Raw genomic sequence first — 57671 nt, forward strand, 5'->3', positions numbered from 1 at the left:
GCCCGGTTACATTCCGAACCCGGAAGCTAAGCCTTTCAGCGCCGATGGTACTGCAGGGGGGACCCTGTGGGAGAGTAGGACGCCGCCGAACAATCTTTCAAAGGACCCTTGGTCCAGCGTTCAACGCTGGACCAAGGGTCCTTTTTGTTTCACCTCTTTACGCCGAAGCGCGGCCATGGGTTGGTTGCGCGAGAATGACTAGCGGTACCCCGAAGACAGGAGTCACACCCATGTCCAACTCTCCCGACGATCGTCCGGAGCGCGAGCCTCGGCGCAACGACGGCGGTGACAGGGGCGGCTACCGCGGGGGCCGTGACGACCGTGGTGGCGACCGTCCCCCGTTCCGTCGTGACGACCGTGGTGCCAGTGGCCGGCCGTCCAGCGGCGGTGGCGGCTTCCGTCGCGATGACCGCGGTGGGCGTCCCACCGGCGGCGGTGGCGGCGGTTTCCGCCGTGACGACCGCGGTGGCGACCGTCCCAGCTACCCCCGCCGTGACGACGACCGCGGTGGCCGTCCCTCCGGTGGCACTGGCGGCGGCGGCTTCCGTCGCGACGACCGCGGCGGGGACCGTCCGAGCTTCCCGCGCCGCGATGACCGTGGTGGCGACCGTCCCTCGTACCCGCGCCGCGATGACCGCGGTGGGGACCGTCCGTCGTACCCGCGTCGTGATGACGACCGTGGTGGTTTCCGCGGTGGCCGTGACGACCGCGGTGGCGACCGTCCCTCGTACCCGCGCCGCGATGACCGCGGTGGGGACCGTCCGTCGTACCCGCGTCGTGATGACGACCGTGGTGGATTCCGCGGTGGCCGTGACGACCGTGGTGGCGACCGTCCCTCGTACCCGCGCCGCGATGACCGCGGTGGCGAGCGTCCGTCGTACCCGCGTCGTGATGACCGTGGTGATCGTCCCACCGGCGGCGGCGGCGGCTTCCGTCGCGACGACCGTGGTGGCGACCGCCCGTCCTACCCCCGTCGTGACGACCGCGGTGGGGACCGTCCTTCGTACCCGCGTCGGGATGACCGGGGTGACCGTCCCACCGGCGGTGGTGGCGGCGGCTTCCGTCGTGACGACCGTGGTGGCGACCGTCCGTCGTACCCCCGTCGTGACGACAGGGGCGAGCGTCCCTCGTACCCGCGTCGTGATGACGACCGTGGTGGATTCCGCGGTGGCCGTGACGACCGTGGCGGCGACCGCCCCTCGTACCCCCGTCGCGACGACCGCGGTGGCGAGCGTCCCTCGTACCCGCGTCGCGACGACCGGGGTGACCGTCCCACCGGCGGCGGTGGCGGCGGCTTCCGCCGCGACGACCGTGGTGGCGACCGTCCGTCGTACCCCCGTCGTGACGACAGGGGCGAGCGTCCCTCGTACCCGCGTCGTGATGACGACCGTGGTGGATTCCGCGGTGGCCGTGACGACCGTGGCGGCGACCGCCCGTCCTACCCCCGTCGCGACGACCGCGGTGGCGAGCGTCCCTCGTACCCGCGTCGCGATGACCGTGGTGACCGTCCCACCGGCGGTGGTGGCGGCGGCTTCCGTCGCGACGACCGTGGTGGCGACCGTCCCTCGTACCCCCGTCGCGACGACCGCGGTGGCGACCGTGGCGGGTTCCGTGGTGGCCGTGACGATCGCGGCGGTGACCGTGGTGGTTACCGCGGTCGCGATGACCGTGGCGGCGACCGCGACTTCCGCTCCGACCGCGACCCGGTCAAGCGCCTTCCGATCGACGAGGACGTCACCGGCCTCGAGATCGACGCCGACGTGCGCCAGGAGCTGCTGAGCCTGCCCAAGGGCCTGGCCGAAGAGGTCTCGAAGAACCTGGTCATGGTCGCGCGGCTGATCGACGAGGACCCCGAGCAGGCGTACGCGTACTCGCGCATCGCCCTGCGACTGGCCTCCCGCGTCGCCGCCGTCCGAGAGGCCGCCGGCTTCGCCGCGTACGCCACGCAGAAGTACAGCGAGGCCCTCGCGGAGTTCCGTGCCGCCAAGCGCATGACCGGCTCGGTCGAGCTGTGGCCCGTCATGGCCGACTGCGAGCGCGGCCTCGGCCGTCCGGAGCGGGCGCTGGCCATGGCCGGTGAGCCCGAGGTGCAGAAGCTGGACAAGGCCGGCCAGGTCGAGATGCGTCTGGTCGCGGCCGGTGCCCGGCGGGACCAGGGGCAGCTCGAAGCGGCCATCGTGACCCTGCAGAGCCCGGAGCTGGCCTCCAGCTCCATCCAGCCCTGGACCGCGCGCCTGCGGTACGCCTACGCCGACGCCCTGCTGGCGGCCGGCCGTGAGGACGAGGCGCGCGAGTGGTTCGGCAAGACCCTCGAAGCGGACAAGGACGGGGCCACCGACGCCTCGGACCGTCTCGCCGAGCTCGACGGTGTCGAGTTCGTCGACGCCGCCGTCGACCTGGCCGACGTCGATGTCGACGGCGACGCCGATCTCGACGGCGACCTCGAGGGCGGGATCGACGACGAGGACGATGACGAGGACGACGAGGACGCGGCGGAGGTCGCCGCGGCCGAGCGCGCCTCCGACGTCGCCGAGTACTACGACGAGGACGACGAGGAGTACGAGCCGCTGGAGCAGTCCACGGCCGACGCCGACGTCGATGACGCCGTGCAGGACTCGGGCCGCGACCGCGCCTGAAGCACGGTGAACGCATGAGAAAGGGCGGTACCCCCGGTGGGGTACCGCCCTTTTCCGTGTCCGGGGTGGTTCAGCCCAGGCCGCGCAGGACCAGGCCGGTGGCCGGTTTCGGTCCGAAGGAAGTGGACTTCCGGGGCATGGTGACGCCCTGGCGGGCCAGGTCCCGTACGACTTCCTCCCGTACGGGGTGCAGCAGGACGGCGGTGCCGCCGTGGCGTTCGGCCATGGCCACGGTGGACGCGGCGTCGTGGATGTACGTGATCTCCTCGGGGGCGTCCGGCACGTGCCAGAGGGCGTCCAGCAGGGTCGCGTGCAGCACGGTGGCGTCCAGCCGGCGCCAGGCCTCCGGGCGGTCGTGGCGGACCGTGCGGTCGAGGAGCGCCAGGTCGGGATCACTGACCAGGTGGAAGGTGCCGTCGCCGGTGAGCAGGAAGGCGTTGCCGCGTTCCGAGGCGTCGGCGAGGGCGTCCAGGGCCAGCGGCAGCGGTCCGTCGACCGGGGTGACGCGGAAGTGGCCGCCGAGGGCGGCGAGGGCGTCGGAGACCGGGAGCCGGCGCAGCATCCGGTGGATCGCGCGGACCTGGAGCGGGTAGCGGGCGGTGTCCACGAGGAGGACCAGCCCGAAGTCCCACGCCGTGGGGGAGCCGTGCTCCTCCTGGAGGCGCAGGTACGTCGCCCAGCGGTGGTGGCCGTCCGCGATGAGGGCCTGGCGGTGGCTGAGGTCCGCCGTGACGGCGGCGAGCTCGTCCGGGTCGGTGATGGCCCACAGGCGGTGCTGGAAACCGTCCTCGGTGGTCGTCGACAGCAGGGGCGCGCGCTGCGCGGTACGCTCGACGACCGCCGCCGCGCCCGTGCCGGGGTCGTCGCCCCGGTAGGTGAGGAGCAGCGGTTCGAGGTTGGCCGAGGTGGCCCGCATCAGGCCGGCCCGGTCGGTGACCACGTCCGGCATGACGTCCTCGTGGGGGAGGACGATCCCCGCGTCCGCGGTGGACAGGGCGAGGGCGCCGATGACACCGCGCTGGAGCAGACCGGCCCTGCGCTGTTCGTACACGTAGAGCGCGGGCTCCGGGTCGGCGCTGAGGATGCCCCCGGCGAGCCAGTCCTGAAGGGTGCGGGCGGCCTGTTCGTTGCGCGCGGCCGGGGTACCCGCCTGCGGGAGGATCAGGCGGACGATGTTGTGCGGATCGGCGGATTCGAGGTGGTCGACTCCGTCGGGGCGCACGACCACGTCGTACGGCGGCGAGGTGACGGCGGCGAGGCTGCCGACACGCTCCGGGACGTAACGCAGGCCATGGAACGGGATCAGTCGCAGCCCTTGGTCCGCGGTGCCAGGTGTGGTCATTGGTGCATGGTAAGTCGCGTCTCGCCATGCGGGATGATCGGGGCAGTGCAGAATCGGACAAGATCGATCTCCCCCGGCCGGCGCCGGGAGGGCACCGAGAGGAGCGGACGCGATGACCCGGCAGAGCAGGACCAGTCCCGCGGCGAGTGAGCAGAGTCTGCACCAGGCGTACGACACGGCCCTGCTGGACCTCGACGGAGTGGTGTACGCGGGCGGAGAGGCCATCGCGTACGCCGTGGAGTCCCTGGCCGCGGCGCGGGCCGACGGCATGCACCTCGCCTACGTCACCAACAACGCGCTGCGGACCCCGGAGGCCGTCGCGGAGCACCTGGGCGAGCTGGGCATCCCCACGGAGGCGGCCGAGGTGATCACCTCGGCGCAGGCGGTGGCCCGGCTCATCTCGGAGCAGGTGGAGCCGGGATCGAAGGTGCTGGTGATCGGCGGGGAAGGGCTGCGGGTCGCGCTGCGCGAGCGCGGGCTGGTGCCGGTGGAGTCCGCCGAGGAGGAGGGCCTGGCGGCGGTGGTGCAGGGGTACGGGGGTCCCGAACTGCCCTGGGGGCGCTTCGCGGAGGCCTCGTACGCGATCAACCGCGGGGTGCCGTGGTTCGCGTCGAACACCGACCTGACGATCCCGGGGACGCGGGGGATCGGGCCGGGCAACGGGGCCGCGGTGGAGGTCGTACGGATCGCCACGGGCGCGGAGCCGCAGGTGGCGGGCAAGCCGCTGCCCCCGATGCACCGGGAGACGGTGCTGCGGACGGGGGCGGAGCGGCCGCTGGTGGTCGGGGACCGGCTGGACACGGACATCGAGGGTGCCTTCAACGGGGAGGTGGACTCGCTGCTGGTGCTGACCGGGGTGACGGACGCCGAACAGCTGGTGCGGGCCGAGCCGAGGCACCGGCCGACGTACGTGGACCGGGACCTGCGGGGACTGCTGACGGGGCAGCCGGAGGTGGAGCCGGTCGCGGAAGGGTTCCGCTGCGGCGGCTGGACCGCGGTCGCGCTGAACCGCGGTGTGCTGGAGCTGCGCGGGGAGGGCGGGGACCCGGTCGACGGGCTGCGGGCGCTGTGCGCGGCGGCCTGGACGGCGGCCGGGGACGGGGTCTGCACGCTGGACGCGGCGAAGGCGCTGGCCAGGCTGGGCCTTTAGGGCCGAACAGGTGATCCGCGCGAGGCGCAGGGTAGGCTAACCTAACTCGCGTGTTGGTCGAGAGCCCCCCTGAATCCGAACCGAGCGCGGCGCCCGAACGGGCCGCCGTCGCCCGCCCGCGGCATGCCGCGCGCCTCGCCGGTCTGCTGGCCGCCCTCGCGGTGCTCGCGCTGATCGCGGTCGTGAGCATCGCCGTGGGCGCCCGGCAGATGCCCCTGGACGAGGTCTGGCACGGGCTGTTCGCCTACGCGGGAACGCCCTCCGACGTGGTGGTGCGGGACCTGCGGGTCCCGCGCACCCTCCTCGGGCTGATGGTCGGGCTGGGCCTCGGCCTGTCCGGCGCCGTGATGCAGGCGCTGACCCGCAACCCGCTGGCCGAGCCCGGCATCCTCGGCGTCAACGCCGGCGCCGCGGCCGCCGTGGTCTCCGCGATCAGCTTCTTCGGCGCGACGTCCGTCCGCGAGTTCGTGTGGTGGGCGTTCCTCGGCGCCGCCGTCGTCTCGGTCGTCGTGTACGTGCTCGGCGGCAGCCGCAGCGCGACCCCGGTGCGCCTCGCGCTCGCCGGTACGGCGGCCAGCGCGGCCCTGGTCGGCTACATCAACGCCGTACAGCTGATGGACAGCAAGGCGCTGGACAAGCTCCGCTTCTGGACGGTGGGTTCGCTGGCCTCGGCCAACATGGACACCGTCCGCCAGGTGGCGCCCTTCCTGATCGTCGGCGCGGTGCTCGCGCTGTCGCTCGGCCGGCCGCTGAACGCGATGGCCATGGGCGACGACACGGCGCGGGCGCTCGGGGCGCACCTGACGCGGACCCGGGTCGCCGCCGTGGTCGCCATCACCCTGCTGTGCGGTGCGGCGACCGCCGCGTGCGGGCCCATCGTCTTCATCGGCCTGATGATCCCGCACCTCGTCCGGGCGTTCACCGGTCCCGACATGCGCTGGGTGCTCGCGTACTCGGCCGTCCTGTCGCCCGTCCTGCTGCTCGGCGCCGACGTCGTCGGGCGCGTCGTCACCCGGCCCGCCGAACTGCAGGTCGGCGTCGTGACCGCGCTCATCGGCGGCCCCGTCTTCATCTACCTGGTTCGGCGCAAGAGGATGGCCCAGCTGTGACCGTGACCGCGACCGTCGACGACGCACCGTGCAAGGGCCGGTCCGGGCCCCGCCCGATGCACCTGCCCGGCGGGATCTCGCTGCGCGTCGAGGGGCGCCCGCTGGCCGTCGGGCTCCTGCTCGCCGCCGCGACGCTCGCCCTGGCCGTGCTGCTCATCGGCACCGGCGACTTCGAGATCGCACCGTGGGACGTCGTCCGGACCCTGCTGGGCGCCGGCACCCCCGCCGACGACTTCATCGTCAACGACCTGCGGCTGCCCCGGGTCCTGGTCGCCCTGCTCGTCGGGGCCGCCCTCGGAATGGCCGGCGCGGTCTTCCAGTCGGTCTCCCGCAATCCGCTCGGCTCCCCGGACCTGCTGGGCTTCGGGTACGGCTCGGTGGTCGGCGCGCTCGTCGTCATCATCCTGTTCAAGGGCGATGCCACCGAGGTGGCCGTCGGCGCGCTGGTCGGCGGCCTGCTGGCCGGAGCCGCCGTCTACCTGCTGGCGTACAAGCGGGGCATCCAGGGCTACCGGCTCGTGCTGGTCGGCATCGGCGCCTCCGCCATGCTCATCGCCGTGATCCAGTACCTGATCACGAAGGCCCAGATGATCGAGGCCACCCGCGCCATGGTCTGGCTGACCGGCTCGCTGGCCGGCCGCGACTGGGCGCAGGTGTGGCCGCTGCTCGCGGTCTGCGCGGTGCTCTTCCCCCTGGTCCTCGGGCAGGGCAGGGCCCTGCGGATGATGGAGATGGGCGACGACGCCGCGTACGCCCTCGGGGTGCCGGTGGAGCGGACGCGGCTGCTGCTGATGTTCGCGGCGATCCTGCTCACCACCGCGGCGAGCGCGGCGGCCGGGCCCATCAGCTTCGTCGCGCTGGCCGCGCCGCAGCTGGCCCGGCGGCTCACCCGCGCGCCCGGCGGGAACCTGCTGACGGCCGCCCTGATGGGCTCGGTGCTGCTGATGGTGTCCGACTGGGCCTCGCAGCGGGCCTTCGGCGCCGACCAGTTGCCGGTGGGCGTGGTGACCGGGCTGGTCGGCGGTGTCTACCTGCTCTGGCTGCTCGTCACCGAGCGCAAGGCAGGACGTATATGAACCTGACGAGGAGTACCCCAGTGCAGCGGCTGACCGCGCAGAACGTGACGCTCGGCTACGACCAGCGGGTCATCGCCGAAGACCTGTCGGTGGAGATCCCCGACCACTCCTTCACGGTGATCGTCGGCCCCAACGCCTGCGGCAAGTCCACGCTGCTGCGGGCCCTGTCGCGGTTGCTGAAGCCGTCCGCCGGGCGGGTGCTGCTGGACGGGCAGGCCATCGGGTCGATGCCGGCGAAGAAGGTCGCCAGGACCCTGGGGCTGCTGCCGCAGTCCTCGACCGCGCCGGACGGCATCACGGTGGCCGACCTGGTGGCGCGCGGCCGGTACCCGCACCAGGGGCTGCTGCGGCAGTGGTCGGCCGAGGACGAGCGGGTCGTGAACGAGTCCATGGCCTCGACCGGGGTCGCCGAACTCGCCGACCGGGCCGTGGACGAGCTGTCGGGCGGGCAGCGGCAGCGGGTGTGGATCGCGATGGCGCTGGCGCAGCAGACGCCGCTGCTGCTGCTCGACGAGCCGACGACCTACCTGGACATCCAGCACCAGATCGACGTGCTGGACCTGTGCGCGGAGCTGCACGAGAACCAGGGGCGGACGCTGGTCGCGGTGCTGCACGACCTGAACCACGCGGCTCGTTACGCGACGCACCTGATCGCGATGCGGGGCGGGAAGGTCGTGGCGGAGGGACCGCCGGCGGAGGTGGTGACGGCGGAGCTGGTGGAGAAGGTGTTCGGCCTGAGGTGCCAGATCATCGACGACCCGGAGACGGGGACGCCGCTGGTGATTCCGGCGGCCCGGCGGGCACGGGTGGTGGCCCGCGCGGAGTAGCGGCTGCGGGGCCGAAGGTCAGAGCAGGCTCTTGAGCCGGAGGAGGTCACGCAAGCCGGCTTCGAGTTTGACCCGGCCGGAGGCCCAGGCCTTGGCGAACTTGAGGTCGCCCGCGACCAGGGCGAGGAGGTCGTCGCCCGTCATCGCGAGGCGGATCTCCGCCTTGGCGGCCGGCGGGCCGGGGGCGACCGCGTCCACGCGGATGCGACCCGCGTGGAGGCGCCCCGTGAAGGTCTGGTCGAGGTCCGTGATGTGGCAGCTCAGGGAGCGGTCGAGCGCGGCCGCGCCGCGTACGCCGTCGTCGGCCCGCGCGAGATTGTCGGAAAGCGTGTCGAGTGCTTCGCGGCACTCCTGGATCGTAGCCATCGTGATCACGACCGTACCGCAGAGGCGTACGTGGTCGCGGGGCGCTTCGGGGTAGCGTCGGGGCATGACCGACGAAGCCCAGGGCGCAGCAGAAGCCGACGGCGAAGCCTCCGCCGGGCCCGCGGGGCCCGTGGCGCTGGGCGTCGTACGCACACCCACCGGGCACCCCGGCGTGGACGCGCACCTGGCGCGGCTGGCGGACGCGGACCACCTCGCGGCGGACGGACACGCCGAGGTGTACGAGGATGTCCACCGGGGGCTGCGCGAGGCGCTGACCGCGCTGGACGCACCGCCCGTCCCTGGTCCGTACGAAAACAGGAGCTGAACCGATCGTGGCAGGAGTGGCACGCCGCCGCCTGGACGCCGAACTGGTACGCCGCAGCATGGCCCGCTCGCGGGAGCACGCCGCGCAGCTGATCGCCGCGGGCCGGGTGACCGTGGGCGGCACCACCGCGACCAAGGCGGCCACCCAGGTCGAGACGAGCGCGGCCCTGGTCGTCCTCAAGGACGACAGCGATCCCGACTACGTCTCGCGGGGCGGCCACAAGCTCGCGGGTGCGCTGGCCGCCTTCCAGCCGCAGGGGCTGCGCGTGGAGGGCCGTCGCGCGCTGGACGCCGGGGCCTCCACGGGAGGGTTCACCGACGTGCTGCTGCGCGTGGGCGTCGCCCACGTGGTGGCCGTCGACGTCGGCTACGGGCAGCTCGCCTGGTCGCTGCAGAGCGACGACCGGGTCACGGTCAAGGACCGGACGAACGTGCGCGAGCTGACGGTCGAGCAGATCGACGGGATCGCGGTGGACCTCGTCGTCGGTGACCTGTCCTTCATCTCCATCGGGCTGGTGCTGCCCGCGCTCGTACGCTGCTGCGCGCCGGCCGCCGACCTGGTGCTGATGGTCAAGCCGCAGTTCGAGGTCGGCAAGGACCGGCTGGGCAGCGGCGGCGTGGTGCGCAGCCCGGAGCTGCGGGCGGAGGCCGTGCGCGAGGTCGCGGCGCAGGCGGCGAAGCTCGGTCTGGGCGTTCTCGGGGTCACGGCGAGTCCGCTGCCGGGACCCTCGGGCAACGTCGAGTACTTTCTGTGGCTGCGGGCGGGGGCACCGGCCCTCGACCCGGCGGATGTTGACCGTGCAGTGGCGGAGGGGCCGCAGTGACAGATTCAACGGGGGAACGCACCGTCTTCCTGCTCGCGCACACCGGACGGCCGGCGGCCATCCGCAGCGCGGAGCTGGTCGTCAAGGGACTGCTGCGCTGCGGGCTGGGCGTACGGGTCTTCGCGCACGAGGCGGTGGACCTGCCGCTGCCGCCCGAGGTGGAGCTCGTCACCGAGTCCACGCCGGGTGTGCTCGACGGGTGCGAGCTGCTGATCGTGCTGGGCGGGGACGGCACCCTGCTGCGGGGCGCGGAGCTGGCGCGCGCCTCGGGGGTGCCGATGCTGGGCGTCAACCTGGGCCGGGTGGGGTTCCTCGCCGAGGCCGAGCGCGACGACCTGGACAAGGTCGTGGACCGGGTGGTGTCGCGCTCGTACGAGGTCGAGGAGCGGATGACCCTCGACGTGGTCGTGCGCACGAACGGCGACGTGGTCCACCGGGACTGGGCGCTGAACGAGGCCGCGGTCCAGAAGGTGTCCCCGGAGCGGATGCTGGAGGTGGTCCTGGAGATCGACGGGCGCCCGGTGACCGGCTTCGGCTGTGACGGGATCGTCTGCGCTACTCCGACGGGCTCGACGGCCTACGCCTTCTCCGCGGGCGGGCCGGTGGTCTGGCCGGAGGTGGAGGCGCTGCTGATGGTGCCGATCAGCGCGCACGCGCTGTTCGCGAAGCCGCTGGTGACCTCGCCCACCTCGGTGCTGGCGGTGGAGGTGCAGGCCGGCACCCCGCACGGCGTGCTGTGGTGTGACGGCCGGCGGATGCTGGAGCTGCCGTCCGGGGCCCGCGTGGAGGTCCGGCGCGGGGCGGTGCCCGTGCGGCTCGCCCGGCTGCACCACGCGTCCTTCACGGACCGGCTCGTCGCGAAGTTCGCGCTGCCGGTGTCGGGTTGGCGTGGAGCGCCCCACTAGCCGGAGTCCCGGCGTGTCGCCGTTCGTGCTTAATAGCACATCCGTTCGGAGAACTCGGGGCGGGTGACGTCACATGGCACCGGTGAAACCTCGGTATCGTCGTCCCGTGCTTGAGGAGATGCGGATACGGTCGCTCGGGGTCATCGACGACGCGGTGGTCGAGCTGTCGCCCGGTTTCACCGCGGTGACCGGCGAGACCGGCGCGGGCAAGACGATGGTCGTCACCAGCCTCGGGCTGCTGCTCGGCGGTCGCGCCGACCCGGCCCTGGTGCGGATCGGGGCCAAGGCCGCGGTCGTCGAGGGTCGCATCGTCATGCGCCCCGGCGCGCCCGCCGCCGTACGCGCCGAGGAAGCCGGGGCGGAGCTCGACGACGGCGCCCTGCTGATCAGCCGGACCGTGTCGGCCGAGGGGCGCTCGCGCGCCCACGTCGGCGGCCGGTCCGTGCCCGTCGGCCTGCTCGCCGAACTCGCGGACGACCTGGTCGCCGTACACGGCCAGACCGACCAGCAGGGGCTGCTGCGCCCGGCCCGGCAGCGGCAGGCGCTCGACCGGTACGCCGGGGACGCCGTCGCCGTCCCGCTGGAGAAGTACGGATCCGCCTACCGCAGGCTCCGCTCCGTCGCCGTCGAGCTGGAGGAGATCACCACCCGGGCCCGGGAGCGGGCCCAGGAGGCCGACCTGCTGCGCTTCGGACTGGACGAGATCGCGGCCGTGGAACCGGTGGCCGGCGAGGACACCGAGCTGGCGGCCGAGGCCGAACGGCTCGGCCACGCCGAATCACTGGCCTCGGCGGCGCAACTGGCGCACCGGGCGCTCGCGGGCGATCCCGAGGACCCCGAGGCCATCGACGCCAACATGCTCGTCGCGGGAGCCCACCGCGCCCTGGAATCCGTACGGTCGCACGACCCGGCGCTCGGCGCGCTCGCCGAGCGGATCGGGGAGCTGGGCATCCTGCTGTCCGACGTGGCCGGGGAGCTGGCGGGCTACGCCGACGACCTGGACGCCGATCCGCTGCGGCTGGCCGCCGTCGAGGAGCGGCGGGCGGCCCTGACCCAGCTGACCCGCAAGTACGGCACCGAAGGCACCGTGGACTCCGTACTGGAGTGGGCCGAGCAGGGCGCGGCGCGGCTGCTGGAACTGGACGGCGACGACGAGCGGATCACCGAGCTGACCGTCGAGCGTGACGGGCTGCGCTCCGAACTGTCGCTGCTGGCCCAGGCGTTGACGGACGCCCGGGTGGAGGCGGCGACCCGCTTCGCCTCCGCCGTGACGGACGAGCTGGCCTCGCTGGCCATGCCGCACGCCCGTGTGACCATCGACGTCCGGCAGGCCGAGGACCCGGACGGAGTGGAGGTGGGCGGCCGTCCGGTCGCCTACGGGCCCTCGGGCGCGGACGAGGTCGAGCTGCTGCTGGCCCCGCACCCCGGCGCCCAGCCGCGACCCATCGCCAAGGGCGCCTCGGGCGGTGAGCTGTCCCGGGTGATGCTCGCCGTCGAGGTCGTCTTCGCCGGCTCCGACCCGGTGCCGACCTACCTCTTCGACGAGGTCGACGCGGGGGTCGGCGGCAAGGCGGCCGTCGAGGTGGGCCGGCGCCTCGCCAAGCTCGCCAAGTCGGCGCAGGTCGTGGTCGTCACGCACCTGCCGCAGGTGGCGGCCTTCGCCGACCGCCAGCTGCTCGTCGAGAAGACCAACGACGGGTCCGTCACCAGGAGCGGGGTCACCGTCCTGGAGGGCGAGGCCCGGATCCGCGAGCTCTCGCGCATGCTGGCGGGGCACGAGGACTCGGTCTCCGCGCGGGCACACGCCGAGGAACTGCTGGCGGCGGCGCGCGCGGACGCCTGAGCCGCGCAGGGTCACACGGCCGCGGGAGGGCCCGGCGCGCACGGCGCGGCGGGCCCTCCGCCGTGCCGGGGGCCGGGCGCGCGGCACGCGGCCGCCGCGGGGAGCCGGCGGGGGGAGCCCGCCGGGGTGACGCGACACTAGGCCGTGTGGGTGAGGCTGGGGGGCGTCCGGAGGTATCTCGTACGGGATCCGCACCCGTATGGTCCCGGAACGCGCGTGCGGGCTGGCATCCTTGGCGACGTCTCTGACTCCCTCACCCTGGAGCTTCGGCCCGTGAGCAGCTCCCCGGTCTCCACCTCCCTCCCGGCCCAGCCCTACGGGCGCCCGCCGCTCCGCACCGTCCAGGTACTCGGCGACGGCGCGGGCGCCGGCAGCTGCGCGCACGTGCGGTCGCTCGCGACCGGGCTCGCCGCGCGCGGCGTACGGGTCACCGTGTGCGCGCCCGTCCAGGCGGAGGGGGAGTACGACTTCACCGGCGCCGGGGCGGAGTTCGCGCCCGACGCCGTGAGCGTCCTGCGGGCCGCGTGCGCCGGCGCCGACGTCGTCCACGCGCACGGGGTGCGCGCCGGGCTGCGCGCCGCCCTGGCCATGCGGGGGCGCCGGGTGCCACTGGTGGTGAGCTGGCACGGCGACGGGCCCGCGCAGGCGGGCGCCCTGGGGCGGCTGGGCCGGCTGCTGGAACGGCACGTGGCGCGGGCCGCGGCGGTCGTCCTCGGGGCCTCCTCGGACCTGGTGGACCTCGCGCGGCTGCGGGGTGCCCGGGACGCACGACTGGCACCGGTGGCGGTACCGGCGGGTCCGGCCGGCCCCGAGGCGCCGGACCCGGGCAAGGTGCGCGCGGAACTCGGCGCGGTCGAAAGGCCGTTGCTGATCACCGTGGGCAGCCTGGTGCCGCACCGCGGGTACTCCCTGCTGCTCGACGCGGCCCGGGAGTGGCGGACGCTGGAGCCGGCCCCGCTGCTGGTGATCGCCGGAGAGGGGCCGCTCAGAACCGAACTGTCGCGGCGGATCCAGGCCGAGGGGCTCTCCGTGCGGCTGCTCGGGCGCCGCCGGGACGCGGCGCAGCTGCTGGCGGCGGCGGACCTGGCGGTGCTGCCGAGCCGGCGCGTGGCGCGGGCCCTGCTGGCGCAGGAGGCACTGCGGGTGGGGGTGCCGCTCGTGGCCACGGCGGTGGGGGGCGTGCCGGAGCTGGTGGGGGAGGGCGCGGTGCTCGTCCCGCCGGGGGACGCGGCGGCGCTCGCCTCGGCCGTGACCGGCCTGCTGGCGGACCCGGAGCGGAGGGCCGCGCTGGCGGTGGCGGGGCGGGCGCAGGCGGCGACGTGGCCGTCCGAGGACGACACCGTCGCGCAGGTGCTGTCCGTCTACGACGAACTGATGGAGCGCCGCCGGTAGCCTCCCGGCGGGTCGCAGCCAAAAGCCCCGGGGCTCCGCCCCGGACCCCGCGCCTCAAACGCCGGCGGGGCTGGAGCTTTCAGCCCGTCCGGCGTTCGAGGACCGGGGTCCGGGGCGGAGCCCCGGGGAAAGGTGGAAGGGCGGGTAGGGGCCGTCAGGAGAGGGTGTGGCGGCGGGCGCGGAGGGCCAGGCTCAGGGAGAGGACCGTTTCGGGGTCGTCCAGGTCCGTGCCCAGGAGTTCGGAGATGCGGGCCAGGCGGTTGTAGAGGGTCTGCCGGTTCAGGTGGAGCTCGCGGGCCGTCTCCGCCTTGCGGCCCGCGTGGGCCAGGTACGTCTCCAGGGTGGGCAGGAGCGGCGGGCGGGACGTGGTGTCGTGGGTGCGGAGCGGACCGATCGCCCGGTCCACGAAGGCCGCCAGGTCGGGGTGTTCGCGCAGCCGCCACAGCAGCAGGTCGATGTCCAGCCGCCGCGCGTCGTACCAGGGCCGGGCCGGCAGGCCGTGCGCCGCCGTGGCCGTCTCCGCCGCGTGCCGCAGCCCCGCCGACGCGGCCGCCCAGCCGCCCGCGACGCCGACGACCACGGCCGGCGGGGCGACGGCCCGGTCCAGGCCCGCGCGTTCGACGCCCGCCCGCAGCGCGGCCGAGACCCGGTCCGCCACCGCCGTCCGTTCCGATTCCGCCCGGAGGGACACGAGGAGCGGGACACGGCCCTCGACCGGGCGGACGCCCAGCAGGACCGGCACCCCGACGGACGACAGCTCCTCCAGGACCGCGCGGGCCAGCACGGCCCAGTTCCCGGACGGCCCGAGGTCCGAGGAGAGCCGCATGACCACCGGCAGCAGCGGCCCCGCCCCCGGCTTGAAGCCCAGGACGCGGGCCTGCGCGGGGGCGTCCTCCGCCGAGATGCGGCCCTCCGCCAGGTCCGTCAGGAAGTCGCCGCGGCCGCGCGCCGCCAACTCCTCCTCCTGTCGCGCCTGCATCAGCACGACGGCCAGCACGCCGGCCGTGCGCTCCGCCGCCATCCGGTGCACCGGCTGCAGCGGCGCCGAGACGCCGACCAGGACGACGCGGGCCCGGACCGAGCCCGTGCCGTGGCCGCCGCCCGGAACGTCGACCACCACCGTGTTCGCCGACGGCTCGGCCTCGCGCTGGCCCCGTAGGCCCTCCCACACCTGCAACGGGTCCGCGCCCGCGTCCCCCGCCGCGCTGCCGGCCGCGTACAGCAGCTGACCGTCGGGGGTCTCCAGGAAGACCGGGTTCCCCGTGAAGTCGGCCAGGATCCGCAGCACCTGCGGGATGCCACCGCCGCCCAACAGGGCCTCCGTGCAGCGCCGGTGGACCTCCTCGGCCCGCTGGAGCAGCGCGTAGTGGTGGTTGACGATCTCGGTGTGGACCTCCTCCGTGACGGCGACGAAGGGGACCTCCCGGTGCAGCTGGACCAGCGGCAGTCCCGCCGTGCGCGCGGTCTCCACGATCGTGGCGGGCAGCCGGGTGAAGCGCGGACCCAGCTCGACGACCAGCGCGGCGATCCCCCGGTCCGCGAGGCGGCGTACGAAGGCACGCTGCTCGGCGGGCCGGGTGCCGAGGCCCAGCCCCGTGGTCAGCAGCAGCTCGCCGCCCTTGAGCAGGGAGGCGATGTTCGGGACCTCGCCGGCGTGCACCCAGCGGACGGTCCGGCCGAGGCGGTCCGCGCCGGCCACCACCTCGGGCAGGCCGCTGCGCAGCCCCGGCAGCTCAAGTGCCCGCTGAACCGTGATCCCGCCCTGGTCGTCCATATCGCGGGACGCTACCGGGCCGCATGTGCCGGGGACATCACCTGGCGGTTACAAAGCCCGATCTGCCCCTCTTCTGGACCGACAACTCGTCTTCTCCGCAAGGGGATTATCGGACCGCGTGCCGATTGTGGTCTGCGTCACCCAGGTGAAGAGTGGCGGCCTCCCGACACAGGAAGAGGACGCCATGAGCAGAGGCACGACCAGCGGCGCATCCCCGACGCCCGCGGCTCCGCAGGTCCAGCGACTCAAGGCCAATTCGGTCGGCCTCGTCGGCGTCGTCTTCATGGCCGTCGCCACCGCCGCCCCGATCACCGCCATGACGGGCAACCTCCCCATCGCCGTCGGCTTCGGCAACGGCACCGGAGCCCCGGCCGGATACCTCTTCGCCACCCTCGTCCTGACCGTCTTCGCGGTCGGCTACGTGGCGATGGCCAAGCGGATCACCGCCGCGGGGGCCTTCTACGGGTACATCTCGCACGGCCTCGGCCGGATCGCGGGCATGGCCTCCGGCATGCTCGCCGTCCTCGCCTACATCGTCTTCGAGGCGTCGATCGTCGGGGTGTTCTCCTACTTCACGAAGACCACCGTCCACGACCAGCTGGGCGTCGACCTGCCCTGGATCGTCTACGCGGCCGCCATGCTGGCCGTCACCGCCGCCCTCGCGCACTTCGACATCAACCTCACCGCCAAGGCGCTCGGCGTGATGCTCGTCGCCGAGATCGCCGTGCTCTTCGCCGTCGCCACCGCCGTCCTGATCGCCGGCGGCGGACCGGAGGGCATCCCCCTCGAACCCGTCAACCCGAAGAACGCCTTCACCGGCACCTCCGCCGGCCTCGGCCTCTTCTTCGCCTTCTGGTCCTGGGTCGGCTTCGAGTCCACCGCCATGTACGGCGAGGAGTCCCGGGACCCCAAGCGGGTCATCCCCAAGGCCACCCTCGTCTCCGTCGTCGGCGTCGGCCTCTTCTACATCTACGTCTCCTGGATGACCATCGCGGGCAACGGCCTCGCCGAGTCCGTCGAGCTGTCCGCCTCCGCCAGCCCCCTCGACCTGTTCTTCGCCCCCACCCGGACCTTCATCGGCGCCTGGGCCGTCGACGCCTTCCAGTGGCTGCTGCTCACCGGCTCCTTCGCCTGCGGCATGGCCTTCCACCAGTGCGCCGCCCGCTACCTCTACGCCATCGGCCGCGAGGGCTTCCTGTCGCCGAAGCTCGGCCACACCCACCCCGGGCACGGCTCCCCGTACATCGCCTCGGTCGTGCAGACCGCCATCGCCACCGCGCTCGTCGTCGGCTTCTGGGCCACCGGGCAGGACCCGTACCTGCACCTCTACACGCTGCTCGCGATCCTCGGCACGATGGCGATCCTGATCGTCCAGACGCTGTGCTCCTTCGCCGTCATCGGCTACTTCCGCAAGAACCACCCCGAGGACCGGCACTGGTTCAGGACCTTCACCGCCCCGCTGCTCGGCGGCATCGGAATGACGGCCGTCGTGGTCCTGCTCGTCCTCAACATGGAGACCGCGGCCGGCAGCGCCGCCGGATCGGTCTTCTTCAAGCTGATCCCGTGGATCGTCGGCGCGGTCTTCCTGGGAGGCCTCGGCCTCGGTCTCCGGCTCAAGGCGAAGGCCCCCGCGCGCTACGAGATCATCGGCCGGATCGTCCTGGAGGACGCCGCCGAGCGCCCCGTCGACGCGTCCGGTGACGCTGGCGGCCTGCCCCACCCGACCGCCCTGCCCGGACAGGGCGCCCCCTCGTCCACCCCCGCGAACCTCTGAGGAGCCCCGCCATGGCCCGTACGCCCCTCATGCACGCCCTGCGCCGCCTCGCCGCGGAGCACGCGGCCGCCGCCCGCCTCGGCATGCCCGCCGCCGAGGTCCGCGGATCCACCCGCCGGGAACTCCTCGGCCGCGCCGCCGCCCTCGGCCTCGGTACCGCCCTCGCCGGCTCCGCGGCCGGGGCCGCCCACGCCGCCGAGGCCACCCCCGACAAAAAGCCCACCGCCCCGGCCCGCGTCGCCGTCGTCGGCGCCGGCATCTCCGGCCTGACCGCCGCCCTCACCCTCAAGGACGCGGGCGTCGACTGCACCCTGTACGAGGCCGACCCGGGCCGCGTCGGCGGCCGGATGTGGACCCAGCGCGGCCACTGGGCGTACGGACAGACCTCCGAGATCGGCGGCGAGCTGATCGACACCAGTCACAAGAAGATCCTGGAGCTCTGCCGCCGGTTCAACCTGCCCACCGAGGACTTCCTCGGCGGCGGCCCCAACGGGGCGGAGGAAGTCCTCTGGTTCAGCGGGGAGTACTACTCCCGCACCCAGGCCGACGAGGACTTCAAAGCCGTCTACCAGGCCCTGCGCCGGGACCTCCAGGAAGCCGGGGAGGTCTCCTGGAACAGCAGCACCCCGGCCGGCACGCCCTCGACAACATGACCCTGTACGAGTGGATCGAGAGCCGGATCCCCGGCGGCCACGGCTCGCGGCTCGGCCGCTTCATCGACGTGGCCTACAACGTCGAGTACGGCGCGGACACGAACCGGCAGTCCGCGCTCGCCCTCGTCCTGCTGTTGGGCTACCAGCCCAACCCGGGCAACTTCAACGTCTGGGGCCTGTCCAACGAGCGCTACCACATCACCGGCGGCAACGACCGGCTTCCGAACGCCATCGCCGCCGCCCTGCCCGCCGGCTCGATCGTGATGGGCCGTGAGCTGGTCGCCGTACGGGCCAACGCCGACGGCACCCAGACGCTGACCTTCCACGACTCCGGATCCACGCGCACGGCCCTCGCCGACCACACGATCCTGTGCCTGCCCCTGCCGATCCTCCAGCGCATCGACACCTCCCATGCCGGCTTCGACCCGCTCATGCGGAACCTGCTGCGCGACGCCCGGATGGGCTACTGCACCAAGCTCAACATGCAGTTCACCGCCCGCCCCTGGCGCGGCACCGGCCCCTGGCCGGGGGTCTCCGCGGGCGACTGCTTCACCGACTCCGACGTCCAGCAGACCTGGGACACCACCAAGGTCCAGCCCGGCACCGGAGGCATCCTGCTCCAGTACGGCGGCGGCACCCTCGCCGGGTCGCTCACCCCCGCGGCCCCATTCGCCACCGAGACCGACCCGTACGTGCGCGCCCTCGCCGGCCGCGTGCTGACCGGCATCGACGCCTTCTACCCGGGCACCAAGGCCGTCTGGACCGGCAGGGCCCAGCTCTCCGCCTGGCACCGCAACCCGTACTCGCTCGGCGCGTACTCGTACTGGCCCACCGGCTACCTGCACCGCTACGCCAAGTACGAGGGCACCGCACAGGGCAACATCCACATCGGCGGCGAGCACTGCAGCTACGACTTCCAGGGCTTCATGGAAGGCGGCGCCACCGAGGGCGAGCGGGCGGCGCGGGAGGTGATCACCGCCCTCACCTGAGCCTCAGGTCGGCCGGATGTTGTGGTTGAAGCGGAAGACGTTGTCCGGATCGTACTGCCGCTTCAGGGCGCCCAGCCGCTCCATGTTCGCGCTGCCGAGGCCCGAGACCACCCGGTCCCCGCCCTCGTCCCCGGTGAAGTTCAGGTACACCGCGCCGGTGCTCCACGGCTCGGAATCGGACCGGACGTCCTTGACCCACTGCCGGCACCTCTCGTCGTCGGCCTCGTCCTCCCAGATCCCGAACGGGTGCACCGCCCAGGGCGCGTCACGGTAGGGCACCGGGTACTCGGCCGGGCCGGAGGCGATGGCGCCGCCCTGCGGGAAGACCAGGTGCTGGGTGCCGGTCGGCACCGGCATGGACGCGGCGCGGGCGCAGAAGACGTCGACGAACTCGTCCGGGACGCCGGTGAGGTACTCCGCCGACCAGTAGTTCCGCATCCCCGGCGGGTCGTCGATCATGCACTGGAGGTCGGCGTACGGGATGCCCGTGACGATCTCGGACTCGTGGGGGATCGCCAGCAGCGGCCGCGCCAGCTCGCGCATCTCCTCCTCCGGGCCCGCGTACGTCAGCAGCACGCCGGCCAGCAGCAGCCCGACCAGGTGCGGCGGTACGAAGTCCTCGGGCGGGCCGGTCATGTAGAGGGCGGCGCCGGAGGCCTCCGGCGGTCCGGCCTCGATGAGCTCCCGGAACGCGCGGACCACCTCGGGACCGCGTTCGGGCAGGTAGAGCACGAACGCGATCGACATGGCGGCCAGTTCGTGCAGGCGCAGGGTCAGCGAGGTGGCGATGCCGAAGTTCCCGCCGCCGCCGTGCAACCCCCAGAACAGCTCGGGATGGTCCTCGGCGGTCACGTGCAGCAGCTCGCCGTCCGCGGTGACCAGGTCCACACCCAAAAGGTTGTCCACCGCCAGGCCGAACGTGCGGTCCAGCCAGCCGGTCCCGCCGCCCAGCACGAAACCGCCGACTCCGGTGGTGGAGGCCCGGCCGCCGGTGGTGGCCAGGTCGTAGGGCTGGCAGGCCCGGTCCAGGTGGCTCATCGTGGCCCCGCCCTCGATGTGCGCGGCCCTGGCCGCCGGATGGACCGTCACCTCGTGCATCCGGCGCAGGTCCACGACGAGGCCACCGTCGTTGAGGGCCATCCCGGCCACGCTGTGGCCCCCGCCGCGCACCGCGACCTTCAGGTCGAGGTCCCTCGCGAACCGCACGGCGGTCACCACGTCCGCCGTGCTCTCGCACTGGGCGATCACGGCGGGCCTGCGGTCGATCATCGCGTTGAAGACCGTCCGGGCGCCGTCGTACCCCGGGTCCTGCGGGGTGAACACCTCGCCGGACAGGTCCTCGCGGAGCGCGGTCAGCGCCGCACCCGCCTTCGAGAGGGGAGCCATCACAGCCCCTTCCACCGCAGGGCAAAGGACCCTTCCAGCGTAGGGGGCGTGCTGCGGAGGGGCGCGGTGAACGGCCCGCGCCCCCGTACGCCCGAACGGGCCCCGAGCCGGGCCCCGCTCGTGCCCGGGGAGCGCGCTACCCCCCGTACGCCCCGCTCGCCGTCAGCCGCAGCGCCGTGTCGATCAGCGGAACGTGGCTGAAGGCCTGCGGGAAGTTCCCCACCTGCCGCTGCAGCCGCGGGTCCCACTCCTCCGCCAGCAGACCCAGGTCGTTGCGCAGCGACAGCAGCCGCTCGAAGAGCCGCCGCGCCTCGTCCACCCGGCCGATCATCGCCAGGTCGTCGGCCATCCAGAACGAGCAGGCCAGGAAGGCCCCCTCGTCGCCCTCCAGGCCGTCCACGCCGGCTTCCTCGCCCGCCGTCGGGTAGCGCAGGATGAACCCGTCGGCCGTGGACAGCTCGCGCTGGATCGCCTCGATGGTGCCGATGACCCGCTTGTCGTCCGGTGGCAGGAAGCCCATCTGCGGGATCAGCAGCAGGGAGGCGTCCAGCTCCTTCGACCCGTACGACTGGGTGAAGGTGTTGCGTTCCTTGTCGTAGCCCTTCTCGCAGACGTCCTGGTGGATCTCGTCGCGCAGCTCGCGCCACCGCTCCAGCGGGCCGTCCGCGTCCCCGCTCTCGATCAGCTTGATCGTGCGGTCCACGGCCACCCAGGCCATCACCTTCGAGTGCACGAAGTGGCGGCGCGGGCCGCGCACCTCCCAGATGCCCTCGTCCGGCTGGTCCCAGTGGGTCTCCAGGTAGCGGATCAGCTTGAGCTGGAGCAGCGAGGCGTAGTCGCTGCGGGCCAGGCCCGTCATGTGGCCGAGGTGCAGGGCCTCGGTGACCTCGCCGTAGACGTCGAGCTGGAGCTGGCCGGCGGCGCCGTTGCCGACGCGGACCGGGCGGGAGTTCTCGTAGCCGGGCAGCCAGTCCAGCTCGGTCTCGCCGAGCTCCCGCTCGCCCGCGATCCCGTACATGATCTGCAGGTTCTCCGGGTCCCCGGCCACCGCGCGCAGCAGCCACTCGCGCCAGGCGCGGGCCTCCTCGCGGTAGCCGGTGCGCAGCAGCGAGGAGAGGGTGATCGCCGCGTCGCGCAGCCAGGTGTAGCGGTAGTCCCAGTTGCGGACCCCGCCGATCTCCTCGGGCAGGGAGGTGGTCGGCGCGGCGACGATCCCGCCCGTGGGGCCGTACGTGAGGGCCTTGAGCGTGATCAGGGAGCGGACCACGGCCTCCCGGTAGGGACCGTGGTAGGTGCACTGGTCGACCCACTCGCGCCAGAACTCCGTGGTCGACTCCAGCGCCGCCCCGGCGTCGGGGAGCTCCGGCGCGCCCTTGTGCGAGGGCTGCCAGCTGATGCTGAAGGCCATCCGGTCGCCGGGTCCGACGGTGAAGTCGGAGTACGTCGTCAGGTCCTTGCCGTAGGTCTGGGCCTCGGTGTCCAGCCAGACCGAGTCCGGGCCGGCGACGGCGACCGTGCGCCCGTCGACCTTGTGGACCCAGGGCACGACCCGCCCGTAGCTGAAGCGCATCCGCAGTGCCGAGCGCATCGGGACGCGCCCGCTGACGCCCTCCACGATGCGGATCAGCTGCGGCGCGTGGTCCTCGCGGGGCGGCATGAAGTCGATCACGCGCACCTTTCCGCGGGGCGTGTCCCACTCCGACTCCAGCACCAGCGAGTCACCGCGGTAGCGGCGGCGGTCGGCACGCGGGGCCTCGGAGCCGGCCGGGTACGCCGGGCCGATCCGCCAGAACCCGTGATCCTCGGTGCCGAGAATGCTCGCGAACACGGCATGCGAGTCGAAGCGGGGCAGGCACAGCCAGTCCACCGCCCCGTCCCGGCAGACCAGCGCCGCGGTCTGCATGTCCCCGATCAGTGCGTAATCCTCGATGCGCCCGGACACGTTGCATCTCCAGTCGAACGGCCACGTCCGCCCCGAAGGGCGCTTGCATTGCGCGTTTGCGCGGTCACCTGTGGGTGGGGATCTCCGCGTTGAGCCCATGATTCCGCATATCGGCTCGGTTAGGCCGTCTGACGGACTGCCCGGCGGTGATGTTCGCAATATCCGAGCAGGATATGACGGCACCCTAGTGATCTCCTTAAGCCGCGGAAGAATGGCGTTGGGCCGAACGGGTGAGCAGGCACCGCGTCGGCCCGTCGCACTTCGGCGCCCTGCTACCGGCCGCTGACGCCGCGTGGCCGGAGGCGGACCGGCCCGGGCGCTGATAGGCTGGTACCCCGTGGACCGGTGGTCTGCCTGTGCGAATCAGGAGCCCCGAAACCGCAGCTTCGGCGCCCCCTGAGACCCTGAGACCCTTCCGGATCGACGGTGGCCGGCGCCGGACGCACCTCACCTCGCGACCACGGGAGCCCCCTCTTGGCGATGCCGCCCGCTGCTTTTCGAAACAGCACAGCCATGACGACCAAGCACATCTTCGTCACCGGGGGTGTCGCCTCCTCCCTCGGCAAGGGCCTGACGGCCTCCAGCCTGGGTGCGCTGCTGAAGGCGCGCGGTCTCCGGGTCACGATGCAGAAGCTCGACCCGTACCTGAACGTCGACCCGGGCACGATGAACCCGTTCCAGCACGGCGAGGTGTTCGTCACCAACGACGGCGCCGAGACCGACCTGGACATCGGCCACTACGAGCGCTTCCTCGACGTCGACCTCGACGGCTCGGCCAACGTCACCACCGGCCAGGTCTACTCGCAGGTCATCGCCAAGGAGCGGCGCGGCGAGTACCTCGGTGACACCGTGCAGGTCATCCCGCACATCACCAACGAGATCAAGCACCGCATCCGCCGCATGGCGACCGAGGACGTCGACGTCGTCATCACCGAGGTCGGCGGCACCGTCGGCGACATCGAGTCGCTGCCGTTCCTGGAGACCGTCCGCCAGGTCCGCCACGAGGTCGGCCGCGACAACGTCTTCGTCGTGCACATCTCGCTGCTGCCCTACATCGGCCCCTCCGGCGAGCTGAAGACCAAGCCGACCCAGCACTCCGTCGCGGCCCTGCGCAACATCGGCATCCAGCCCGACGCGATCGTGCTGCGCGCCGACCGCGAGGTCCCGACCTCCATCAAGCGCAAGATCTCGCTGATGTGCGACGTGGACGAGGCGGCCGTGGTCGCGGCCATCGACGCCAAGTCGATCTACGACATCCCGAAGGTGCTGCACACCGAGGGCCTGGACGCGTACGTCGTGCGCAAGCTCGACCTGCCCTTCCGCGACGTCGACTGGACGGTGTGGGAGGACCTGCTGGACCGCGTCCACAACCCCGACCACGAGGTCAAGGTCGCGCTCGTCGGCAAGTACATCGACCTGCCCGACGCCTACCTGTCGGTGACCGAGGCGCTGCGCGCCGGCGGTTTCGCCAACAAGGCCCGGGTCCAGATCAAGTGGGTCACCTCCGACGACTGCAAGACCCCGGCGGGCGCCGCCGCGGTCCTCGGCGACGTGGATGCCATCTGCGTGCCCGGCGGCTTCGGCGACCGCGGTGTCAACGGCAAGGTCGGCGCGATCACCTACGCCCGCGAGAACAAGATCCCGCTGCTCGGCCTGTGCCTGGGCCTGCAGTGCGTGGTCATCGAGGCGGCGCGGAACCTGGCGGGCATCGAGGACGCCAACTCCACCGAGTTCGACGCCTCCACCCCGCACCCCGTCATCTCGACCATGGAGGAGCAGCTGGCCTTCGTCGAGGGCGCCGGCGACCTGGGCGGCACCATGCGCCTGGGCATGTACCCGGCGAAGCTCGCCGAGGGCTCGATCGTCCGCGAGGTCTACGGCGACCAGGCGTACGTCGACGAGCGCCACCGCCACCGCTACGAGGTCAACAACTCCTACCGCGGCGAACTGGAGAAGAAGGCGGGCCTCGTCTTCTCCGGCACCTCCCCGGACAACAAGCTCGTCGAGTACGTCGAGTACCCGCGCGAGGTGCACCCCTACCTGGTGGCCACCCAGGCCCACCCGGAGCTGCGCTCGCGCCCCACGCGCCCGCACCCGCTGTTCGCGGGCCTGGTCAAGGCGGCCGTGGAGCGGCAGCAGTCCGCGAAGTGAGCGTCTGACCGCATAACGTAGGCAGCCGGGGCACGGATCGTGCCCCGGCTGTCGCGTTCTCGGGAAGGTATCGGCCATGGCCATGGGCAACGACATCGGCAACGACATCGTGGACACACCGGAGTCGTGGGAGGTCGTCGCCTCGCGCACCCCGTTCGAGGGCGCGAAGACCTCCGTCAAATCGGACCAGGTCCGGATGCCCGACCGTTCGGTGGTGCGCCGCGACTACCAGGTGCACCCCGGCTCGGTGTGCGTGCTGGCCCTCGACGAGCAGCAGCGGGTGCTCGTCCTGCGGCAGTTCCGGCACCCGGTGCGACACCGGCTGTGGGAGCTGCCGGCCGGGCTGCTGGACGTGGCGGCGGAGAACCCGCTGCACGCGGCGCAGCGGGAGCTGTACGAGGAGGCGCACGTCAAGGCGGGGGACTGGCGGGTGCTGGTCGACTTCTTCACCTCCCCGGGAGGCTCGGACGAGGCGGTACGGGTCTTCCTGGCGCGGGACCTCGCGGAGGCGGAGGGGGAGCGGTACGCGGTCTCGGACGAGGAGGCGGACATGGAGATCGCCCGTGTGCCGCTCGGGGACCTGGTACGCGGGATCCTCGCCGGTGAGCTGGGCAATCCCGGGCTGGTGACGGGCGTCCTGGCGCTGTCCGCCGCGCTGGCCTCCGAGGGCGGCGTCGAAGCCCTCCGCCCGGCCCTGGCCCCCTGGCGGGCCCGCCCGTACGAGGCGTAGCCGGCAGCGCCGTTCCGGGGCCGGCCCCGCCGCGCCTCCCTCGCCGGCGGGGCTGGACTTTGCCGGGCGAGGCTCAAGAGCCGGACCGCCGGCGGGGCAGGATTTCGCGGAGCTGCGCGGACCTGTGCCGCCCGGCGGGGCTGGATTTCCAGCCTCGCCGGCGAGGGAGGCGCGGGCGCGGAGCGCCGGGATGTGAGCCCCGCCGGCGATTGAGGCGCGGGTCCGGGCGGAGGCCGGGGAATGGACGAAGGGCGGGGAGGGGACGGCTCCGCGCAGCGGCGGGCCCGCAGGCGGCGGACGGCCCGAGCGCGCCCCGAAGCCCCGCACGAGGGCACGACGGACGGAGTCCGGCGGAGCGGGGCGAAGCCGGGGAGGCCCCCGGGGCCGAGTCCGCGCGAGCGGCGCGTGAAAAAGAGGACCATCCGCTGATCCGATTGGGGGATTTGCCCGCCGCGCTCCACACGGGTCGTCGCTCTGCGTGAACTACGCTCGCCATCCGAAGGCAGGGAGAGGAGCGGATCCGTGACGGATTTCGTCGGGCGGCGGCGTGAGCTCAAGGAGCTGCGCGAGGACATCGCACGGACCGGGCTCGACACCCTCTCCGGCCGCAAGGCCAAGGCGCCCCGGGCGAGGGTGCTGCTCGTCGCCGGGCGGCCGGGCTCCGGGCGGACGGCCCTCGCCGAGGCGTTCGTGCGCGAGGTGGCGGACGAGTACCCCGGCGGAGTGCTCCGGACCCGGCTCGTCCTCCCCGGAGGGGAGACGGTGGACACCGAGCGCGCCGTCCGGGGCCTGCTGGAAGCGCTCGGCATGCCCACCCCGCCCGGAGCCGGCGAGGACGAGCTGAGCTCGGCCCTGCGCACCGCGCTCGACGGCCGACGGGTGATCATCCTGGTCGACGACGCCGCCGATCCGCACCAGGTCGACGCCCTGCTGCCGGACACCCCCGAGTGCCTCGTCGTGGTCACCGCCGAGGGCCCCCTCACGGGGATCCCGGACGTGCGGCCCTGCACCCTCGGCGGGCTCGACACGCCTTCCGCCGTGGAGCTGCTCGCCCAGCACATCGGCGACACCCGCGTCACCGCCGACCCCCGGGCCGCCGACGCCCTCGCCGAGGAGTGCGGGGGCCAGCCCGCGGCGCTCCGCCTCGTCGGCGGGTGGCTCGCCGCCCGGCCCAAGGCCTCCGTCGCCGATGTGGCCAAGCAGCTGCACGAGATGCCGGCCCTCGTCGGCGGCCCGCTCGCCCGGTGTTTCCGGCTCGTCTACGAGTCCCTGCCGCAGCCCGCCCAGCGGACCCTGCGGCTGCTGCCGCTGGCCCCGGCCGGCCTCGTCGACTCGCACACCGTCTCCGCCCTCGCCGGCTGCTCCGTGGCCGGGGCCCAGGCCACGCTGGACGATTTCGCCGGGCTGGGACTCGTACAGGGCGCGCACGACGGACTGTTCCTGCTGCCCGGCTGCCTCGCCCCCATGCTGCAGGCCCTGCTGGAGGCCAAGGAGCGGCCCGCCGAGGTCCAGCTGGCCCGGGCCCGGATGCTGGAGCGCACGGTCCGGCTGCTGCACTCCTGCGGGGCGATGGCCTCGGCGGACGAGGAGGAGGTCCGGGAGGTGCTGGACGGCCTGCCGCGCGCCCTGCGCTTCCCGGACCGGCGGGCCGCCGCCACCTGGCTGGACACCCGGCTGCCCGCCCTCTGCGCGGCCGCCTCGCTGGCCGTGGCCGACGGGGAGCTGGACACCCTGGCCCGCCGGCTGGTCGCCGCCCTCGTCCGGGCCCTCGCCGAGCACCGCGGCACCGCCGGGGCCGCCCCCGAGCTCTACGGTCTGCACCGGCTGGTCCTGGGCGTGGCGGAGCGCCGCGGGCTGCACCGCGAGCAGGCCGCCGCGCTGCTGAACCTGGCCGATCTGGACGCCGAGACCGGCCGGACCCACGAGGCCCTGGAGCGCTACCGGGCCGCGCTGGTCGCGGGAAAGGCCGCCGGGGACCCGTACGCGACCAGCCGCGCGATGGAATCCGTAGGCGGCGCGTACCAGGAGCTGGCGGACTGGCACCGGGCCGCCGACTGGTTCGGCCGGGCCCTCTCCCAGGCCCTCGCGCGGGGGGAGCGCGCGGACGAGGCCCGGCTGTACGGGCGGCTGGGGAACGTGCACACCTACGCGGGCCGGTACGGGGACGCGCTGCGCAGCTGGCGGGCGGCCGCCGCGGGCTACCGGAAACTGGCAGATGTGCCGGGGCAGGCAAAGGCGTTGAGCGAGATGGCGCGGGTCCAGGAGTACGCGGGACGGCCCGAGGAATCCCTGCACACCTGCCGGGAGGCGGTGGAGCTCGCGCGCAGGGCCGGCGACCAGCGGCTTCAGGCCGCGCTGCAGGTGCGGCTGGCCGACACGCTGGACCGACTGGGAGACCCCGCGGCCGCCAGGCTGCACCGCTCCGCAGCCGACAGATTGCTGGGCGACGACCCCGCAGCCTGCGAAATCCGCAGTGATATCGACTGAGATTATTTGTTTGCAAGGCTAGACAGCGCGTCGTCCTTCATTAGACTGGCTTCACCACGACATCCCGTGGTGCATCCCGTTGCGCGTTCTTGTGGGCGGGTATGTATGGAAGTGCCCCGAAAAATCCCCTGAGCCAAGGACCGTGATCGACGATGAAGGTCGGCATCCCCCGCGAGGTCAAGAACAACGAGTTCCGGGTCGCCATCACGCCCGCCGGCGTGCATGAGCTGGTCCGCAACGGCCACCAGGTCTTCGTCGAGCAGAACGCCGGTGTCGGCTCCTCGATCACGGACGCCGAGTACGTCTCGGCCGGTGCGGAGATCCTCGGCACCGCCGACGAGGTCTGGGCCACCGCCGACCTGCTGCTGAAGGTCAAGGAGCCGATCGCGGAGGAGTACCACCGCCTCCGCAAGGACCAGACCCTCTTCACCTACCTGCACCTGGCGGCCTCCCGCGAGTGCACGGACGCCCTGCTGGAGTCCGGCACCACCGCCATCGCGTACGAGACGGTCGAGCTCGCCAACCGCGCGCTGCCGCTGCTCGCCCCGATGTCCGAGGTCGCGGGCCGGCTGGCCCCGCAGGTCGGCGCCTACCACCTGATGCGCTCGGCCGGCGGCCGCGGCGTGCTCCCGGGCGGCGTCCCCGGCACCCACGCCGGTGAGTGCGTGGTCATCGGCGGCGGCGTCTCCGGCTGGAACGCCGCGCAGATCGCCATCGGCATGGGCTTCCACGTGACCCTGCTCGACCGCGACATCAACAAGCTCCGCGAGGCCGACAAGATCTTCGGTACGAAGATCAAGACGATCGTCTCCAACGCCTACGAGCTGGAGAAGGCCGTCGTCGAGGCCGACCTCGTCATCGGCGCGGTGCTGATCCCGGGTGCGAAGGCCCCGAAGCTGGTCACCAACGAGCTCGTCGCCAAGATGAAGCCCGGAAGTGTACTTGTCGACATTGCGATCGACCAGGGTGGCTGCTTCGAGGACTCCCGTCCGACCACCCACGCCGAGCCGACCTTCCGGGTCCACAACTCGGTCTTCTACTGCGTCGCCAACATGCCGGGTGCGGTGCCGAACACCTCCACCTACGCGCTGACCAACGCCACGCTGCCCTACATCGTGCAGCTCGCGAACCTCGGCTGGGTCGAGGCGCTGCGTCGTGACCCCGCGCTCGGTCTGGGCCTCAACACCCATGACGGCCAGGTCGTTTACGGTCCGGTCGCCGAGGCCCACGGTCTCGAGACCGTTGAGCTGAGCACGCTCCTCGGCTGACGCGTCAACGACTGACGTCAATCTCACGTATCCGGCCGGACCTTGCCCGCAAGGTCCGGCCGGACGCGTTTGAGGCATGCCCGGAGACCCCGCTCAACTCGCCTCGAACGTAACCCTTTAACCCTTTCGCACACCCGCGAAACTTCGCAGCGACAGCTCGCACGCCCTTGACAGAGTGGTGTTCGGTTGCCGACACATCGTGCCGGGTCCGGCGGATTGTGTTGCCGCTGAGTGGTGACACGCCATAGAGTCGCCAACCGTCGGCATGGTGCCACGCTGACCTATCGATAAGTGTCCTGGTCACGTCCGAGGAGGTAAGACGACTTGTGAATGAGTCGACATTTGCCCCTGGGGGTGGTCGAGCAGGGATGCCCGAGCGGGGCCAAGGCCCTGCCGGGCTCGAAGCCGTCGGCTCCGTCGCGGTACGCACCTTCGCAAACCACCAGCACATGACGACGCCCCAAAAGAGCATGGACGGCCTAGACGTGAACTCCAGGGCCGGCGACCTGAGCGGCGAAAAGCCCACTGGTTTCGCCGACTACGACAACGTGCCCGAAGGGCACTTCTACGACCCCGACGCGGAGTACGAACCGGACCCCGAGTACGCGGCCACCCTCGCCCCCGACGCTGCCCGCCAGCGCCGTGAGCGGATCGGCCCGACCGGACGCCCGCTCCCGTACTTCCCGATCCCGGGTCCGCTGACCGACCACGGTCCGGCGAAGATCATCGCGATGTGCAACCAGAAGGGCGGCGTGGGCAAGACCACGTCGACCATCAACCTGGGTGCCGCGCTCGCCGAGTACGGGCGCCGCGTGCTGCTTGTCGACTTCGACCCGCAGGGCGCGCTGTCCGTGGGTCTCGGCGTGAACCCGATGGAACTCGACCTGACGGTCTACAACCTGCTCATGGAGCGGGGCATGTCGGCCGACGAGGTGCTGCTCAAGACGGCGGTCCCCAACATGGACCTGCTGCCGAGCAACATCGACCTGTCCGCTGCGGAAGTGCAGTTGGTCAGTGAGGTCGCGCGCGAGTCCACCCTGCAGCGGGCCCTGAAGCCCCTGATGGCCGACTACGACTACATCGTGATCGACTGTCAGCCCTCGCTCGGTCTGCTGACCGTGAACGCCCTGACGGCGGCTCACAAGGTCATCGTCCCGCTGGAGTGCGAGTTCTTCGCGCTGCGCGGCGTGGCGCTGCTGACCGAGACCATCGAGAAGGTGCAGGAGCGGCTCAACCCCGACCTGGAGCTCGACGGCATCCTCGCCACGATGTACGACTCCCGTACGGTGCACAGCCGTGAGGTGCTGGCGCGCGTCGTCGAGGCCTTCGACGACCACGTCTACCACACGGTCATCGGCCGCACGGTGCGCTTCCCGGAGACCACGGTCGCCGGTGAGCCGATCACGACGTACGCGTCCAACTCCGTCGGCGCCGCCGCCTACCGCCAGCTGGCCAGGGAGGTGCTCGCCCGGTGTCACGCCGAGTGAGTCTGCCCGGAGCCGACGAACTGTTCCGTACGACCGGGGGGATGGCGCTCCAGTCGTCCTCGCCGCGGCGCGGGGTCGACGAGGCACCCGTCGCGGAGCACTCGGCGAGTTCGGCCGAGGGCGCCGCGGGGGAGGGCCGCAGCCGGGAGGCTGAGGCCGGTACGGCGTCCGGCGGGCCCGTCGTGGGGCAGCCGCGACGACCGCAGGAAGGTTCTGTCAGCCCCGCCGGCCCGGCCGGCGGGGCGGTGGCCGCCCCGACCGGCGCGACCCGCCGGGGCAAGGGGCAGGGCCGCGGCGCGAACCGGCGGCCCAGCGGCCGCGAACGGCACGACGAGAAGATCACGGTCTACGTCTCCGCCGAGGAGCTCATGGACCTGGAACACGCGCGGCTGGTGCTGCGCGGGGAGCACGGGCTGGCGGTCGACCGGGGCCGCATCGTCCGTGAGGCGGTGGCCGTGGTCCTCGCCGACCTCGAGTCCCGCGGGGACGCGAGCATCCTGGTCCGCCGCCTACGCGGCCGCTGACCGCCCAAAGCCCCCGCCCCAGCCCGGGACGCCCAGCCCCTCCCGGGCCCGCCTCGCCGCTTCCCGGCCCCGGCCGGTGCGTCGAAGTCTGTGCCGGGCCCGGCGGGGACGCCGAGTCCCTCCTTGCCGCTCCCGGGCCCCGGCCGGTACGCCGAAGCATCCTGGACCCTCCTTGCGACTACCGACTTCCGGCTGAAACGCCAAAGTCTCTGCCGGGCTCGGCCCGTCGCTCCCGGCCCCCGGCCGGTACGCCGAAGTCTCTGCCGGGCCTCCTTCTCGCTTCCGGGCCCGGTCTGACGCCGAGGCATCCCGGGCCCTCCTTGCGGCTACCGGCCTCCGGCTGGGACACCGAAGGCTCTGCCGGGCCCGCCTTGCCGCTCCCGGCTCCGCCTTGCCGATTCCGCCCCGGGCCCGACGCTGAAGGCTCTGCCGGGCCCGCCTTGCCGCTCCCGGCTCCGCCTTGCCGATTCCGCCCCCGGCCCGACGCTGAAGGCTCTGCCGGGCCCGCCTTGCCGCTCCCGGCTCCGCCTTGCCGATTCCACCCCCGGCCCGACGCTGAAGGCTCTGCCGGGCCCGCCTTCTCGCTTCCGGGCCCGGTCTGACGCCGAGGCATCCCGGGCCCGCCTTGCCGCTACCGGCCCCGGCGGGGGCGCCGAGGCCTCCCGGGCCGTCTTGTCGCTCCGGCCTCGCCCGGAGGCCCGGGCCCTCCCGGGCCCGTCTTGCCGCTCGCGGCCCCCGGCCGGTACGGCCAAGGCTCTGCCGGGGCCGCCTTGCCGGTTCCGGCCCGGCTGGGACGCCGAGGGTATGTCGGGCTCGCCTGGCGGCTGCCGGGTCCCGGCTGGGAGGGCGAGGCCCTTCCGGGGATCCCGTGGCGTTCCCTACCGGCGAGGGTACGGTGACCCGCCTTGTCGCAGGGGCCGGCCGCCGTGCGGTGCGAGGCGGCTGGGGCGCGAGTACGGGCAACACGGCGCGGGTCGGGCGAGATCCCAAGAGACGGCCTAGGCTGCTCGTGGCTGTCCGCAGCCCGCCGCCGCTGCCCCTGCGCACCACCTGGACCGCAATGCCCTTCCCCGCCGCTTCCGGCCGACCGCCCCGGCGAACGCTGGGGCGCGGCCCCGGCACACCGGAGGCGGCCGACACGGGAGCGGTCCCCGAAGCCCCTGAGGCGCCCGCTGTCCGCCCGGCGGCGCCACCCGGCGGGGCGGAGGCCCGGAAGCCCCCCGCCCCCGCACACGCCCCCGTACAAGCCCACGGCCCCGCCACAGCCGTCCCGGCCGCCCCCGCCCCGCCGGAAGGCGACGCCGTACCCGCCGCCGACGGCTCGGGCGGGGACACGGCCGAGGTCCCCGCCGGCCCCGCCGGAGGCGACGGGCGGTTCACGTTGCGGCTCGCCAACTTCGAGGGGCCCTTCGACCTGCTGCTCCAGCTGATCTCGCGGCACAAGCTCGACGTCACCGAGGTCGCGCTGTCCAAGGTCACGGACGAGTTCATGGCCCACATCCGGGCCATGGGGCCGGACTGGGACCTCGACCAGACCACCGAGTTCCTCGTCGTCGCCGCCACCCTCCTCGACCTGAAGGCCGCCCGGCTGCTGCCGGCGGCCGAGGTCGAGGACGAGGCGGACCTCGCCCTCCTGGAGGCCCGCGACCTGCTCTTCGCGCGCCTGCTCCAGTACCGCGCGTACAAGCAGATCGCCGAGATCTTCGAGGCGCGGGCCGAGGCCGAGGGCAGGCGGTACCCGAGGACCGTCGGGCTGGAGCCGCACCACGCGGACCTGCTGCCCGAGGTCGTCATCAGCATCGGGCCCGAAGGCTTCGCCCGCCTCGCCGTCAAGGCCATGCAGCCGAAGGCCAAGCCGCAGGTGTACGTGGACCACATCCACGCGCCCCTCGTCAGCGTGCGCGAGCAGGCCGGGCTCGTGGTGCGGATGCTGAAGGCGCGCGGGGAGGCCACCTTCCAGGAGCTCACCGAGGACGCCGCCGACACCCTCACCGTCGTCGCGCGCTTCCTGGCCCTCCTGGAGCTCTACCGGGAGAAGGCGGTGGTCCTCGACCAGGAGGAGGCCCTGCGGACGCTCACCGTCCGTTGGAGCGGCGGCGACGGCGACGGCATGCCGACCGTGACCGACGAGTTCGACCAGATCGTGGAGGCGAAGGATTGAGCAGCGGAGCGACGAGCGCGGTGGCCGCGCTGGAGCTGAAGCCGGCGCTGGAAGCCGTGCTCATGGTCGTGGACGAGCCCGCGACCGAGGCGCACCTCGCGAAGGTGCTGGAGCGGACCCCGCGCGAGGTCGCGGACGCGCTGCGCGAGCTCGCCGACGAGTACACGGCCGCGCGCAGGGGGTTCGAGCTGCGGCTGGTCGCCGGCGGCTGGCGGTTCTACACCCGGGCGGAGTACGCCCCGGCCGTCGAGGGCTTCGTACTGGACGGCCAGCAGGCCCGGCTCACCCAGGCGGCTCTGGAGACCCTCGCGGTCGTCGCGTACCGCCAGCCGGTGAGCCGCTCGCGGGTCTCGGCCGTCCGCGGAGTCAACTGCGACGGGGTGATGCGGACCCTCCTCCAGCGCGGTCTGGTGGAGGAGGCGGGGACGGAACCCGAAACAGGTGCGATCCTATACAGGACGACGAACTACTTTCTGGAGCGGATGGGCCTGCGAGGCCTGGACGAGCTCCCGGAGCTCGCGCCCTTCCTCCCCGAGGCGGACGCGATCGAAGCCGAGACGCAAGAAGGTGTGCCGTCGTTCGATCCGGATGCTCCGGATACCGATGTAGACGACAAGACGACGGACATTTGATGCGAAGCAGCGGCAACGGCAACGGTGGCGGCAACAGGAACAGCGGCGGCGGCGGTGGTGGCGGGCGCGGCGGTAACTCCCGCGGCGGCTCCTCCTCCGGCGGCAACTACCGCGGTGGCTCCTCCGGCGGTGGCAGCTCCCGCGGCGGCTCCTCCTCCGGCGGCGGCTCCCGCGGTGGCTCCTCCTCGGGCGGCCCCCGCGGTGGCGGCTCCCGCGGCGGCTCCACCGGAGGCGGCGGCGGTTACCGCGGCGGCAGCTCCGGCGGCGGCTACCAGGGTGGTGGCGGCTACCAGGGCGGTGGCTCGGACTCCCGCGACCGCGACCAGGCCCCGCCGCCGCGGATCCGCAACCCGCGCCCCGAGGAGCGCCGCTACGACGTGGGCCCCGAGGGTGAGCGCAGCGGTCGCAGCGGCCCCAAGGCCGGCGGCGGCGGTGCCCGCGGCGCGGCGGCGCGCGGTGGCGCCAAGGGCGGTCCCCGGACCTCCAGGACCCCCGGCATCGGCGGCGCCGGCGGCCCGCGCAGCGGCCCCGGCAGCCGCAGCGGCCAGTCCCGCCCGCGCGAGCTGGACGCGCGGATCGAGGAGCGCGTGCGCGACCGGTACGCCGACAAGCCCGTGATCAAGACCCCGAAGACCTTCCCGGGCGCCGAGGAGGAGGGTGAGCGTCTGCAGAAGGTGCTCGCCCGCGCCGGCATGGGCTCGCGCCGCGCCTGCGAGGAGCTCATCGAGCAGGCCCGCGTCGAGGTCAACGGCGAGATCGTGCTGGAGCAGGGCAAGCGCGTCCAGCCGAAGGACGAGATCAAGGTGGACGGTCTGACCGTCGCCACCCAGTCGTACCTGTTCTTCGCGCTGAACAAGCCCGCCGGTGTCGTCTCCACGATGGAGGACCCCGACGGCCGCCAGTGCCTCGGCGACTACGTCACCAACCGTGAGACGCGTCTCTTCCACGTCGGCCGGCTCGACACCGAGACCGAGGGCATCATCCTGCTCACCAACCACGGTGAGCTGGCCCACCGCCTCACGCACCCGAAGTACGGCGTGCAGAAGACGTACGTCGCCGCGATCACCGGCTCGCTGCCGCGTGACATCGGCAAGCGGCTCAAGGACGGCATCGAGCTGGAGGACGGGTACGCCCGCGCCGACAACTTCCGCGTCGTCGACCAGGTCGGCAAGAACTACCTGGTCGAGGTGACCCTCCACGAGGGCCGCAAGCACATCGTGCGCCGCATGCTGGCCGAGGCGGGCTTCCCCGTCGACAAGCTCGTCCGGACCTCCTTCGGCCCGATCGAGCTCGGCGACCAGAAGTCCGGCTGGCTGCGCCGCCTGACCAACACCGAGGTCGGCATGCTGATGCGCGAGGTCGGTCTGTAGGACCACCCGCTCCCGGAACGAGGAAGCCCGCAGTGCCCTTCGGCGCTGCGGGCTTTTCCCTTGCCCGGACACCCCCGCCCTGTTTATAGTCAGGATGACTATTAAAGGGGGTCGTCATGAGCTGGACCGAGGTACTCGGGTTCGCCACTGGTGCCCTGTGCGTCTGGCTCGTGGCCCGACAGCACATCGCCAACTGGCCGATCGGCATCGCCAACAACGTCTTCTTCATCGTGCTCTTCGCCCAGGCCGGCCTCTACGCCGACGCCGGGCTCCAGATCGTCTTCATCGCCCTCGCCGCCTACGGCTGGTGGTCCTGGACCCACGGGGGTGGACCAGGGTCCGCCGGGGCCCTGCCGGTGCGCCGTACCACGCGCACCGAATGGGCCGGGCTCGCCGCGGCGGGGGCGGTGACGGTGCTCGGGCTCACGCTGCTGCTGAGCCGGGCCACCGACTCCACCGTCCCGTTCTGGGACGCGCTGACCACCGGGCTCTCGCTCCTCGCCACGTACGGGCAGTGCCGCAAGCTCGTCGAGTCCTGGTGGCTGTGGATCGCGGCCGACCTCGTCTACATCCCGCTCTACCTCTACAAGGGCCTCCACCTGACGGCCGTCCTCTACGCCGGCTTCCTCGTGCTCTGCGTGGCCGGACTCCTCGGCTGGCGGCGCTCGCTGCCCGCCCGGGGCGTCCGTACGGCGGCGGACGCGGCGGACGCGGCGGACGCGACGGGGGCGAAGGGGGCGGCGGCGTGAGGCGCCACGGGCACGGCCTGGTCCTCGGCAAGTTCTACCCGCCGCACGCCGGCCACCACCACCTCGTGCGCACCGCCCAGGACCAGTGCGAGCGGCTGACCGTGCTGGTGTGCGCGGCCTCCGTCGAGTCGGTCCCGCTGGCCGACCGGGTCGCGTGGATGCGCGAGGCGCACCCCGGGGCCGAGATCGTCGGCGCGGTCGACGACGTCCCGGTCGACCTGCACGACCCGGCGATCTGGGAGGCCCACATGGCGGTGTTCCGCAGCGCGGTCCCCGGCCGGGTGGACGCCGTGTTCACCTCGGAGGAGTACGGCGGCGAGCTCGCCCGCCGGTTCGGCGCCGAGGAGGTCCTGGTGGACCGGGAGCGCACGCTGTTCCCGGTGTCGGGGACGGCGGTGCGCAGGGATCCCGTCGGCTCCTGGGAGTTCCTCGGGCCGGCCGTGCGCGCCGCGCTGACCCGGCGGGTCGTCGTCCTGGGCGCGGAGTCCACCGGAACCACCACGCTGTCGCGGGCCCTGGCGGACCACTACCGGCGGCGCGGCGGCGTCTGGGCCAAGACCGGCTGGGTCGCCGAGTACGGGCGCGCGTACAGCGAGCAGAAGCTGGCGCAGGCCCGCGCGGCCGACCCGGCGGCCTCCTGGGCGGACGTGTCCTTCACCTCGGAGGAGTTCCCGGTCATCGCCCGCCGGCAGGACGCCGACGAGGAACGGGCCGCCCGGCTCGGCTCCCCGGTGCTGTTCTGCGACACCGACTCCTTCGCGACCGGGATCTGGCACGAGCGGTACCTGGGCGGTCGCAACCCCGAGGTCGAGCGGATCGCCGCCCGGCGCCGGCGCGACCTGTACCTGCTGACGGACCACGCCGACGTGCCCTTCGAGGACGACGGGCTGCGCGACGGACCGCAGCTCAGGCCCTGGATGACGGAGCGGTTCCGGGCGGAACTGGAGCGCACCGGGAGACGTTTCCTCGTCGTGCGCGGGGACCGGGCGGCCCGGCTGGACACGGCCGTCCGGGCCGTGGACGAACTGCTCGCCGAGGGCTGGCACTTCACCGACCCCCTCCCGGAGAACCGATGACGGCCGGCTATGACCCGTCCGCGTTCGAGCCGTTCGCGGTGACCGTCGACCTGGCCGTCTTCACGGTGCGCGAGGGAGCCCTGCACGTCCTGCTGATCCGGCGTGGCCAGGAGCCGTACGCGGGGTCCTGGGCGCTGCCCGGGGGATTCGTCCTGCCGCGGGAGTCCGCGGAGAGCGCCGCCCGGCGCGAACTGGCCGAGGAGACCGGCCTGCCGGAGGACGTCGTGGCCGCGCTCCACCTGGAACAGCTGCGCACCTACAGCGAACCGGACCGGGACCCGCGGATGCGGGTGGTCTCGGTGGCCTTTACGGCACTGGTCCCGGACCTGCCCGAACCGGCGGCGCAGGGCGGCGGGGACGCGGCGCACGCCCGCTGGCTGGCGGTGGGAGAGGCCTCGGACCTGGCCTTCGACCACGCCGAGATCCTGGCGGACGCGCGGGAGCGGATCGGCTCGAAGCTGGAGTACACCTGCCTGGCCACCGCCTTCTGCCCGCCGGAGTTCACCCTGGGCGAGCTGCGGGCCGTCTACGAGACCGTCTGGGACACCGCCCTCGACCGCCCCAACTTCCGCCGCAAGGTCCTGACGACGCCCGGGTTCGTCGAGCCCGTGCCGGGCGCCGCCCGGCTCACCGGCGGTCGGGGCAAACCGGCCGCCCTCTACCGGCCCGGTCCGGCGACCGTCCTGCACCCCCCTCTGCTCCGACCGGAAGGACCCACTCGATGACGAAGCGAGCCGCGACGGGCGCCCTGATCGGCCTGGCCCTGGGCGACGCCCTCGGCTTCCCCACCGAGTTCCACGACGTGCCCTCGATCCTGGCCAAGACGGGCTCGTGGCGGGAGATGCGGCTCCCGCGCCCGGCGATCGTCACGGACGACACCCAGATGACCCTCGCCCTCGCGCGCGGCATGCGCACCGCCGCGGAGCACGGCCGGGTCGGCCCGGCGCGACTGGCCCGGCCGGTCCGCGAGGAGTTCGTCGACTGGTACCACTCCCCGGAGAACAACCGGGCGCCGGGGAACACCTGCCTCAAGGCCTGCAGCCTCCTGAACCTGCCCGAACGGGACTGGCGGGACGCCAGCCAGCTCGGCTCCAAGGGCTGCGGCGCGAACATGCGCGTGGCCCCGGTCGGGCTGGTGCCCGGCTGGACGGAGGAGGAACGGGCGGGCGCGGCCCAGCTCCAGGCGGCCCTCACCCACGGGCACCCGACGGCGCTCGCGGCCTCCGACCTGACGGCACGGGCCGTGTACCTGCTCGCCACGGGCACCGAGGTGACGGGCCTCGTCGGTCGGCTGCGTTCGTACGCCCTGGAGAACCGCACCCGCTACCACGAGCGCTGGCTCGGCGACCTGTGGATGCGGACCGCCTCCGACGCCTCGCCCGAGTCCTTCACGGCGCGCGGCTGGGACGAGTGCCTGGCGGTCCTGGAGCGGCTGGCGGCGGCCCTGCGCTCCCCGTCCCCGGAGACGGACCCCTGCCTGAGCACCGGCGACGGCTGGATCGCGGAGGAGGCCCTCGCCACCGCCCTCCAGTGCTTCCTCCTCTTCCCCGACGAGCCGCTCCTGGCCCTGCGCCGCGCGGCCTGCACGAGGGGCGACTCGGACTCCCTCGCCTGTCTCGCCGGCGCCTTCGCCGGAGCCCACCTCGGGGCGGACGTCTGGCCCCGGGAATGGGAGGGCCGCATCGAGTACCGGGACGAACTCCTGGCCTTCGGCGCCCTCTGGGATGCTTGATCCATGCTGGACGCACTGAGTATCGACCTGACCCCCGTCGTGGCGGAGCAGCCCGACCCGCTGCTCTTCGCCACGGTCTCGGGCGCGCACCTGTACGGCTTCCCGTCCCGGGACTCCGACATCGACCTGCGCGGCGCCCACCTCCTGCCGGCGCAGGCCCTCCTCGGCCTGCGCGAACCGGAGGAGACCCGTACCCGCATGTGGGACCGGGACGACGTGGAGATGGACCTCGTCACGCACGACCTGCGCAAGTTCGTCCGCCTGATGCTGAACCGCAACGGCTACGTCCTGGAGCAGCTGCTCTCCCCGCTCGTGGTCCACACGACCCCGGCGCACGAGGAGCTGATCGCGCTGGCCCCGGGCGTGCTGACCTCCCACCACGCCCACCACTACCGGGGGTTCGCGGGCACCCAGTGGCGGCTCTTCGGGAAGTCCGCCGAACTCAAGCCGCTGCTCTACGCGTTCCGGGCGCTGCTCACCGGCGTCCACCTGATGCGGTCGGGCACGGTGCAGGCGCACCTGCCGACCCTGCTCGCCGAGGTGCCCGAGGCGCCCCCGTACCTCGCCGCCCTGATCGAGGCCAAGGTGGCCGCCGAACACGGGGGCTACGAGGGCCCGGCCCTCGCCTCGGTGCGCGCGGACTTCGAGGCGCTGCACGCGGTGCTGGACACGGCGCAGTCCGCCTCCGCGCTGCCCGAGCACGCGTCGGCGTACGAGGCCCTCGACGCGTTCGTCGTACGGCGCCGGACGCCAGGCGACTGACGCGAGGCGACCGACGCGAGGCGACCGACGCTACGCGACCGACGCGCGGCGGGCGCGGACCAGGAAGTCCTCGACGCGGGCGCGGTCCGGTTCCGCGGGCAGCGACGTGGTGGCCAGCGCGGTCTCCGTCTCCTCCTGGAGGCGCGCCATCCAGGAGTCGGCCTCGTCCCAGGAGAGCTCCCCGCGGCGGACGGCCAGGAGGCGGTCGCGGTACGGGCCCGCGTCGATGCTCAGGCGGCCCGTGCGCAGGAGGTCGCGGCAGGACAGCAGCAGGCGCAGCAAGTGCATGGCGTGCTTCCAGCGCGGGGCGCCGTGGACGCGGACGTCGGCGAGGAGTTTGCCGCGCTGGGAGGCCGCGTACCGGCTGAAGCTGCTGTGGGCCCGACGGGAGAGGAAGGCCGCGCGCAGCGAGAGCAGCTCCTCGCCCACCGGGGTGAGCTCGTCCACCAGGGGCGAGTGCAGACACTCGAGGACGTTCGGGTTGGCCCGCAGCGCGAGTTCGCAGAAGCGCTCCAGCTCCCACGAGAACTCCTCGTCCCGAGGGCCCTCCACGTGCGTGGGGGGCTTCTCGAACCGCCAGAACAGCGGAGCGGGGGCGAGGTAGACACCGCGCCGGTCGGTGTCGCTCGCCTCCGTCGCCAGCCCGAACGCCCGGGACCCCATCACGCACCGGTAGACCGTGTGGTCCCGTACCAGTGTCAGATCGTCCATGGGGTGAGCGTAGGCGCCTGACCTGCCGCTATGCGAGCGAGATAGTGCCGTCCGCGGCGACCTTGATCTTCTTCTCGGCCAGTCCCTTGGTGGCCGGACCCTTGGTCACCGCGCCGTCCGCGACCGCGAACTTGCTGCCGTGGCAGGGGCAGTCGATGCTGCCGTTCTCCACCTTGTTCACCAGGCAGCCCTGGTGGGGGCAGACCGCCGTGAAACAGCGGAAGGAGCCGGCCGTGGGCTGGGTGACCACGACCTTCTGCTCCTTGAGGACCGTGCCGCCGCCCTTGGGCACGTCCGCGGCCTTGACGAGGACGTCCGCGCCCGTCGAACCGGAGTCCGGGGTGGCGGCGCCGGAGGCGGCGGAGGCGGCGGGTGCGGACGCCGAGACGTTCGACTCTCCCTGGGGGGTCTTCTCGCCGTCACTGCCGCAGGCGGTCAGCGCGCCGCCGGCCAGGGCGGCCGCGCCCGCCGCCAGTACCGTGCGCCGGGCGGTGTGCGTGGGGTCGCTCATGAGTCTCTCCTCGCGTTGTGGCCGGGATGGGCGTGCAGCATCCTGGCCTGCGGCAAGCCTCAGGTGAAGCGTGCCGCGCCGTTTCATCGGCCCGGTTCCCATGGGGCCAGTGAGGCAGGGGTGCCGGGTGTGCGTACGACCTCCCACACGTCGACCACGGCCTCCCGGTTCAACGGGCCGTGGACATGGGGGTAGCGGACGCCCGAGTCACCCTCGCGGCGGACCTCCGCGGTCAGGGCGTCCTCGTCGAGCTCCACCGCGAGCAACGTACCCGGCACCTCGCGGTAGTGGGCGTCGGCGATGGCGAGCACCGTCGGGCGATCGGCCGAACAGTGCACGAAACCCTCCGAGTCCAGTGAGGGCGGGGCGTACGGGAGCCCGGGGGCGGCGGCCCAGTCGGCGAGCGGGACGATGTGGAAGATCATGCGGATCGTTCTACCGCAGCGGCCCGGAGCCCGCGCACCAGGTGGCGGCATGAGGTGACATGGGCGAGATTGTCGGTGACCTGAGGCCGGGTACGGCGCCGTCCGCGCGGCCCGGTCCCTCTTAGAAAGGCAGGACCATGGCGGGTAACGACCTCGGCTCCCTTCTCGGCGGCCTCCTCGGCGGCGGCCAGGGCGGGAGCGGCGGCGCCGGCAACATCCTCGGCGCGCTGATCGGCGCGCTCGGCGGCGGTGGCGCCGGCGGTCGGGCGGCCGGCGGCAACGGCGCGCAGGATCCGCTCGGCGGCCTGCTGGACCTGCTGACCAAGTCCGGCCTCGCCGACCAGGCGCAGTCCTGGATCGGCACCGGTGAGAACCAGCCCGTCAGCGCCGACCAGATCAAGGGTGCCCTCCCGGACGCAGCCCTCCGGAAGGCCGCCGAACAGGCCGGCGTCTCCCCGGAGCAGGCCGCCGACCAGATCGCGCAGGTGCTGCCGCAGGCGGTCGACAAGCTGACACCGCGGGGGCAGGTGCCGTCCGGCTCGCTGGAGGACATCATCAAGGCGCAGGCGCTCTGACCCTCGGCGAACGACAGCCCGGGCCCGGCCGCCGTCCCACCGGACGGACCGCCGGGCCTTCGTGCGCCCACTCTGGCTACCCTGGCCGGGCAGTCCCGTCACCGTGCCGTACGCAACCCTGGAGCGCCCGTGAGAACCGCCGTCGTCATCGGAACCGGACTGATCGGCACCTCCGCGGCGCTCGCCCTGGCGGCGCGCGGGATCACCGTGCACCTCGCCGACCACGACCCCGACCGGGCCCGCACGGCCGCCGCCCTCGGGGCCGGCACCGACGAGGCGCCCGAGGGCCAGGTCGACCTCGCGATCGTCGCCGTACCGCCGGCGCACGTGGCGGCGACGCTCGCCGACCTGATCGGACGCAAGGCGGCGCGCGCGTACGTGGACGTGGCCAGCGTCAAGGGCGGGCCACGGCGGGAGCTCGCGGCCCTCGGCGTGGACGTCACCGCCTACATCGGCACGCACCCCATGGCGGGCAAGGAGCAGTCGGGACCGCTCGCGGCCACCGCGGACCTCTTCGAGGGTCGCCCCTGGGTGCTGACCCCGACCCGGGACACCGAACACGAGGTGCTGAACCTCGCGCTGGAGCTGGTGGCCCTGTGCCGGGCCGTTCCCGTGGTGATGGACGCGGACGCGCACGACCGGGCGGTGGCGCTCGTCTCGCACACCCCGCAGCTGGTCTCCAGCATGGTCGCGGCCCGGCTGGAGGAGGCCGACGAGACGGCGGTCCGGCTGTGCGGGCAGGGCATAAGGGACGTGACCCGGATCGCGGCCTCCGACCCGCGGATGTGGGTGGAGATCCTCTCGGCCAACCCGGGGCCGGTGGCCGACGTCCTCGCCGGGATCGCGGCCGACCTGGAGGAGACCGTGGAGGCGCTGCGGGGCCTCCAGTCGGCCGACGTGGAGAAGCGGCGCGGTGGCGCGGCGGGCATCGAGGACGTGCTGCGGCGCGGGAACGCGGGCCGGGTACGGGTGCCGGGCAAGCACGGCGCGGCGCCGACGGTCTACGAGACGGTGGCCGTCCTCATCAGCGACCAGCCGGGCGAGCTGGCGCGGATCTTCGCCGATGCCGGGCGGGCCGGGGTCAACATCGAGGACGTGCGGATCGAGCACGCGACGGGGCAGCAGGCGGGCCTCGTGCAGCTGATGGTGGAGCCGCGGGCGGTGGCCGGCCTGACGGCCGAGCTGCGGGAACGGGGCTGGGCGCTGCGCCAGCAGTAGCCGCCCCGGGCCCCCGGCGGGACCGGATGTGCACGGCGGGGCCGGGGGGTGTCCGGGGCCGGTAACCTTGGGGAGGGGCGTTTTGCCGCGCCCGGACACGTACGCGCAACCAGGAAGGTGCCCGCACCGTGGAAACCGCAGCTCCGTCCGCCGTGATCGTCGCCATCGACGGTCCCTCCGGCACGGGCAAGTCCAGCACCTCCAAGGCCGTGGCCGCCAAGCTCGGGCTGCGCTACCTGGACACCGGTGCCCAGTACCGGGCCATCACCTGGTGGATGATCACCAACGGCGTCGACACCGACGACCCGCAGGCCGTCGCCGTCGCCGCGGGCAAGCCCGCCCTCGTCTCCGGCACCGACCCGGCCGCCCCCACCATCACGGTGGACGGCCTCGACGCCGCCGGCCCCATCCGCACCCGGGAGGTCACCGCCAAGGTCAGCGCCGTCAGCGCCGTCCCCGAGGTGCGCACCCTGATCACCGAGCTCCAGCGCTCCATCGCCGCCGCGGCCGCCCTGGAGGCCGAGGGGATCGTCGTCGAGGGCCGGGACATCGGCACCACCGTGCTGCCCGACGCCGACCTCAAGGTCTTCCTGACCGCCTCCGCCGAGGCGCGCGCCGCCCGGCGCAGCGGCGAGCTCCGCGGCAAGGAGGCCACCGATCTGGCGGCCACCAAGGAGGCGCTGATCAAGCGCGACGCGGCCGACTCCGGCCGCAAGACCTCCCCGCTGGCCAAGGCCGACGACGCCGTCGAGGTGGACACCACCGAGCTCACGCTCGACCAGGTGATCGAATGCGTCGTGACCCTGGTGGAAGAGAAGCGGGCGGGCCGCAAGTGAGCGAATCGCCCTCCCTCACGGGTGCGGCGGTCGGCAGGCGCATCGGCATCGGGCTCATGTACGGGCTGTGGAAGCCGCGCGTACTGGGCGCCTGGAAGGTGCCCGCCTCCGGCCCCGTGATCCTCGCCGTGAACCACTCGCACAACATAGACGGCCCGATGGTCATGGGCACCGCGCCGCGCCCCCTGCACTTCCTGATCAAGAAGGAAGCGTACGTCGGCCCGCTCGGCCCCTTCCTCGACGGCATCGGGCAGGTCAAGGTCGACCGCACCGGCGCCGACCGGACGGCCATAGGCCGCGCCCTGAAGGTGCTCGACAACGGAGGGGCCCTGGGGATCTTCCCCGAGGGCACCCGCGGCGAAGGGGACTTCGCCTCGCTGCGCGCGGGCCTCGCGTACTTCGCGGTCCGCAGCGGAGCACCCGTCGTACCCGTGGCCGTCCTGGGCAGCAGCGAGAACCGCGGAAAGCTGATCCCGGGGCTGCCGCCCTTCAAGAGCCGGGTCGACGTCGTCTTCGGCTCCGCCTTCGACGCCGGCGACGGCACGGGCCGACGTACCCGCACCGCGCTGGACGAGGCCACCACACGCATCCAGGACCGGCTGACCGCCCACCTGGCCGACGCCAAGCGCCTGACCGGGCGCTGAGCGAGACTTGACCTAGTAGTGGAACCGCGCTGCGCGGGTGCCACCGACCACCACGAACGACGAGGAACGGACTTCATGAACGACCAGCACGACCACGGAGCACTTGGCGACGCCGAGTACGCGGAGTTCATGGAGCTCGCCGCGGAAGAGGGCTTCGACATCGAGGACGTCGAAGGCGCCATCGAGGAGGCGGGCCACGGCCCGCTGCCCGTCCTCGCCGTCGTGGGCCGCCCGAACGTCGGCAAGTCGACCCTGGTGAACCGGATCATCGGCCGTCGCGAGGCCGTCGTCGAGGACAAGCCCGGCGTCACCCGCGACCGCGTCACGTACGAGGCCGAATGGGCCGGCCGGCGCTTCAAGGTCGTCGACACCGGCGGCTGGGAGCAGGACGTCCTCGGCATCGACGCCTCCGTCGCCGCCCAGGCCGAGTACGCCATCGAGGCCGCCGACGCGGTCGTCTTCGTCGTCGACGCCAAGGTCGGCGCCACCGACACCGACGAGGCCGTCGTCCGCCTGCTGCGCAAGGCCGGCAAGCCCGTCGTCCTGTGCGCCAACAAGGTCGACGGCCAGAGCGGCGAGTCCGACGCGGCCTCCCTGTGGTCGCTGGGCCTCGGCATGCCGCACCCGGTCTCCTCGCTGCACGGCCGCGGTACGGGCGACATGCTCGACGCCGTCCTCGACGCCCTGCCGGAGGCGCCCGAGCAGACCTTCGGCGGCGCCGCCCCCGGCGGCCCGCGCCGGATCGCGCTGATCGGCCGCCCGAACGTCGGCAAGTCCTCGCTGCTCAACAAGGTGGCGAAGGAGGACCGCGTCGTCGTCAACGAGCTGGCCGGCACCACCCGCGACCCGGTCGACGAGCTGATCGAGCTCGGCGGCATCACCTGGAAGTTCGTCGACACCGCCGGCATCCGCAAGAAGGTCCACCTCCAGCAGGGCGCCGACTACTACGCCTCGCTGCGCACGGCCGCCGCCGTCGAGAAGGCGGAGGTCGCGGTGATCCTCATCGACACCACCGAGACCATCAGCGTCCAGGACCAGCGCATCATCACCATGGCCGTCGAGGCCGGCCGCGCGATCGTCATCGCCTACAACAAGTGGGACGAGCTCGACGAGGAGCGCCGCTACTACCTCGAGCGCGAGATCGAGACCGAGATGCAGCAGGTCGCCTGGGCGCCCCGGGTGAACGTCTCCGCGCTCACCGGCCGCCACATGGAGAAGCTGGTCCCGGCGATCGAGACCGCCCTCGCGGGCTGGGAGACGCGCGTCCCCACCGGCCGGCTGAACGCCTTCCTCGGTGAGGTCGTCGCCGCCCACCCGCACCCGATCCGCGGCGGCAAGCAGCCCCGCATCCTGTTCGGTACCCAGGCGGGGAGCAAGCCGCCGCGGTTCGTCCTCTTCGCCTCCGGCTTCCTCGAGCACGGCTACCGGCGCTTCATCGAGCGCCGCCTGCGCGAGGAGTTCGGCTTCGAGGGCACCCCGATCCACATCTCGGTGCGGGTGCGCGAGAAGCGCGGCGCCCAGTACAAGAAGAAGAAGTAGCAGCGCGGGCCGCGGTACGCGGACGGGCTGTCCGGGGTCAGTAGCCCCGGCGCGGAGCGGGCGGCAGGGCCGCCGGGACGTGCGTCATCCCGGTCTGGTGCTGCCGCCCGCCGGCGTATCCGGGGCTGCCCGCGTACGAGTACGCCGGCTGCGGCTGTGGCTGCGGGGTGTACGAGGCCTGCCAGTCGTCGGTCCGCTGCCACGCCGAACCGCTCCAGCCGCTGCCGTACGAGCTGCCCCCGCCGCTGTACCCGCCCCCGTAGGAGAAGGCCGTGAACCCGAGGTCCTCCTCGCCCGTCCGGTCGCCCGGCAGGGCCCGGAAGGCACGCAGGTACTCGGAGTACAGCGTGTCGTAGATCGGGGTGTGCGAGACGGCCGGAGCGCTGTCCCGGTCGCGTGCGGGCCGCAGCGCGGGGACGGTGCTCGGATAGGACGGGGCGCGGGAGGAGTCGTATGAATGCACGTATCAGCCAACGAAACCGACGGCTTGCGGATGCGGGGTGACGGGGGAGGAAACGCAGATCGCCGGGGGTGCGCGGGACGGACCGCACACCCCCGGCGCACGCCACCGGGCCCCCTCGACGGGGGCTGGCGGCCGTTCCGGTGACCGGCTGGATCAGACCCCGGGCGTACCCGCCAGGGGCATCGCGGCGGCCACGAGCTTGCCCGAGGCGGCGGCCTTGTCGAGCGCGTCGCGCAGCAGGTCCTCGCGGGGCTGCTGACCGATGGAGCCGACCGGCGCGGCGTAGATGAGCACGCGCTGGGTCTTCTGGACGGCGGCGCGCCAGCCGTCGGTGACCGACAGCGCCTGGTGCGCCTGCCACCAGGCGACCTGGCCGCCGCCCTCGGTGCCCGGCTGCAGCACGGCGTGCAGCTGGCCGCCGGCGAGCAGGACCGACCAGCCGCCCAGGACCGTGGGGAGCTCGGCGGTGTCGGTGACCGGGATGAAGCCCTGCTCGATGAGGAGCGGCAGGAAGTCGTCGCCGGGGCCGTCGCTGCCGGGGCGGGCGATCGGCGCGGTCGGCTCGACGACCAGGGCCGGGTGCAGCTCGCCGCCGATGAGGATCAGGCCGCTGGTGATGCCGAGGACGGCCTGGCCGCCGGGCACGTTCTGCGGGGCGCCGCCGTCGACGCCGGGTGCCGGGCTGTCGCCGGTGATGCTGCGGACGGCGCCCTGGAGCTGCTCCTCGGAGACGGAGACGACCTGCGAGGGGATGCAGGTGGCGTGGGCGAAGGCGAGGACGGCGGTCTCCTCGCCGACGAACAACACCGTGCTGGTGCGGTCGTTCTCGGGGTCGCCCGGGGTGCGGCAGGAAGTGCAGTCGTAACTGCGCGGCGCGTCCTCGCCGACGAGCAGCCTGTCGGCTTCTTCGTCACCGATCTCGGCACGTACCTCATCACTGACGTCGAGCATGCGCGGCACGGGGTGGCTCCTCGGCATAGGTGCGGGGCCGGGGGACTCCCGGCTCGCCGGGCTCAACGGGGGAGCGGTGGCCGGGGTCACGCCATTGGAGGGAACGAAATCGAACCGGCCCCCCGGAAGAGTGAACCGTCTGACCGGAGCGTTGTTTTCGTTCCAACTGTTTTCTGATTGTGCTCAGTTGGCGGCCGGGTATGGCCGTTTGGGGCGGGGGTGGCGGTCGGCCGACCGGGTGGGGTGCGGTGACCCGCCGCGCGGCGGGCCGGAGGGGGCCGCGGGGGCTGCGTAGCGTGACCCGATGCCCAACCTCCGGATCCGCCGGGCCGGCGCCGTCGGCGTCGCCGCTGCCGCCGTGCTGGTGCTCGTACTTCCCTGCGGCCCCGCGGCCGCGGCTCCGCCACCGCCCGCGCCCGGACCGGCGGGCGCGGCGCATCCCGGCTCGCCCGGGGTGATCGGCAGCGGGCCTGGAGACTGCGGACCGGGCGGGGAGTGGCCCTGGGACTGCGTGGCCGACTGCGAGAGCGGCGGGCGGTGGGCGGTCAACACCGGCAACGGCTTCTACGGGGGACTGCAGTTCTGGCAGCCGACCTGGGAGGAGTACGGCGGGCTGGCGTTCGCCCGGCGGGCCGACCTCGCGACCCGGGCACAGCAGATCCGGGTCGCGGAGGAACTCCTCGGCTCGCAGGGGTGGAACGCCTGGCCGGTGTGCTCGAAGCGGTACGGGCTGGCCGGGCGGATGCACACGGTGCGGGCCGGGGACACGCTGGTGTCGATCGCGCGCAAGCACCGGGTGCGGGGCGGGTGGCGGACGCTGTACGAGGCGAACCGGGAGCTGATCGGGCCGCGGCCGGAGGCGATCGCGGCGGGCATGCTGCTGACGATCCCCGACCCGAGGCCGGACCCGAAGCCGGACCCGAAGCCGGACCCGAAGCTGGACCCGCGGCCGTCGGCGAAGCCGGATCCGACGTCCGGGCCGGTGGCTCCGGCGGTGCCGGCCGGGCCGCGCCCCTCGTCCCCCGCCCTGCCCGCGCCGCCGCCCCGCCGCTGACGCCAGGACCGTCCCCGCGCCGGTGCGTGCGCTGACGCTGACAGCACCCAGCCGAACGGCCCGCCCGGACTCCGGCGGTGAGGCGGCCGGTCCACCGCAGACACCCACGGGCCCCGCCCCGCCCGCTCCCACCCGCACCGCGGCGCCGGACCCCGCTGGCAGACTCGGGGGATGCTCGACACCTCCGCACGCCTGCTGCGCCTGCTGTCCCTGCTGCAAGCCCACCGCGAATGGACCGGCGCCGATCTCGCGGAGCGCCTCGGGGTCACCGCGCGCACGGTCCGCCGCGACGTGGACCGGCTGCGGGAGCTGGGGTACCCGGTCAACGCCAGCCCGGGGACCGGTGGCGGCTACCAACTGGGGGCGGGGGCCGAGCTCCCGCCGCTGCTGCTGGACGACGACGAGGCCGTGGCCGTCGCCGTCGGGCTGCGGACCGCCGCGGGGAACGGGGTCGAGGGGATCGGCGAGGCCTCCGTACGCGCCCTCGCCAAGCTGGAGCAGGTGCTGCCCTCGCGGCTGCGTCGCCGGGTGTCCGCGCTCAACGAGTTCACCGTGCCGATGCTCCGCGGGGCCGAGCAGTCCACCGTGGACGCCTCGGTGCTGACCGAGCTGGCCTCCCTCTGCCGGGACGGCGAGCGGTTGCGCTTCGGCTACCGGGACCACGAGGGCAACGTCAGCCGGCGCACCGTCGAGCCGCACCGGCTGGTCTGCACCGAGCGGCGCTGGTACCTCGTCGCCTGGGACGTGGACCGGGACGCGTGGCGGACCTTCCGCGCCGACCGGATCGAGCCCAGACCGCCGCACGGGCCCCGGTTCACCCCGCGCCCGCCGCCCGCCGAGGACCTCGCCGCGTACGTCTCCCAGGGCGTGTCGCAGCGGGTGTACGCGGCCCGGGCGGTGGTGCGGCTGAAGGTTTCCGCGCAGGAGGCGGGCCGCGTCGTCGGGCCGAGCGCCGGCGTCCTGGAACCGGTGGACGGGCAGAGCTGTCTGCTGCGCACCGGGGCGGCGAACCTCGACGTTCTGGTGATTCACCTCATGCTGCTCGGCTGTGAGTTCGAAGTGGTCGAGCCGCCCGAGCTGACGGATCGGATCAGGGCCGCGCGGGATCTCCTGGGGAGGGCCGTGGACGCCGGAGAAGTGAAGGAAATGTAGCGGACCTGAGGGGGATTCAGCTGGTCTGGTCCATGAGGGCCGCGGCAATCTCCGACGGGAATTCCGGGCCGCTCGGCGTCAATTCCAAAGTCCTTGCACGTCGGGCGTGTCGCGCTGCGGATAACAATTTGCGGTTGTAGATATTCTGTGACACAAGCGTGACCCGGGACGGACGAACGTCCGGGCGCGACGCTGACGAACGACGAAGGCGGGCCCGGTCGGTGAGACCGGGCCCGCCCTCGTGTCGCGGGGTGAGGTGGTGCGTACCGCCCCGCGGCGGGTCCGTCAGCCGCCGGCGATCGGGCGGGCAGCGGCCCCCCGGGCGGCGGCCCGTTCGGTGTGCGCCGGGCGGCGGCTGCCGACCGGGGTGACCGGGGTCCGCTCGGAGCGGATCAGGTGCGGCCGGCCGACGACCGGGTGCGCGGCGGGCCGGGGAGCCGGGGAGTGCGCCGTGCCGACACCGGCCGCGGCGGGGACCGGGACCGGCTCCGCGACCGCTTCGTCGACGCGCCGCAGCTGCCACTTGCCGCCCGCGGAAAGCAGCGGGGTGAGCGCGGAGACGACCGGCGCGGGCATCCGTCCGGTCTCGGCGCGGCGGCGCAGCAGCTCGCGCAGGTCGAAGACGTAGGCCTCGGTCCGGGCGATGAGCGGCTCGAACCACGGCAGGGCCAGCAGGATCAGCAGACCCGCGGACCAGCCGAGCAGGACGTCACTGACCCAGTGGGTGCCGAGGTACACGGTGGTGGCGCCGACGCTCAGGGAGACGACCGCGGACACCACGGACAGCACCCGCCGGGTGACCACGGTGGAGGCCAGGTAGGCCAGGATCCCCCAGGTCACGACGGCGTTGGCGGTGTGGCCCGAAGGAAATATATCGCCGCCCGCGAAGAGTTCGGCGGATCCGATCTCCGTCGCGTAGTGCGGGCCGAGCCGGCCGAGGCCGAGCTTGACGGAGCCGACGGTGACGTTGAGCAGGAGCAGCGCCACGCCGAGGGTGATCAGCGGCCGGAGCGTGTGCTGGCGCCAGCAGCGCCAGCCGAGCCAGGCGGCGACCATGACCGCGGTGGGTCCGCGCTGGCCGAGCACGACGAGGTAGTCGAGGAACGCGTGGACCTGCGGCCACTGTTCGTAGGGCCGGAAGAACATGATCTGCCAGTCCAGGCGGACCAGCCACGAAGTGGTCAGTACGGCCACCACGATTGCGAGATAGAAGACGAGGGTCGATCCCAGGAGTACGACGCGGTGCCGGCTCATCTGCGGGGTTTGCAGATGAGCCGGTCGCTCTGGTTCCCGGTCCAGCCGGGCGAACACCCGCTCCAGACGGGTCAGGATTTGGTCGGTACGCACTCAATCGACGTTACCGCGCGCTGCTGCTCGGCCCGGGCGAATCGCGGGCTTTGTGATGACCATGTGATGTGGAGTTGGTCTCACGCGGAGCTTAATTCACGGTATTTCGGCAGTGGTTGGAAGCCGGATGATCCACTGTCCCGGCAATTGTTTCAGTCACTTACCCGAACTTTATTGCCGCAGGTCATTTCTTTTGCTGAAAGATGGATGGGAACGATTCATTCCGTTATGTGGGGGCTCTATGGAGGTCCCGAGCCGTTCAGCCAGAACGCCCCGTAGACCGCCGAGGCCAGGGCCGCCGTGCCCAGCACCACGGCCGCCCGCCGGGTCCGCCACCCCGCCAGGGCCAGCGCCGGCGGCAGCAGCAGCGGGAAGGCCGGCAGCAACAGGCGCGGCTTGGAACCGAAGTAGCCGGACGCGCACAACGCCAGCGCCACGACGGTCCCGCAGTACACGAGCAGCGGCGCCGGCTGCCGCTGCCGCACGCACGTCGCGTACAGCCACAGCACCAGCACCACCCCCGCGATCAGCCCCACACCGGCGGGGAACGCCGACGAGGCCAGCTTCGCGCCGACGAACCGGGCGAAGGCCCAGCCGCCGTCGAAGCCGTTGCCCCACCCGCCCTGCACGTCCAGGTACCCGAGCAGACCGCCGCCCGTGTGCGCGCCGACCCACAGGACGTACGCCGCCGCGCCCGCCGGAGCGAGCAGCACACCGGCGGCCATCCGCCACGACCGCTCCCCGCGCCGCCACGCCAGGACGGCCGCCACCCACACCGCCGCGACCACCGCCGCGCCGACCGGGCGGGTCAGCCCCGCACCCGCCGCGAGCAGCCCCGCCGTCAGCCACCGGCCGCGCAGGGCCCCGTACAGCGCCCAGGCGGCCAGCGCCGTGAAGAGCGACTCGCTGTACGCCATCGACTGCACGATCCCGACGGGCAGCGCCGCCCAGACCCCGACCGCGAACACCCCGGCCCGGCGGCCGTGCAGCAGGTCGGCCACCGCGAAGATCCCCCAGGCCGCGGCGAGCCCCGCGACCGCCGACACCACCAGGCCCGCGGAGCCGTACGACAGTCCGGTCGCCGCCGACACCAGCCGCTCCAGCCACGGCAGCAGCGGGAAGAACGCCAGGTTCGAGTGGACGTCCCCGTTCGGGAGGACCACCTCGTACCCGTACCCCTCCGCGGCGATGCGGGCGTACCAGAGCGAGTCCCAGCGGGCCGACAGCAGCGTGTGCGGGCTGCTGCCGGCCACAGCGCACCACACCGCGAGCACGGTCAGCCCCAGCAGCCGGACCGCCGCGAAGACGGCCAGGGCGGGCGCGGCCCGGCGCAATCCAAGATCTTCCACGGGCATGATTATCGGTGGCGCCGGACCTGCCCGGGTCCGGGGAACACGTGCCGTGAGCGGGCGTGTACGCGGGGGATGGACCGGGCATGGGGGAGTGGCACACGCCACACCCCGGCCGCCGCCGTGATGAGAGCTTGGCCACGTGTCGGACGGACGAACTCGCGTACGCTGACCGTTCACCCGCGTGTCGATGCCGGACCCCGTTGGACGCCGCACAGCGCACCACCCCCCGTGGCTCCACAAGACGCTGGTCCGCCGAGCGCGAGGGATCACCTGGGAGGTACATGCATGTCGGGGACGAACGCGGCCGGGGCCAGGACCCCTTCCCCCTGGCAGCGGCTCAGCGCGGCCTCCGGCGGAGCCAACCGCTGGGTCGTCCTGGCGGTTCTCTGCGTCAGCCTGGTCCTCGTCGCACTCGACGCGACCATCCTGCACGTCGCCGTCCCCTCCGTCACCGAGGACCTGCGCCCCGGCTCGATCGAACTCCTCTGGATCGTCGACGCCTATCCGCTGGTCTGCGCCTCGCTGCTCATCCTCTTCGGCACCCTCGGTGACCGGGTCGGCCGCCGCCGCGTCCTCCTCCTCGGCTACGGACTCTTCGGCGTCGCCTCCGCGATAGCGGCCCTCGCCGACAACGCCCAGGTGCTCATCGCCGCGCGCGCCCTGCTCGGCATCGGCGGCGCGATGATCATGCCCGCCACCCTCTCGATCCTGCGCCAGGTCTTCCCCGACCGGCGCGAGCGGGCGCTCGCCATCGGCATCTGGACCGCCGTCGCCGCGGTCGGCGCCGCGAGCGGGCCGGTGCTCGGCGGCTTCCTCGTCCAGCACTTCTGGTGGGGCTCGGTCTTCCTCATCAACATCCCGCTGATGGCGCTGATCCTGCCGCTCGGACGCTGGCTGCTGCCCGAGTCGCGCGGCTCCGCCGACGGGCCGTGGGACGTGCTCGGCGCGCTGATGGCCGCCGCCGGCGTCCTCGGCTCGGTGCTCGGCATCAAGCGGCTCGGCGCCGAACGCCACCTCCTCGACGCACAGGCCGTGGTCCCGCTGCTGCTCGGCGCGGTGCTGCTCGTCCTGTTCGTCCGGCGGCAGAAGCGGCGCACGCACCCGCTGATCGACATGCGGATGTTCTCCCGCCCGGCCTTCTCCACCTCGGTGGCCTGCATCGTGCTCGCCATGCTGGCGCTGGTCGGCCTGGAACTGATCGCCGTCCAGTACCTCCAGCTGGTGCTGGAGCTCAGCCCGCTGGAGACGGGCCTGCGGCTGCTGCCGCTGACCTTCGCCGCCATGGCCGCGGGCGCCACCGGGTCGTACACGCTGGGCCGGGTCGGGCCGCGCACGATGGTCTCGCTCGGCTTCCTCCTGACGGCCTTCGCCGTGCTGCTGCTGACGCTGATGGGCCAGCAGGACCGCCCGATGCTGCTGACCGCCGGCTTCATCCTGCTCGGCTTCGGACTCCAGACCACGCTGTTCGCCGCCTACGAGTCGATGCTGAGCGAGGCCCCGGTGGCCACCGCGGGCGGCGCGGCCTCGATCGGCGAGACCTCGTACCAGCTGGGCGCGGGCATCGGCATCGCGCTGCTGGGCAGCGTGATGAACGCGGCGTACCGGCCGGGGCTGGTGGGGGTGCCGGGGGTGTCCGCGGCGGACTCGGCGGGCGCGGCGAACTCTCTCGGCCAGGCGTACCAGATCGCCGCGCACCTCGGGGGACCGGCGGGGGCCTCGCTGTACGCGGCGGCGCGGCACTCGTTCGTGCACGGGCTGCACGTCACTCTCGTGGTGAGCGCGGGGCTGCTGCTCGCGGGGGCCGCGATGGCGTTGAGGCTGCCGCGGGTCATGGAGTGCGGGGCCGCCGAGGGTGGGGGTGCGGGGGAGGGTGTGCGGTTGCCCGCGCAGGCGAGCGGTGAGCCGTGCGGGGCGCCGTCGGTCGAGCACGCCGGCTGATCGCCGACGCGGGGGCCCTGCCCCCGGGCCCTCGCGCCTGGAACGCCGGCGGGGCTGGATTTGGGCGGCGGGGGCCAATAGCGTCGGCCGGGCGCAAGAACTTGCGTGCCAGTTTCTTCGTCAAGGCTGCCGGGAGGCCCCGTGTCCGCGTTCCTGCCCCATGATCCGCTCGGGCTCGACGAGCTCCTCGGACCCGAGGACCTCGCCGTCCGGGACACCGTTCGCAGTTGGGCCGCCGACCGGGTGCTGCCGGACATCGCCCAGTGGTACGAGGACGGTGAGCTGCCCGGTATCCGGGAGCTGGCTCGCGAGCTCGGTGCCATCGGGGCGCTCGGGATGTCCCTCCAGGGCTACGGGTGCGCCGGGGCCAGCGCCGTGCAGTACGGCCTCGCCTGCCTGGAGCTGGAGGCCGCCGACTCCGGGATCCGCTCGCTCGTCTCGGTGCAGGGTTCGCTCGCCATGTACGCGATCTGGAAGTACGGCTCCGAGGAGCAGAAGCAGCGCTGGCTGCCCGGCATGGCTGCCGGCGAGCTGATCGGCTGCTTCGGGCTGACCGAGCCCGACGTGGGTTCGGACCCGGCCGCGATGCGTACGTACGCCAAGCGCGACGGCACGGACTGGGTGCTGAACGGCCGCAAGATGTGGATCACCAACGGGTCGGTGGCCGCCGTGGCCGTGGTGTGGGCGCAGACCGACGAGGGGATCCGCGGGTTCGCCGTCCCGACGGACACGGCGGGGTTCTCCGCGCCGGAGATCAAGCACAAGTGGTCCCTGCGGGCCAGCGTGACCAGCGAGCTCGTCATGGACGACGTGAGGCTGCCCGCCGATGCGGTGCTGCCGCTCGTCACCGGGCTCAAGGGTCCGCTCGGCTGTCTCAGCCACGCGCGGTACGGGATCATCTGGGGGTCCATGGGCGCGGCGCGCGCCAGCTTCGAGGCGGCGCTCGACTACGCGAGGACGCGCGAGCAGTTCGGCAGGCCGATCGGCGGCTTCCAGCTCACCCAGGCCAAACTGGCGGACATGGCCCTCGAACTCCACAAGGGCATCCTGCTCGCCCACCACTTGGGCCGGCGGATGGACGCGGGCACCCTTCGGCCGGAGCAGATCAGCTTCGGCAAGCTCAACAACGTCCGCGAGGCCATCGACATCTGCCGTACCGCGCGGACGATCCTCGGTGCCAACGGGATCTCGCTCGAATACCCCGTCATGCGGCACGCCACGAACCTCGAATCGGTCCTCACCTACGAGGGCACCGTGGAGATGCACCAGCTGGTGCTGGGCAAGGCACTCACCGGTCTCGACGCCTTCCGCTGAGGATCCCCCCGCCACCGCTGGGAGGGACCCCCAGGCTCAGCTCTGGTTGAAGAAGTCGCGCGAGCGGCCGCCGGGCTCGCCGCTCACGATCTGGGTGTCGGCCGGGGTCAGCAGGAAGACCCTGGTCGCCACCCGCTCGATCGAACCGCGCAGCCCGAACGTCAGGCCGGCCGCGAAGTCGACCACGCGCTTCGCGTCGCCCGGGTCCATCGACGACAGGTTCACGATCACCGGGACCCCGTCGCGGAACAGCTCTCCGATGCCACGCGCGTCACGGAAGCCGTCGGGGGTGACCGTCGCGATCCGACGGCCGTGCTCCACGGCCGACTCGGAGGCGACCCGCACCCGCGGGTCGGTGACCCACTGTTCGCCGGGGCCGGCCACCGAACCCTGGGCGGCCTCCGCGTAGTCGTCGTCGTAGTAGCGATCGTCGTCGCTGTCCTCCACGAGACCCAGCCAGGCACTCGCCTTGCGCACCGAACCCATGGACTGCCTCCTTTCACCGCGGTCAGTCTGTCTTCTCTCCGCTGCCCCTATGCTCGTCCATGATGCTGACAACGCGCCAAGTGGATAGCCGCCGCGCAGAGGTTTCGTGACGGTACTGGTGCAGAACATCCGTTGCACGGTCAAGGATCCTGGTGGCTACCACTGCTGACTGAGTGAAAATACGACCACTGCCGCCGTGCGGGTGAGCGATGGGGACGTTCGAGTGAACGAATCGGATCGCTACGATGCCCGGCAGGAAGGCGTACGACACACGGGGGAAGCAGCTTGTTCGGCATCGTCAGACCTTGCACGCACCGGCTGGGGGAGCGGTTCAGAGCGGAGTGGATGGCCCATCTGTGCGGGCTGTGTCTGGCACTTCGGGGAGACCACGGACAGTTCGCCCGGATCGTCACCAACTACGACGGTTTGCTCGTCTCCGTTCTGACGGAGGCTCAGTCGGGTCCCGCGCCCGGCGCCCGGCGCACCGCGGGGCCCTGCCCGCTGCGCGGGATGCGCACCGCCTCGGTCGCCCAGGGCGAGGGTGCGCGGCTCGCGGCCGCCGTCTCGCTCGTGCTCGCCTCCGCGAAGGTGCGCGACCACGTGGCGGACCGGGACGGGCTGTTGGCGCGCGCGCCCGTGGCCGCGGCCGCGCGCCGGGTGGCCCGCGGCTGGGACCGGGCCGGCGCCCGTACCGGGGCCTCGCTCGGCTTCGACACGGCGGTGCTCGTCGACGCGGTGGACCGGCAGACGGGCATCGAGACGCTGGCGGGCCCCGGCACGCCCGTGCTCGTGGTGACCGAGCCGACGGAGACCGCGACGGCCGCCGCCTTCGCCCATACCGCGCAGCTGGCCGGACGGCCAGGCAACGCCCCCGCGCTGGCCGAGGCGGGCCGCTACTTCGGCCGGCTCGCCCACCTGCTGGACGCCGTGGAGGACCAGGGCGCGGACGCCGCCGCGGGCGCCTGGAACCCGCTCACCGCCACCGGTACCCCGCTCGCCGAGGCCCGGCGGCTCTGCGACGACGCCCTGCACGGCATCCGGCTCGCGCTGGGCGAGGTGGAGTTCGCGGACGCGGGCCTCGCCCACCGGCTGCTCGTGCACGAGCTGCGCACCTCGGTGGACCGGGCCTTCGGGACGAGTGCCTGCGGCCACACGGCGACCGCCTCCACCGGGCAGGGCGGCAACCCGTACGCGGGCGGCCCCGCGGTGGGGAGCCCGTACGGCGCGAATCCGTACGGCGGCAATCCGTACGGCGGGAATCCCTACGGTGGCAACCCCTACGCCCCGAACGCACCCCAGGCGCCGGGTGGGCCGGGCATGCCTCCGCCCATGGGGCCCGGCGGCGGCGGTGGCGGCGGGCTGCCCCCGCAGCGGCCGCGCCGCGGGCTGCTGGCGGGCTGCGCGGTGGCCATCGGGCTGTTCTGCACCTGCCAGATGTGCTGCACCGAGCACGAGGGCCCGTGGTCGCGGGAGAGGCGGGACCCGTGGTGCGACGCCGGCGACTGCTGCGACGGCTGTGACTGCTGCGGCGACTGCGGATGCGGTGACTGCTGCTGCTGTCCCTGCGACGGCTGCTGAGGCCCTTTCAGCTTTCACAGGTCCGGACGGCGTACGGGGGGATTCCCGTCCGGACCCGCGTGGAAGGGGTGAGCGGGATGAGTGACGACGCAGACGATCCGCAGCCCGCCCGGCGGACACGGCGCGAGCGCGGGGC

General features: G+C 73.1%; 47 protein-coding genes, 1 rRNA gene and 3 pseudogenes. 38 read left to right on the plus strand and 13 right to left on the minus strand.

Annotated elements, in window-relative coordinates:
• The 3 genes and pseudogenes from rrf to ACFYP3_RS27100 all read left to right on the plus strand — a co-directional run.
• A 5S ribosomal RNA gene (gene rrf, locus ACFYP3_RS27090) occupies positions 1-91 on the plus strand; the annotation flags it as partial.
• Positions 92-194: 103 nt separating this feature from the next.
• Positions 195-1226, plus strand: a pseudogene (locus ACFYP3_RS27095) (hypothetical protein); the annotation flags it as partial.
• Between the two features lie 534 nt (positions 1227-1760).
• Positions 1761-2636 carry a tetratricopeptide repeat protein gene (locus ACFYP3_RS27100; protein WP_388837778.1) on the plus strand — a complete coding sequence of 292 codons (876 nt, stop codon included), beginning with the start codon at positions 1761-1763 and terminating at the stop codon, positions 2634-2636.
• A gap of 70 nt (positions 2637-2706) precedes the next feature.
• On the opposite strand, the gene ACFYP3_RS27105 is transcribed toward ACFYP3_RS27100, so the two are convergent.
• Positions 2707-3978, minus strand: coding sequence for a DUF1015 family protein (locus tag ACFYP3_RS27105; RefSeq protein ID WP_388837611.1), 1272 nt, complete (start codon positions 3976-3978; stop codon positions 2707-2709).
• A 112-nt stretch (positions 3979-4090) separates the two neighbouring features.
• Here ACFYP3_RS27105 and ACFYP3_RS27110 point away from each other — a divergent pair, with 112 nt between their 5' ends.
• The 4 genes from ACFYP3_RS27110 to ACFYP3_RS27125 are packed head-to-tail and all read left to right on the plus strand — an operon-like array spanning position 4091 to position 8140.
• Positions 4091-5128: an HAD hydrolase-like protein gene (locus ACFYP3_RS27110; protein ID WP_388837614.1), complete on the plus strand. Its 1038-nt coding sequence runs from the start codon at positions 4091-4093 to the stop codon at positions 5126-5128.
• A 50-nt stretch (positions 5129-5178) separates the two neighbouring features.
• Complete coding sequence (locus tag ACFYP3_RS27115) at positions 5179-6237, plus strand: FecCD family ABC transporter permease (RefSeq protein WP_388837617.1); 1059 nt, start codon at positions 5179-5181, stop codon at positions 6235-6237.
• A 56-nt stretch (positions 6238-6293) separates the two neighbouring features.
• Complete coding sequence (locus ACFYP3_RS27120) at positions 6294-7313, plus strand: FecCD family ABC transporter permease (RefSeq protein ID WP_388837781.1); 1020 nt, start codon at positions 6294-6296, stop codon at positions 7311-7313.
• Positions 7310-8140 (plus strand): ABC transporter ATP-binding protein, encoded by an 831-nt coding sequence (locus ACFYP3_RS27125; protein ID WP_388837620.1) that lies wholly within the window; start codon positions 7310-7312, stop codon positions 8138-8140. Before ACFYP3_RS27120 ends, ACFYP3_RS27125 begins: the two co-directional genes overlap by 4 nt.
• Before the next feature lie 18 nt (positions 8141-8158).
• Here ACFYP3_RS27125 and ACFYP3_RS27130 read toward each other — a convergent pair whose 3' ends face one another.
• A complete protein-coding gene (locus ACFYP3_RS27130) occupies positions 8159-8506 on the minus strand; it encodes an alkyl sulfatase C-terminal domain-containing protein (protein ID WP_388837623.1) in 348 nt (115 codons plus the stop codon).
• A 64-nt stretch (positions 8507-8570) separates the two neighbouring features.
• Between ACFYP3_RS27130 and ACFYP3_RS27135 the strand changes: the two genes are divergently transcribed.
• The 5 genes from ACFYP3_RS27135 (at position 8571) to ACFYP3_RS27155 (ending at position 13794) form a co-directional block, all read left to right on the plus strand.
• Entirely contained in the window at positions 8571-8831 is a 261-nt protein-coding gene (locus ACFYP3_RS27135; protein WP_388837626.1) for a hypothetical protein, read from the plus strand.
• Positions 8832-8838: 7 nt separating this feature from the next.
• The gene (locus tag ACFYP3_RS27140; RefSeq protein ID WP_388837629.1) at positions 8839-9654 is read left to right on the plus strand and encodes a TlyA family RNA methyltransferase; all 816 of its coding nucleotides are present in this window, start codon (positions 8839-8841) and stop codon (positions 9652-9654) included.
• Entirely contained in the window at positions 9651-10559 is a 909-nt protein-coding gene (locus tag ACFYP3_RS27145; protein ID WP_388837632.1) for an NAD kinase, read from the plus strand. Before ACFYP3_RS27140 ends, ACFYP3_RS27145 begins: the two co-directional genes overlap by 4 nt.
• A 118-nt stretch (positions 10560-10677) precedes the next feature.
• Positions 10678-12402 carry a DNA repair protein RecN gene (gene recN / locus ACFYP3_RS27150; protein ID WP_388837783.1) on the plus strand — a complete coding sequence of 575 codons (1725 nt, stop codon included), beginning with the start codon at positions 10678-10680 and terminating at the stop codon, positions 12400-12402.
• Positions 12403-12675: 273 nt separating this feature from the next.
• Positions 12676-13794, plus strand: coding sequence for a glycosyltransferase family 4 protein (locus ACFYP3_RS27155; RefSeq protein WP_388837635.1), 1119 nt, complete (start codon positions 12676-12678; stop codon positions 13792-13794).
• Between the two features lie 154 nt (positions 13795-13948).
• Here the strand turns inward: ACFYP3_RS27155 and ACFYP3_RS27160 are convergent, their stop codons facing one another.
• The gene (locus tag ACFYP3_RS27160; protein WP_388837638.1) at positions 13949-15568 is read right to left on the minus strand and encodes a PucR family transcriptional regulator; all 1620 of its coding nucleotides are present in this window, start codon (positions 15566-15568) and stop codon (positions 13949-13951) included.
• Between the two features lie 184 nt (positions 15569-15752).
• Here ACFYP3_RS27160 and ACFYP3_RS27165 point away from each other — a divergent pair, with 184 nt between their 5' ends.
• Both ACFYP3_RS27165 and ACFYP3_RS27170 read left to right on the plus strand, forming a co-directional pair.
• The gene (locus ACFYP3_RS27165) at positions 15753-17342 is read left to right on the plus strand and encodes an APC family permease (protein WP_388837641.1); all 1590 of its coding nucleotides are present in this window, start codon (positions 15753-15755) and stop codon (positions 17340-17342) included.
• Positions 17343-17425: 83 nt separating this feature from the next.
• A pseudogene (locus ACFYP3_RS27170) lies at positions 17426-18984 on the plus strand (flavin monoamine oxidase family protein).
• Positions 18985-18987: 3 nt separating this feature from the next.
• Here the strand turns inward: ACFYP3_RS27170 and ACFYP3_RS27175 are convergent.
• Both ACFYP3_RS27175 and ACFYP3_RS27180 read right to left on the minus strand, forming a co-directional pair.
• Positions 18988-20370, minus strand: a complete 1383-nt coding sequence (locus ACFYP3_RS27175) for an FAD-binding protein (RefSeq protein WP_388837644.1) — start codon at positions 20368-20370, stop codon at positions 18988-18990.
• Positions 20371-20506: 136 nt separating this feature from the next.
• Entirely contained in the window at positions 20507-22312 is a 1806-nt protein-coding gene (locus ACFYP3_RS27180) for a glycoside hydrolase family 15 protein (RefSeq protein ID WP_388837647.1), read from the minus strand.
• A gap of 480 nt (positions 22313-22792) precedes the next feature.
• Here ACFYP3_RS27180 and ACFYP3_RS27185 point away from each other — a divergent pair, with 480 nt between their 5' ends.
• The 14 genes from ACFYP3_RS27185 (at position 22793) to ACFYP3_RS27250 (ending at position 39441) form a co-directional block, all read left to right on the plus strand.
• The gene (locus ACFYP3_RS27185; RefSeq protein WP_388837786.1) at positions 22793-24463 is read left to right on the plus strand and encodes a CTP synthase; all 1671 of its coding nucleotides are present in this window, start codon (positions 22793-22795) and stop codon (positions 24461-24463) included.
• 76 nt (positions 24464-24539) lie between these two features.
• Positions 24540-25193: an NUDIX domain-containing protein gene (locus ACFYP3_RS27190; protein ID WP_388837650.1), complete on the plus strand. Its 654-nt coding sequence runs from the start codon at positions 24540-24542 to the stop codon at positions 25191-25193.
• A 522-nt stretch (positions 25194-25715) separates the two neighbouring features.
• On the plus strand, positions 25716-27680 hold the full coding sequence (locus ACFYP3_RS27195) for an NB-ARC domain-containing protein (protein ID WP_388837653.1): 1965 nt from the start codon (positions 25716-25718) through the stop codon (positions 27678-27680).
• A gap of 152 nt (positions 27681-27832) precedes the next feature.
• Positions 27833-28948 (plus strand): alanine dehydrogenase, encoded by a 1116-nt coding sequence (gene ald / locus ACFYP3_RS27200; protein WP_388837655.1) that lies wholly within the window; start codon positions 27833-27835, stop codon positions 28946-28948.
• Between the two features lie 368 nt (positions 28949-29316).
• Complete coding sequence (locus ACFYP3_RS27205) at positions 29317-30435, plus strand: ParA family protein (protein WP_388837658.1); 1119 nt, start codon at positions 29317-29319, stop codon at positions 30433-30435.
• A complete protein-coding gene (locus ACFYP3_RS27210) occupies positions 30420-30959 on the plus strand; it encodes a hypothetical protein (RefSeq protein ID WP_362858638.1) in 540 nt (179 codons plus the stop codon). The genes ACFYP3_RS27205 and ACFYP3_RS27210 overlap by 16 nt, the downstream gene beginning before the upstream one ends.
• Positions 30960-32019: 1060 nt before the next feature.
• Entirely contained in the window at positions 32020-33120 is a 1101-nt protein-coding gene (locus ACFYP3_RS27215; RefSeq protein WP_388837789.1) for a segregation and condensation protein A, read from the plus strand.
• Positions 33117-33752 carry an SMC-Scp complex subunit ScpB gene (gene scpB, locus ACFYP3_RS27220; RefSeq protein ID WP_388837662.1) on the plus strand — a complete coding sequence of 212 codons (636 nt, stop codon included), beginning with the start codon at positions 33117-33119 and terminating at the stop codon, positions 33750-33752. Before ACFYP3_RS27215 ends, scpB begins: the two co-directional genes overlap by 4 nt.
• Complete coding sequence (locus ACFYP3_RS27225; protein WP_388837665.1) at positions 33752-35122, plus strand: pseudouridine synthase; 1371 nt, start codon at positions 33752-33754, stop codon at positions 35120-35122. Before scpB ends, ACFYP3_RS27225 begins: the two co-directional genes overlap by 1 nt.
• A gap of 116 nt (positions 35123-35238) precedes the next feature.
• Entirely contained in the window at positions 35239-35871 is a 633-nt protein-coding gene (gene pnuC / locus ACFYP3_RS27230; protein ID WP_388837668.1) for a nicotinamide riboside transporter PnuC, read from the plus strand.
• Entirely contained in the window at positions 35868-36947 is a 1080-nt protein-coding gene (locus ACFYP3_RS27235) for an AAA family ATPase (RefSeq protein WP_388837671.1), read from the plus strand. The genes pnuC and ACFYP3_RS27235 overlap by 4 nt, the downstream gene beginning before the upstream one ends.
• Positions 36944-37672, plus strand: coding sequence for an NUDIX domain-containing protein (locus tag ACFYP3_RS27240; RefSeq protein ID WP_388837674.1), 729 nt, complete (start codon positions 36944-36946; stop codon positions 37670-37672). The genes ACFYP3_RS27235 and ACFYP3_RS27240 overlap by 4 nt, the downstream gene beginning before the upstream one ends.
• Positions 37669-38679, plus strand: a complete 1011-nt coding sequence (locus ACFYP3_RS27245; protein WP_388837677.1) for an ADP-ribosylglycohydrolase family protein — start codon at positions 37669-37671, stop codon at positions 38677-38679. Before ACFYP3_RS27240 ends, ACFYP3_RS27245 begins: the two co-directional genes overlap by 4 nt.
• A 3-nt stretch (positions 38680-38682) precedes the next feature.
• The gene (locus tag ACFYP3_RS27250) at positions 38683-39441 is read left to right on the plus strand and encodes a DNA polymerase beta superfamily protein (RefSeq protein WP_388837680.1); all 759 of its coding nucleotides are present in this window, start codon (positions 38683-38685) and stop codon (positions 39439-39441) included.
• Between the two features lie 30 nt (positions 39442-39471).
• Here ACFYP3_RS27250 and ACFYP3_RS27255 read toward each other — a convergent pair whose 3' ends face one another.
• The 3 genes from ACFYP3_RS27255 to ACFYP3_RS27265 all read right to left on the minus strand — a co-directional run bounded on the left by ACFYP3_RS27255 (position 39472) and on the right by ACFYP3_RS27265 (position 41088).
• Positions 39472-40152: a DNA polymerase beta superfamily protein gene (locus ACFYP3_RS27255; protein WP_388837683.1), complete on the minus strand. Its 681-nt coding sequence runs from the start codon at positions 40150-40152 to the stop codon at positions 39472-39474.
• Positions 40153-40180: 28 nt separating this feature from the next.
• Positions 40181-40663: a Rieske (2Fe-2S) protein gene (locus ACFYP3_RS27260; RefSeq protein ID WP_388837686.1), complete on the minus strand. Its 483-nt coding sequence runs from the start codon at positions 40661-40663 to the stop codon at positions 40181-40183.
• Positions 40664-40746: 83 nt separating this feature from the next.
• The gene (locus ACFYP3_RS27265; RefSeq protein ID WP_388837689.1) at positions 40747-41088 is read right to left on the minus strand and encodes a DUF952 domain-containing protein; all 342 of its coding nucleotides are present in this window, start codon (positions 41086-41088) and stop codon (positions 40747-40749) included.
• 137 nt (positions 41089-41225) lie between these two features.
• On the opposite strand from ACFYP3_RS27265, the gene ACFYP3_RS27270 reads away from it, so the two are divergent.
• From ACFYP3_RS27270 to der, 5 genes are all read left to right on the plus strand, one after another.
• Positions 41226-41663 (plus strand): YidB family protein, encoded by a 438-nt coding sequence (locus ACFYP3_RS27270; protein ID WP_388837692.1) that lies wholly within the window; start codon positions 41226-41228, stop codon positions 41661-41663.
• A gap of 129 nt (positions 41664-41792) precedes the next feature.
• The gene (locus ACFYP3_RS27275) at positions 41793-42881 is read left to right on the plus strand and encodes a prephenate dehydrogenase (RefSeq protein WP_351588261.1); all 1089 of its coding nucleotides are present in this window, start codon (positions 41793-41795) and stop codon (positions 42879-42881) included.
• 128 nt (positions 42882-43009) lie between these two features.
• Positions 43010-43717 (plus strand): (d)CMP kinase, encoded by a 708-nt coding sequence (gene cmk, locus ACFYP3_RS27280; RefSeq protein ID WP_388837695.1) that lies wholly within the window; start codon positions 43010-43012, stop codon positions 43715-43717.
• Complete coding sequence (locus ACFYP3_RS27285; RefSeq protein ID WP_388837698.1) at positions 43672-44361, plus strand: lysophospholipid acyltransferase family protein; 690 nt, start codon at positions 43672-43674, stop codon at positions 44359-44361. The genes cmk and ACFYP3_RS27285 overlap by 46 nt, the downstream gene beginning before the upstream one ends.
• Before the next feature lie 75 nt (positions 44362-44436).
• The gene (der, locus tag ACFYP3_RS27290; protein ID WP_388837701.1) at positions 44437-45900 is read left to right on the plus strand and encodes a ribosome biogenesis GTPase Der; all 1464 of its coding nucleotides are present in this window, start codon (positions 44437-44439) and stop codon (positions 45898-45900) included.
• Between the two features lie 37 nt (positions 45901-45937).
• On the opposite strand, the gene ACFYP3_RS27295 is transcribed toward der, so the two are convergent.
• Together ACFYP3_RS27295 and ACFYP3_RS27300 are read right to left on the minus strand one after the other, a co-directional pair.
• Positions 45938-46363 (minus strand): hypothetical protein, encoded by a 426-nt coding sequence (locus ACFYP3_RS27295; protein WP_388837704.1) that lies wholly within the window; start codon positions 46361-46363, stop codon positions 45938-45940.
• A gap of 153 nt (positions 46364-46516) precedes the next feature.
• A complete protein-coding gene (locus ACFYP3_RS27300; RefSeq protein WP_388837707.1) occupies positions 46517-47323 on the minus strand; it encodes a hypothetical protein in 807 nt (268 codons plus the stop codon).
• Between the two features lie 295 nt (positions 47324-47618).
• Here ACFYP3_RS27300 and ACFYP3_RS27305 point away from each other — a divergent pair, with 295 nt between their 5' ends.
• On the plus strand, positions 47619-48368 hold the full coding sequence (locus ACFYP3_RS27305) for a transglycosylase family protein (protein ID WP_388837710.1): 750 nt from the start codon (positions 47619-47621) through the stop codon (positions 48366-48368).
• A 171-nt stretch (positions 48369-48539) separates the two neighbouring features.
• Positions 48540-49493, plus strand: a pseudogene (locus ACFYP3_RS27310) (helix-turn-helix transcriptional regulator); the annotation flags it as partial.
• Positions 49494-49805: 312 nt separating this feature from the next.
• Here ACFYP3_RS27310 and ACFYP3_RS27315 read toward each other — a convergent pair.
• A complete protein-coding gene (locus ACFYP3_RS27315; protein WP_388837713.1) occupies positions 49806-50867 on the minus strand; it encodes a phosphatase PAP2 family protein in 1062 nt (353 codons plus the stop codon).
• Between the two features lie 239 nt (positions 50868-51106).
• A complete protein-coding gene (locus ACFYP3_RS27320) occupies positions 51107-52222 on the minus strand; it encodes a hypothetical protein (protein ID WP_388837716.1) in 1116 nt (371 codons plus the stop codon).
• Between the two features lie 282 nt (positions 52223-52504).
• Between ACFYP3_RS27320 and ACFYP3_RS27325 the strand changes: the two genes are divergently transcribed.
• A complete protein-coding gene (locus tag ACFYP3_RS27325; protein ID WP_388837719.1) occupies positions 52505-54157 on the plus strand; it encodes an MFS transporter in 1653 nt (550 codons plus the stop codon).
• Positions 54158-54298: 141 nt separating this feature from the next.
• The gene (locus ACFYP3_RS27330) at positions 54299-55471 is read left to right on the plus strand and encodes an acyl-CoA dehydrogenase family protein (RefSeq protein WP_388837722.1); all 1173 of its coding nucleotides are present in this window, start codon (positions 54299-54301) and stop codon (positions 55469-55471) included.
• A 36-nt stretch (positions 55472-55507) separates the two neighbouring features.
• On the opposite strand, the gene ACFYP3_RS27335 is transcribed toward ACFYP3_RS27330, so the two are convergent.
• Positions 55508-55957, minus strand: a complete 450-nt coding sequence (locus ACFYP3_RS27335) for a cell division protein SepF (protein ID WP_388837725.1) — start codon at positions 55955-55957, stop codon at positions 55508-55510.
• 285 nt (positions 55958-56242) lie between these two features.
• Here ACFYP3_RS27335 and ACFYP3_RS27340 point away from each other — a divergent pair, with 285 nt between their 5' ends.
• Complete coding sequence (locus ACFYP3_RS27340) at positions 56243-57535, plus strand: DUF5685 family protein (RefSeq protein WP_388837728.1); 1293 nt, start codon at positions 56243-56245, stop codon at positions 57533-57535.
• Positions 57536-57671 lie beyond the last annotated feature (136 nt).

The sequence above is a fragment of the Streptomyces sp. NPDC005533 genome (assembly GCF_042871845.1).
Taxonomy (GTDB): Bacteria; Actinomycetota; Actinomycetes; order Streptomycetales; family Streptomycetaceae; genus Streptomyces.

Excerpts from the sequence above, each read along its gene's own strand:
- ACFYP3_RS27105 (WP_388837611.1), bottom strand. The coding sequence starts at position 3,978 with ATGACCACACCTGGCACCGCGGACCAAGGGCTGCGACTGATCCCGTTC.
- ACFYP3_RS27110 (WP_388837614.1), top strand. The coding sequence starts at position 4,091 with ATGACCCGGCAGAGCAGGACCAGTCCCGCGGCGAGTGAGCAGAGTCTG.
- ACFYP3_RS27120 (WP_388837781.1), top strand. The coding sequence starts at position 6,294 with ATGCACCTGCCCGGCGGGATCTCGCTGCGCGTCGAGGGGCGCCCGCTG.
- ACFYP3_RS27125 (WP_388837620.1), top strand. The coding sequence starts at position 7,310 with ATGAACCTGACGAGGAGTACCCCAGTGCAGCGGCTGACCGCGCAGAAC.
- ACFYP3_RS27130 (WP_388837623.1), bottom strand. The coding sequence starts at position 8,506 with ATGGCTACGATCCAGGAGTGCCGCGAAGCACTCGACACGCTTTCCGAC.
- ACFYP3_RS27135 (WP_388837626.1), top strand. The coding sequence starts at position 8,571 with ATGACCGACGAAGCCCAGGGCGCAGCAGAAGCCGACGGCGAAGCCTCC.
- recN (WP_388837783.1), top strand. The coding sequence starts at position 10,678 with ATGCGGATACGGTCGCTCGGGGTCATCGACGACGCGGTGGTCGAGCTG.
- ACFYP3_RS27160 (WP_388837638.1), bottom strand. The coding sequence starts at position 15,568 with ATGGACGACCAGGGCGGGATCACGGTTCAGCGGGCACTTGAGCTGCCG.
- ACFYP3_RS27165 (WP_388837641.1), top strand. The coding sequence starts at position 15,753 with ATGAGCAGAGGCACGACCAGCGGCGCATCCCCGACGCCCGCGGCTCCG.
- ACFYP3_RS27175 (WP_388837644.1), bottom strand. The coding sequence starts at position 20,370 with ATGGCTCCCCTCTCGAAGGCGGGTGCGGCGCTGACCGCGCTCCGCGAG.
- ACFYP3_RS27185 (WP_388837786.1), top strand. The coding sequence starts at position 22,793 with ATGCCGCCCGCTGCTTTTCGAAACAGCACAGCCATGACGACCAAGCAC.
- ACFYP3_RS27190 (WP_388837650.1), top strand. The coding sequence starts at position 24,540 with ATGGCCATGGGCAACGACATCGGCAACGACATCGTGGACACACCGGAG.
- ald (WP_388837655.1), top strand. The coding sequence starts at position 27,833 with ATGAAGGTCGGCATCCCCCGCGAGGTCAAGAACAACGAGTTCCGGGTC.
- ACFYP3_RS27205 (WP_388837658.1), top strand. The coding sequence starts at position 29,317 with ATGCCCGAGCGGGGCCAAGGCCCTGCCGGGCTCGAAGCCGTCGGCTCC.
- ACFYP3_RS27215 (WP_388837789.1), top strand. The coding sequence starts at position 32,020 with ATGCCCTTCCCCGCCGCTTCCGGCCGACCGCCCCGGCGAACGCTGGGG.
- ACFYP3_RS27225 (WP_388837665.1), top strand. The coding sequence starts at position 33,752 with ATGCGAAGCAGCGGCAACGGCAACGGTGGCGGCAACAGGAACAGCGGC.
- pnuC (WP_388837668.1), top strand. The coding sequence starts at position 35,239 with ATGAGCTGGACCGAGGTACTCGGGTTCGCCACTGGTGCCCTGTGCGTC.
- ACFYP3_RS27240 (WP_388837674.1), top strand. The coding sequence starts at position 36,944 with ATGACGGCCGGCTATGACCCGTCCGCGTTCGAGCCGTTCGCGGTGACC.
- ACFYP3_RS27245 (WP_388837677.1), top strand. The coding sequence starts at position 37,669 with ATGACGAAGCGAGCCGCGACGGGCGCCCTGATCGGCCTGGCCCTGGGC.
- ACFYP3_RS27250 (WP_388837680.1), top strand. The coding sequence starts at position 38,683 with ATGCTGGACGCACTGAGTATCGACCTGACCCCCGTCGTGGCGGAGCAG.
- ACFYP3_RS27255 (WP_388837683.1), bottom strand. The coding sequence starts at position 40,152 with ATGGACGATCTGACACTGGTACGGGACCACACGGTCTACCGGTGCGTG.
- ACFYP3_RS27260 (WP_388837686.1), bottom strand. The coding sequence starts at position 40,663 with ATGAGCGACCCCACGCACACCGCCCGGCGCACGGTACTGGCGGCGGGC.
- ACFYP3_RS27265 (WP_388837689.1), bottom strand. The coding sequence starts at position 41,088 with ATGATCTTCCACATCGTCCCGCTCGCCGACTGGGCCGCCGCCCCCGGG.
- ACFYP3_RS27270 (WP_388837692.1), top strand. The coding sequence starts at position 41,226 with ATGGCGGGTAACGACCTCGGCTCCCTTCTCGGCGGCCTCCTCGGCGGC.
- ACFYP3_RS27285 (WP_388837698.1), top strand. The coding sequence starts at position 43,672 with ATGCGTCGTGACCCTGGTGGAAGAGAAGCGGGCGGGCCGCAAGTGAGC.
- der (WP_388837701.1), top strand. The coding sequence starts at position 44,437 with ATGAACGACCAGCACGACCACGGAGCACTTGGCGACGCCGAGTACGCG.
- ACFYP3_RS27305 (WP_388837710.1), top strand. The coding sequence starts at position 47,619 with ATGCCCAACCTCCGGATCCGCCGGGCCGGCGCCGTCGGCGTCGCCGCT.
- ACFYP3_RS27320 (WP_388837716.1), bottom strand. The coding sequence starts at position 52,222 with ATGCCCGTGGAAGATCTTGGATTGCGCCGGGCCGCGCCCGCCCTGGCC.
- ACFYP3_RS27325 (WP_388837719.1), top strand. The coding sequence starts at position 52,505 with ATGTCGGGGACGAACGCGGCCGGGGCCAGGACCCCTTCCCCCTGGCAG.
- ACFYP3_RS27335 (WP_388837725.1), bottom strand. The coding sequence starts at position 55,957 with ATGGGTTCGGTGCGCAAGGCGAGTGCCTGGCTGGGTCTCGTGGAGGAC.